Genomic DNA, 57,671 nt, shown 5'->3' with positions numbered 1-57,671 from the left:
ATTACCGGGGAGTCAGGGTGGTTGGACATGGCGGCTTGCTTACGGGTTTCGTGTCCCAGATAGCCATGGTACCGGAACGGAACCTGGGTGTGGTGGTGCTGACCAATCAGTTGGCTTCCGGAGCCTATTGGTCCATTATCAACCATGTGCTGGATTATTACCTGGAAAGTCAGCCGTTTGACTGGATTGCGGGGTACAAAAAGGAGCTTGACCGTTCACAAGCCCGGCAAGACTCCATCCGCGCGCACGACAAGCCGGTCGACCCCGACACCACCCTCAGGCGTACGTTGCCGATGGCTGACTACGCAGGTGCTTATCGTGACAAGCTGATCGGCCGTACGGTGATTAGTCAGGTAGGGGACAGTGCATTGCGGTTGGATGTTGTCAAGTCGCCACAGTACAGCGGTCGGCTGCGCCATTTTCATGGCGATCTGTTTCGTCTGGTTTATGACAACACGGAGCGCGGTGAAGGGCCCTTCCTGACGTTTACGTTTAACGCGGATAAGTCCATCCGCGAAGGCCGCTTCGTTACCGAACGCGAAGGAGGGAGCAGCGATTGGACGGAGATCGTGCTGACTCCGGACAAAGACGCAATTTTGGACACTGCAGCGCTAAGGGAACGGATAGCAAAAGTAGTTAGCAAGCATCCTAAGGCCCGGTTTGCCTACGCCTTTCACGATATGCAAACCGGAGAGCGCGTATTGTTTAACGAGCGGGAAACGTTCCATGCGGCCAGCACCATGAAAACCCCCGTAATGATTGAAGCTTTCCGACAAGCGGTGGAGGGCAAATTTAAGCTGTCGGATTCCATCACCGTATACAACGAATTCCGCAGCATCGCTGACCGTAGCCGCTATTCGCTATCCACGGAAGACGACAGCGAGCAGACGCTCTACCAGCAGGTTGGCGAAAAAGTGACCTGGGAGAACCTGATTAACCGGATGATCACCGAGAGCAGCAACCTCGCAACCAATATAATCATCGATCAGATCGGCGCAAAAAATGTAATGAAATCCATGAAACGCATCGGAGCGGATGATATTCAGGTGCTGCGTGGTGTAGAAGACATAAAAGCATACGAAAAGGGCCTTAACAACACCGTGACGGCATATGACCTGATGCTGGTCTTTGAGCAGTTGGCCGGTACCCAGAACGGTATCGTTGATGAAGCCGCCAGAGAGCGAATGATGCGCATTCTGATGGACCAACGGTACCGCGGCATTATCCCGGCCAAATTGCCGGATGATGTGAAGGTAGCCAACAAAACCGGATGGATCACGAAGATACAGCACGATTCAGGTGTGGTTTTGCTGCCGGACGGACGCCGATATGTATTGATATTGCTATCTGGCAGTATGGATAATACGGCGGCCAAAGAAACGCTTGCCGCTGTTTCCCGGTTGTTTTATGATTACGTGACAGGGAGGTAAGAGTTACATAAGCTTTGGCAATCGCTGCATGTAAGTTTTAGTGAAAAAATAAAAAAAACATGCAGAAACATGCAAATAATAAAAATAGTTGTTATTATTGTGCAGCTAATCTATTATAATCTATTGCAAGTTGTTAAGGGGTTTCAAAGGCATTTTAGGTATAACCTAAAATGATTGTTTGGGTTTGTAAGTGGCCTTAAAAGTATCAGTATGAAAAGAAAAACCAATTCGGAATGTTGGCAGTATTTTGCCGAAACACCAAAAAAACACAACGAAGTATTCACCTAACTAATCAACGCTTATATGAAAAGAACATTACTTTTGCTATTTTTTGGAGTGATGTGTGTATCGTCCCATCTGATGGCACAACAAAAGACGGTAGCTGGCAGGGTTACCGATGGAAATGGCGCTCCCATTCCCAATGTAACCGTATTGGTTGAAGGCACGGGTACCCAGACCCAAACAAACGCGCAAGGAAATTATTCGATTCGCGTTTCCGAAGGGCAGCGGTTGATTTTCAGTTCTGTTGGTTTCGAAACCGTGTCGCATCGAATTGGCGATCAAACTTCGGTTGATGTATCGATGGTAGAAAAAGCGGCTTCATTAGATGAAGTATTGGTAACCGCAGAGTTTGGTATGAAGCGTGTCGGGCGGGCGATAGGCTCTTCGGTACAACAAATCGATGGGGCTACAATCAGCGAATCAGGCAGGGAGAATTTTATCTCAGCACTTGCAGGGCGGGTTCCTGGACTGAATGTGACATCGACAAGCGGAAGCCCCGGAGCCTCAACTACGGTTGTACTGCGTAATATCACCTCCATATCAGGCAATAACCAGCCGCTGTACGTGGTGGACGGTATTCCCATGAATAACTCCTCTTTTGACCCCCTGGGCGGTATGGCCGGGGGAGGAGGCAATACCTATTCGGTTCGTAACCTGGATTTTGCTTCCCGGGGGAATGACTTCAATCCGGAAGACGTAGAATCGATCACCGTATTAAAGGGTGCGGCAGCGGCAGCACTGTACGGATCAGATGCCTCAAATGGCGCGATCATCATCACCACAAAAAAAGGTCGTGCTGGAAAAGGCAGGGTTAATTATAGCAATTACTTCAAATGGGACGAGGCGTATGGCTATCCCGATATGCAAACCAAGTATGCGAATGGGGCCTATGGCACGACAAACTACTATTATACATCAAAGTACGGTGGCTTGTACCCCGAAGGAATGCAACTTTATGATAACATTGCTGCCTTACTTCAGACCGGCTACCAACAACGGCACAATGCTTCTGTTGAAGCCGGATCGGATAAAGCGACAATTCGGGCTGGATTCTCCGCGTTGGGCCAGAACGGTGTGTTAAAAACGACAGACTATGAGCGGACCAACCTAAGTTTGTCTGGGCAGGCACAAGTAACGGATTGGCTGAAATTTGACGGTTCTCTACAGTACACCAACACCGGGAATAACAAGGTTTTAAGAGGTACAGACGGGCCCTTATTCCGTGCTATGCTATGGCCAATGGTAGATGATATGCGGAATTACTTGGCGGCTGATGGCAGTCATATGAAGGTGCCGGATTATTACATTGACGAGGACTTACTCAATCCGCTTTTCGCTATGTACAAGAACAAATTGTATGATAAATCAGATCGTTTCCTCAGCAACGTAGCGTTAAATCTCACGCCTATAAAAAACTCGTTTCTTCGGGCGCAGGTGGGCTGGGATGTCGGGATGCAGACATTTGAAACATCCGCCCATCCTTATTACGCAAACCGAAATGCCGGCGTCGGCCAGTATAACCTAGTTCAGTCCAATTTCTCTGACCCGACTATTAATATACTTGCCGGATACAATAATAGTTTTTTTGATGACAAGTTCTCCTTTTCCGGACAGGTAGGGTATCACCAATTGGAAAATGCCATTACCCGATCGGCTTCCAACGGAACCGGATTTATTGTTCCCGATTTCCAGTCGATCAACAACACCGATCCGGCAACTCAAACGGCTACCCAAAGGAATACCAAGAGAAGGATTCAGGCGCTCTCTGGTCAATTCGAACTCGGATACAACAACATCGCATTTCTGACACTGAGAGCTCGTAATGACTGGTCTTCCACCTTGCCTGTAAACAACAATAGGTATTTTTACCCAGCAATCGAAGGCGCATTCATTTTATCCGATCTGAAATTTATGAAATCGGTCAAAGCCATCAACTACGTCAAGCTACGCGGGTCGTTGGCCCAAGTTGGTAAAGACGCTGGCCCGTTACAAATTGATCCACAATTGGAGGGTACGGAGTTGACCGGAGGAGGATTTAAGTATGGATTTACCGGACCGAATCCGAACCTACGGCCGGAAATCACGACAGCACACGAGGCCGGTATCGATTTAAGAGTATTGGATAACAGGGTCAACGCTAGCTTCACGTACTTCGGCACTCGGAATGCCGACCAGATTGTAAGCGGTTTCCGGTTGAGTTATGCCACGGGGTTCGTCTTAAATACCATGAATGTTGGTTCGTTCAAGACCTGGGGCTGGGAAGCGCATATCGATGGGGATATTATTAAAAATCCCAACGGATTGACATGGAACCTCGGGGTAAATGCCTCTCGGGGACGTTCTGAAGTATTGTACTTGCCAGAAAATGTGACGGAGTATTACAATCCTTACACTTGGAATGCTGGGAATATCCGGAACGGAATCATGATTGGTCACCCGATTACTACATTGACAGGGCAAGCCTATTCTCGGAACGACAACGGAGATATCCTAATCAATCCGACAACGGGGTTGCCGATAACCGACGATGTCTGGTCAGTTATTGGCGACCGTGAACCCAACCTACGTTTTGGCATCACGTCCAGCCTCACTTACAAAAACCTCCGGCTTTCAGGGCTATTCGCCGGCCGCTTGGGTGCTACCGTGGTCAACGGTACCAAACGGGAAATGATGATCAGAGGAACCAGCTGGGAGTCGGTGGACCTGCGGGAAAGCGGTCCATGGATATTCGAAGGAGTCCTGCGGGATGGAAATGAGAATACCGACAACCCGACGCGCAATACCATTGCGATGGATTACCGCGCCGTTGGGGCCAGCATATTCACCGGTAGTAATGAAGACTGGCTGGAAAAAAACGTGAATTACCTACGCCTGCAGGAATTGCGTCTGTCTTACCGTTTGCCTGCACAGTTGTTTAGCCGGTATAAACTTATTTCCGGGCTGGATGTGTACTTTGTAGGCAACGATTTATTTACCTGGACCAACTACTCCGGCATTGATGCAGTAGGAAACACGGTCTCCGCTGCGGCAGGCGGTACAGGTGGCGAAGGGATCGACGTGTGGTCTATCCCGAACCCCCGTGGTTATTCGGTAGGCTTGAGCTTAACGTTGAATTAAAAAACAGAAGTCATGAAGAAATTAATATATGCGCTCTTACCCATACTTTTTATCTTGGGTAGCTGCGAAAAATATCTGGATGTAAACAAGAACATCGACGCCCCCGACTATGTCGAAGGATATTTGTACCTGGCCAACATTACCCAGCAATACCAAGGGATATACTGGGACATACGTGCGATTGGGCCGCTCACGCAAATGATGGGTACGACCTCAACATTTTTCGTCCCGTTTGCTAACCATTATTACGCTTCGGGAAGGGATGAAGGGGGTGAGATGTGGCGGGTGGTCTATTGGAACCAGGGTATGAACCTCGAAAACCTGATCAATCAATCGATGGACGCTGAAGACTGGACACTGGCCGGCATTGGTTATGCGATGAAAGCATTCAGCTGGGATATGTTAACCAAAATTCACGGGGAAGTACCCATGGAAGATGCATTTGTTCCTGGGTTGCTTTCCCATGATTACGATTATCAAAAAGATGTCTATGCGCAGGTCAGGGAGTGGGCCTATACTGCTATCGAGCTGCTTGAACGGCCGGATGACCACAACTACGGAACGAAAATAAGTGACAATGATTTTATTTACCATGGGGATAAGGCTAAGTGGATTAAATTTGCTTATGCCGTCATCGTGCGAAATTTAGCCTCACTAACTAACAAAACGGATTTCGCAGGGGCATATGCCGAGGAGCTCATTACCGCAGCAGGAAAGTCGTTTCAAAGCCCGGATGATGATGCGACTGTCGAGGTTGCCGGAGGGTCCCAATCCGCACCTTATAGCGGCTACAATAATTTTTGGGGAACAGCGCGCAGCAACTTGACTTATAGTTATTTTCAGCATGAATACGCCGTACAGGTGTTTACAGGAACTGTTCCGGAATATGATGAGTCGACCGGTGATAAAATTCGTTTAGACCAGAATCCGTACTATCCCTATAAGCTAGCGGAAAAACAAATCATCACGGATACGTTGTTGGATGAGCCGGGGCATTTTGACCCGAGGGTTGCGGTTAAGTTGGCGACAACGAGCAACCCCACATTCCTTAATTTAGATGATACAGATAACGTAAAATCGTATCAATATTATGGAGGGGGATTTACAGGAACGGTTGGCCCTATCGGCCAAGCACCTTCTTACTATGGAAGAAATATTGCGTCTACGGTTACGGGCACCGTTCATGATGGGATTGGCCGCTGGATCTATCGGGATGATGCACCGTACATTCTGACCACCTACGCGGAGCTCCAATTCTGTTTAGCAGAAGCCTACTGGAAGCTTGACAGGCCTTCAGAAGCGTTTGACGCGTTTAAGAAAGGCGTTGTGGCAGACATGGCGACCACCGCACGGTATATCTATCCGGGAAGAGAAGGCAGTGCCACGGGAGGTGACAAGATTACAAGAAATCTATTCAATACGCTTTCTTCGGAATACGTCAACGGACCCTACGTCAACGGGCTGACGGATTTTACGTTGTCCCACATCATGATGCAGAAGTGGGTCGCTTTATATCCATGGGGAGCGCCGGAGGCGTGGGTAGATATGCGCAAATATCACTATGATATCGACTATACCGGCGAATATCCCAGCAATGGGAACGGTTGGATTCAGGCATTGGTTGAGCAGAAGCCGGATTCTGATCCTTCCAAAGTTTATCAAGGATTTTATTTACGGCCTGCGCAAGTGGAGGGCCGGAAAGGTTCTTATGACGTTCGAAACGAGGGTTCTCCAAGCTATCGGTTAAGACCCCGATTTAACTCGGAATATATGTGGAACCTTCCAGCGCTGGAAACACTTAAGCCTATACCGGGGACGGCAGATAACTACCAAACATCGATCCCGTGGTTCGCTTACCCCCAAGAAATGCCGCAATAATGGACTATGTTAAAAAATAAGAGATGAAGACATTAGACAAATTAATATTAGCCCTTATCTGTACTTTTCTTTGTACAGCCTGTGAAAAGAACGTAGTGGAGTACCCCGCTACTCCAATTAGTGATGAGACAACGGCGCAATTCCAACTTCACTATATGGTGCCTGTTACTTCAGGAACGGTCAACAACATCAATAAGGTTGAATTGAATGGTGCGCTGCTGGCCAACGAAACCGCTCCCTTGGCAACCTATAACTTCATACCCAGTGGAGCCGTGGGCAAGTTCTATGCAACGAACCCCGGTACCGTGAATCTGAAATTGTATAGAGGGCCCGCATCCAGCTTGACGCTGGCGTATGACCGGGATTTTGATTTGCCGGCAGGAAAATATAACGTGATTGTCCACGACTTCGACATGCCGCCGGTAATTGTCAAAAACGAGGTGCCTTATCCGACAGTGGTCACGGAGCATACAGGAACCACAGCGTGGGTAAAATTTTACAATTTTCTGTATGAAACGCCCGGTGTGCCGACTCCCTTAAGGTTGCAGTATCAATTTCAGTATATTACGGATAATGAAACCGGCGAAAAAAGTGAGTGGGCGGACCTTGGAAATGCGGTGTCATTTGGGGAGGCTACCGGCTGGGAGCCAGTCACCGTAAATAAAACGGTTGAAATATCTGCAGGTACGGCGCGGATCGACTATCGGATCAGGCTGATCGGTGAGGATGGCTCAGACCAAGGAAGTCTGATAGTCCAAAATGCTGCCGGAAACATAGTCAATTATTCGGATTGGTGGAATGCGGCAATTGGCCGTGTATATCATCACATGTTGGCAGGCTATCGCGTGGCGACACCGACATCTAGTGTAAGGGTAGCTACAGCTTTATAAATTGAAGCTTGCGAACAAATTGAGGTTGTTGCAAAACAGGCTCATGTCCAAAAAGCAATATTGGTGCTGTTGGGTATGAGCCTGTCACTGTTTGCATTTGTCAGTTGCTCCCCGTTTTCGAGGCAGATGATAACCCCGAAAAGTTGTTGCCATAATATGGGGCTGGCCCGCTTGATACACCAAATGGATTCGTGGGAAGTCGCATCCAGGGAAGCGCTGTTAAAGGAAAGGCTGTTAACCGGGTGTGTTCCAAAGTTCCTGCGACGTTTTTCAAGAATTGACATAGGCATCAAAGCAGACGACGGGAAGGTAATTAAGGCTGAGTACTACGTTTCTCCCGCTTATCTATCCATCGGCAATAGTAGTGGTTTTCTGCGCGTCCCGCTCACACCCCAAACAGCGCAGGATATTGCGAGTCACTACCGATGTTTTCTGCCAACAAAGAAAAATGTCGATGACATCTATGCCGCGGCGAAAATCAAACTGCAGCCTATACCCTTAACCGAAAAACGGGAAACATTCGGTACGTTCGTTGAGCACCACAAATTGATCGAACGGCAACGCAATGACAGAAAAGAATTAATTGCAGGCATCAAAAAAGATGTGGTGATCAGCAGTGCAGTGGCAAAAGACCCACGACCAAACCGGGTAGCCATTTATGGATGGCACAAATCGGATGGTAGCCCCATACAACCGCTATACACCGGTTATGTGGATTGGTTTGTGGATTATAGCCACGGTATCCGGCTGGTCTACGAAATGATTAGGGTAGCGGGAAAGTGGATGCATTACAGGGAAATATTGAATGACCCCCTGTTGAAACGGCTGTTGTGTGACGAAGAAGCCTGTGACGTTTATGAATACTCAGAATGATGCGTATTGTAATAATCAGTCTGACTCTTTTACCGCCCTTATTACTACACTATTTGTTTCTTCTTCTTGCATGTTTATGCATAGTATAAAACCTTATTAGATAAAACCGCGTCCATAATTCACAAAATAGATCGAACTGGCCGGCCTGAACTGAGGGTGTGTGTCTATTCAAAAAAAAACATGCATTAACATGCACGTTTTTAAAAAATTGTTTTTATACTTGTATGACTAATTGAGATAAACCACAGTAAACGGAACATGTAGAAATTTCAGTGACGATGAGAAAAATTATACACTTGCGATTTATGGGATTATTGTGGGGCTGCCTAGGCCTAATTATTTTCCAGGCGTGCGGACAGTCTGCGAAGTCAAATAGCCAAAATGCAGCGGAAGTTAACGATTCGACTTTACTCACCGGGGCCGATCAACTCGATCGATATCTTCCCCTACTGGAGGGCAAGAAAGTAGGCCTCATGGGAAACCAAACGTCAATTGTCGGACCGGAAAAGGAACACGTGGTGGATGTACTATTTCGCGAAGGCGTGGATCTGAAGTTCGCCTTTGCGCCCGAACATGGTTTCCGGGGCGATATTGAACGCGGCGAGAAGGTATCTAACGAGGTGGACGAACAGACGGGCTTGCCATTGTACTCATTGTATGGAAAAAACGAGAAAGCAGATTCCATCGTTGCTTCAGTGGACGTGATGATCTTTGATCTGCAAGATGTCGGTGCTCGTTTTTATACGTATATCACTTCCATGCATCGAGTGATGCAGCTGTGTGCCACACATGGGAAGAAGCTGATTGTACTGGACCGTCCAAATCCTAACGGAGATCAGGTAGACGGCCCTGTACGGAAAGATGATAAATTTAAATCTAACGTGAGCTATCACAAAATTGCGATGATCCACGGACTAACGGTGGGTGAGTTGGCGAAAATGATCAATGGTGAGCGATGGCTAGATGGCGGGGCCCAATGCGACCTCGAAGTCATCACCGTGCAAAACTATCATCACGGCACACCATACGAACTGCCCGTGATCCCTTCCCCGAGTCTTCCCAACCATTTATCGGTACGGCTGTACATGTCGCTCTGCCTTTTTGAGGGAACGGATATCAGCGTGGGCCGCGGAACGGACTGGCCTTTTCAGGTGTTGGGTTACCCAGATCCGGTTTTTGGAAAGTTTATTTTTACCCCGAGTTCACGCCCGGGCATGGCCGCACACGTAGAACAGCAAGGCAAAACATGCTATGGGCTTGATCTGCGTAGCTTAGATCCGCAAGATCAGACCTTCACACTGAAATACTTGATTGATTTTTACCAAAAGGCGCCGTTTAAGGACAAATTTTTCGTCCGACCTGATTTCTTCGACAAGCTGGCCGGTACGGACGAGCTGCGCAAGCAAATCATTGCTGGGGAAACCGAAGAACAGATCAAGGCATCATGGGCCGCTGATCTGGCAACGTACAAAACGATGCGGAAGAAATACTTATTATATTCTGATTTTGAATAAGACTAGTAGTTGCTAACTACCAATTGCATTATATAAACTAAATGCGTTACACCATGAGAAAATTAGTACAGTTCTCGATGATGATTGCTCTTAGCATTCCCCTTGGCACCCTCGCCTTTGCCGAGATACCGGGGACAAGTAATCATTCGGGCCCTAAAAAAGTATTTGAGGATGGCATCCTCAGGAAAGATGCCCAGCAGACCATCGCTGGGAGAGTTACCGCGGCTGATGGAGTTCCATTACCTGGCGTAAGTGTGTCGGTGGTCGGAAAAACAACGGCGACTAGCACAGATGACGAAGGAAACTTCAGGATTTCGGCGGAGATCGGAAGTACACTGCGATTTACAATGATTGGATATTCAGCGAAGAACGTGGAAGTGACAGGGCCCAATCTTAACGTGATGTTGGAGGCAGGAGATCAAAGCCTGGACGAAGTTGTGGTGGTCGGCTATGGCAGTCAGCGCCGGGGGAATGTTACGGGAGCCATTTCTACAATCAGTGTTAAGGAAAACCTCGAAGCGCGCCCAATTGCGGATATCGGCAGGGCTATTCAGGGTGCTGCACCCGGTTTGAACGTTGTTATTCCTAGCGGAGAAGTCGGATCCGATCCCCGGATACGAATCAGGGGACAAATCGGTTCCTTTGCAGGAGGTGCCCAGCCATTGATTTTGTTGGATAACGTAGAAATACCTAGTATCCAATTGGTCAATCCTAATGATGTCGAATCGATAACGGTTTTGAAGGATGCAGCATCTACGGCCATCTATGGTTCAAAAGCGACTTTCGGGGTGATTTTGATTACCTCTAAAAAGGGCACGAACCAGGATCGGGTCAGCGTGAACTATACCAATAACTTCTCTTGGCAAAATCCCTGGAAGGAGTTGAAAATGGGCGATGTTAACGCTTTAAAGTATACTGTTGATGCAGTGGAGCGTGTGGGCGGCAATGTGGCCGGGGCTTTTTACAAGGTAGATCGAGAAAGTTGGATACGAGCTGTAGAGTGGAAAGAGAAGTATGGGAAGACCATAGGGGTGGACGACCCTACAGTGTACGGAAGGGACTGGTATTTCGATCCGACCCGGAACTTCAAATTCGGTGTCCGCACGTATGACCCCTATGAGGCTATGGTAAGAGAGTGGGCGCCGACACAACAGCATAATGTGACAGTAGGAGGTACTTCTGGCAAGACTTCTTATAACCTTGGGTTAGGGCTGCTAGATCAAAGCGGCATGTTTAAACCAGCTAAAGTGGATAAGTTCTCTCGCTATAATGCGTCTTTACGGGTTAATAGTGAAATTAATAAATATGTGACCGCTCGTGCTGGAGTATTGTTTTCGCAGCGCGATAAGCAGTATCCTTATGTAACAAATTCGACTACGGCTGATCCTTGGTTATATCTTTATCGATGGAGCTCGCTTTATCCGCTTGGTAATGACGAAAACGGCGACCCTATCCGTAGCCCAGCTAGCGAAGCGGCAGCGGCTAATACGGCGAGTTGGAAGCACAATTACTTAAACTTAAGTCTCGGCACCACTATTAACATTATGGATAATTGGACGGTTGATATAGATTATACCTTCGCCAATCAGGAAGAGATACGCCATAGGCCCGGAACAAAATACACCATGCGTGATTCATGGGTGGCGGCGGTGGCCAGAAACGATGCAAGCGGAAATCCAGTATACGTAAATCGCGAGGGACAGGTTGTATCCAGTTCGGATCCGCATGCTATGCGCGCATACGACCTGCCGCACCATACCTATACCGGCCCCGGCGCGGCGCCCGATCACATCTATCAGCGATCAGAGAATTTGTACAAGCATACAGTTAATGCGTTCACTACCTATAACCTAGACTTGAACGACGATAGCCATTTCAAATTCATGCTGGGTCTGAACCGGGTAACGGACAATTGGGCCAACCATTTTACACAGGTGACCAACTTGACAGATATTGTTAACCCGCAGTTTCCCTACGGCATCGGTACTTGGACCGGCGGTGGCGGTGAATTTTGGGAGGCACAACTGGGTTATTTCGGTCGTGTAAACTACGCATATAGAAATAAGTATTTAGTGGAAGCGAACGTGCGATACGATGGTTCTTCTAAGTTCCCCACCGACTTGAAATGGCGTTGGTTCCCTTCGTTCTCCGCGGGATGGGTTTTAAGCGAGGAAAATTTTATGGCTTGGTCACGGAATGTAGTCGATCAACTGAAATTCAGAGGGTCCTGGGGCAAAGTGGGTGACCAACAAGTACGGAATGACTTGTACGTGCCAACTATGTCTACCGGCCAGTCTACTTGGATTAGCGCAGATGGTACAAGAGCCAATTTCGTTGGTACGCCGAATGCGGTATCGGCGTCAATTACTTGGCAACAGAAAGTAGATCTGAATCTAGGGGTTGATGCGCGGTTCTTCAATAATAAATTTGGTTTCACCTTTGACTGGTTCCGAAATGATATGAAGAACGCGATTGTCCCGGCTGAAGGGGTCCCGGCTACGTTCGGTACTGGAGCGCCGCAAGGCAATTTCGGTTCCCTTCGCACAAGGGGGTGGGAGTTTGCCATCGATTTTGGCCACCGATTTGACAACGGGCTCACCATTAATGCTCGGGCAAATTTGGCGGATGCAAGGCAAACCATTACCGCATATGGCTCTACAGAAAGTGTGAACGGCAACTATGTAGGCAGGACGATTGGAGAGATATGGGGCTACCGTACGGACCGGTTGTACCAAATGGATGATTTTGAGCTCGATTCGGATGGCAACTTGCAACTGATTACACTAACGGAAGCGGAAAGTGCAAAATACGCTGGGCGGAGAGCCTATAAACTGAAACCCGGACCAAACGGAGAGAAGCCCGTCTACCAGGTGTTTTTGCAAAACAGCGCGGATTTCTTTTTCGGCCCTGGCGATGTGAAGTTTGTCGACGTAAACGGCGATGGCGAGCTTGACAACGGCAGTACGCTTTTGAGTAACCATGGTGATTTAGAAATTATTGGCAATTCAACGCCACGTCACGAATACGGTTTCCGTTTGGGAGCAGATTTCAAAGGATTCGATTTCTCAGTTTTCTTTCAAGGAATCGGAAGCCGTCAGGTGTGGGGACAGGGCTTTTTAGCGATTCCAGGATTCCACGCTTCAGACGGAGCAATGCCTGCCGCGATTGTAGATAATTATTGGACGCCGGAGAATACGGGTGCTTTTTATCCTGCCGCATATAACAATGCAGGTAGTAATTCGACCAATAATATGCAGATTCAGGACCGCTATCTGTTAGATATGTCCTATTTACGTCTGAAAAATTTGACCTTAGGTTATTCGTTGCCAAGAGCTCCGTTGCAACGCATAGGAGTCAATTCGCTACGTGTGTATGTTGCATTGGAAAACATTCTGACATGGGATAGACTTGGCGGATTGCCCATCGATCCGGAGGAAATTGCGGGGTATTCCATGTGGAATGATCAGAACTATAACCTAGATCGAACTGGTGTAGGTATCCCTACCTTTAAGAGTGCATCGTTCGGTGTTCAGTTGGATTTTTAAAAATATAAAAGATGAAAAGTTCATATAGATTCTTATATAGCGTTTTTGCATCGAGCTTGATATTTGCTGCGTGTAGCGATAACATATTGGACCGGCCACCTTTAACGCAGCCGGTAGATGATAACTTTTGGCGGAACGAAACGGACATCCGTTTATTCGCAAACGGGTTTTACCCCCAGTATTTTGTGGGGTATAATAATACTTGGGGCGTGGACTATACCCCCGTCCGAGGGTATACGTTTTCTGATGACCTTACAAGCAGAAATGTGCAAGGGCATTTTGAGAACAATGTGCCGACGAGTCGAGGTGCAACAACTGAGGGAGCGGCATGGCTGACCCAATATGCTGGGCCCAATTGGAATTTCGCATGGGTGCGCAAATCGAACGTGTTTATAAATCGACTGGAGAATGTTGCGCAAGCTAATCTTACACCTGATGCTTATAATCATTGGCTTGCCGTTGCCCGCTTTTTCAGAGGCTTCGAATACAGTAGGTTGGTGAGCGTATTTGGAGATGTACCTTACTATGGAGCTGAAGTTGCAGACAATGACTGGGACGAACTCTATAAGGACAGAGACGATCGTGGGGTCGTCATGGACCACGTTTATAATGACTTTAGGTTCGTGATGGATAATATCCGGCTCAATGACGGGGCTAACGTATTGAATAAGTATATTGCCGCGTCGTTCATCGCTCGGCTGATGCTTTTTGAAGGCACGTTTCAACATTATCATGACTTGAGTGCAGAGCGGGCGAAGCGCTACTTAGAACTGGCCGTCGAAGCTGCCGAGTTTGCAATGAACGGACCTTATTCGTTTACAAGTGATTTCAAAAGCCTTTTTGCTTCCGAAAATTTGGCAAACAACAGGGAAGTGATTATGTATCGCGCATACGACGCTGGATTGGGGGTTACCCATCATATTGGCTCGTACAACAACGGCACGGAAGGGCAAGGCGCAGCGGCGAATTTGGTGCTCGTGAAATCCTTTATTTGCAATGATGGAGAGGTTTGGCAAAATTCGAGCGTTGAGGACGCAGATAGTTTTTCACCCAAAGACTTGGCGTTAACCCGAGATCCGCGATTTGAAGCCACGTTCATAGATCGCCCGCACACGCCGGCTTCTTCATTGCTATATACTTACAAATTTGTATCAAGAGAAGCGTTGAACTACATCGGAGGCACTTATCCTCCTGCTTGGGGCAGCAATACCAACACTAACGATGCTCCCGTAATACGGCTTGCAGAAGTTGTGCTCAATTGGTTAGAGGCGAAAGCTGTACTTGCAGAGTTCTTTGGCGGTGCTGCAGTAACCCAGGAAGACTTGGATCGCTCGGTCAATGCAATTCGCAATCGACCGTTAGATGATGTAGCGATTTCAAAAGGCGTGAAAAAAACTGCGCCCCTACAGTTAGGTCGGTTGCCCGTTGATCCAGCTCGCGATCCTGATGTGTCTCCGCTAATTTGGGAGATACGGAGGGAACGCCGGATGGAGTTTTTCTGGGAGTATTCAAGATTGTTGGACCTTAAGCGCTGGCGAAAAATCCAATATATGGATTTCAGTCGAAATCCCGATTATTTTCTTGGCGTATGGGTCGATATTCCAAGCGAAGTACCGGGTTTCCTGACGGAAAGTTACGTCGGACTATTGAAAGTCAAGAAACAGGACGGAACAATCGTTACATACAATGGTAACAATGCCGCAAATATGGTCGGGTTCTTTATGATAGAGAGTGCGGCTAACCGAAATGCTTTCGATGATCGGGTATATATGGCACCTGTAGGACAGGCTCAAATCGTCCAATACCAGGAGCGTGGCTATACTCTTTCACAAACACAGGGTTGGAACTAATATCATTGATTAAAATAGAAGGGTAAATGATTCTTTAAAGGCCGGCAGGTTTGTGCGGCCTTTTTGAAAAAACAAAAAATGGAGTTGGCACGTCTGCTTATAGTTGTAGTTGTAAAATTGTCGTTTAAGTTTGGGTCCGGCGAATGGCTGGTATCAAGAAAGTGTAAAATACTCGGGCTTTCATTGGCCATGTTGCTTCATGTAACATGGACGCACGCCCAACCCATTCAATTCGCTCATGTAACCGACACCCATGTTGGCGGCGCCACCGGCGCTGATGACCTGAGGCGTACCGTTGCAGACATCAACAGCAATCCGGAGCTTGACTTCGTGATCTTATCCGGCGATGTCACCGAGTTCGGCTCGGACGAAGAGCTGACGTTGGCTAAACAGATACTGGACAGCCTCCGCTTGCCGTGGTATGTGATCCCCGGCAATCACGATACCAACTGGTCGGAAAGCGGCGGCAACAGTTTCCGCAGGGTGTTCGGTGGCGAAACGTTTGCCTTTGTGCATAAGGGCTATATTTTCGTGGGCACCAACTCGGGGCCGAATATGCGGATGAGCCCGGGGCAGATACCCCGTGAAAACCTGGTATGGATGGACTCGCTGTTCGCAGCTCATCCCGATCAGGACATGCCCCTGATCTATGTGAACCACTATCCGCAGGATTCTTCGTTGAACAATTGGTTCGAAGCGCTTGACCGCGTGAAACAACGCAACGTGCAGCTCTTTTTCTGCGGCCATGGCCACCAGAATAAGGTATATGATTTCGAGGGTATACCCAGTATCATGGGGCGCTCCAACCTGCGCGCTAAAGACACCGTGGGCGGATACAACATCGTGACCATTGCAGACGGCAAAGCGGTATACCAAGAGCGTAATCCGGGGGTGATGACACGGGACCCCTGGGCTGTAGTGCCTTTGCGTAATCATGACTTCACCAAAGAGCGCAAACTTTATCCTCGCCCTGACTATTCGGTGAATACACGCCATGCGGGCGTGCGGGAAGTCTGGTCATTTCAGGATGAAAGCGATATCGGAGCAGGCTTGGCTGCCTATAAGCAGCTGGTCATCACCGCCAATACGAAGGGGCAGATATACGCGCTGGATGCGGGTACCGGACGGCAGGTATGGAGTTTCCAGACCGGCGGAAAGGTGTATTCTACCCCGGCTGTCTGGAAAAATTACGTGATAGTCGGTTCGTCTGACCATTTCATTTATTGCCTGCATGCCGGGACGGGCGAGTTGCTGTGGAAGCATGAAGCCAATAAGGCCGTGTTGGGCTCGCCCTTGGTTCATAGGGGAGTTGCTTATATAGGTGCCTCGGATGGCCGGTTCAGGGCACTGGATGTAAGGTCAGGCAGATTGCGGTGGTCTTTTGACTCGGTTGAAGGCTACGTTTCTGGCAAGCCCCTGCTGTACAAAAACATTTTATACTTCGGTTCATGGGACAATGGCTTCTATGCACTCGATCCGGCCAATGGCCACCTGAAATGGGAATGGTCCAACGGCGCATCTAACCGGATGCTTTCGCCTGCCGCGTGCTACCCCGTGGGGGCGAATGGCCGGGTGTTCATCGTGGCGCCTGACCGATACATGACGGCATTGGATGCTAACAGTGGCACCGAAATCTGGCGGAAGAAAATGGATAGCATACGGGTGCGCGAGTCGATGGGATTGTCTGAAAACGGCCGCTTGGTTTACGTGAAGACAATGGATGGACAGGTGCTGGGCGTGTCGACCACGGCAGACAGCATGCAGATTGATTGGGAGTCAGCGTTGCAGCTTCCCTATGAATTGACGCCTTCGGCCATCGCTGCGGTTGATGGACTCGTCTTCGTGCCCAGTCATTCGGGTTTGGTAAGCGGCGTAAATGCCGAAAGAGGAGAGGTCGCTTGGCAATATAAGGTGTCCAATGGGATGGTAAACCCGATGCTGCCCCTTAGACGGCAGCGACTGGTCGTGAGCACAATGGACGGAAAGGTGGCGTGCCTGGAATACGGACTTGAAGAAACGCGAGCATGGATACGTATTAACCAGTTGGGGTATACACCGCAAGGGGTGAAGGTAGCCGTGATGGGCGGCAAAGGGACAAAGCGGGTTTCCCGGTTCTCGCTGGTTGCGGCTGACACCGGCGAACCGGCGTTTTCGGGCAGAGCAGGCAAAAACTTTGGTGCTTATGGCCCTTTCCGGTCGTCCTACCGGCTGGATTTTTCGGCGTATACGGATACTGGCCGGTATTACCTGGAAGTAGACGGCGCACGGTCGCCGCAGTTCCGCATAGCTGATGACGTTTATCAGGGTGCTGCGGATTTCGTATTGCGCTACATGCGCCAACAGCGAACGTTATTCAACCCTTTTTTGCAAGACAGCTGCCATACGCATGACGGTTTTACGTTGTATGCCGGCAAAGCGGGACTGCCGGATAGCACGCGCATAGACGTCGGTGGCGGTTGGCACGACGCCTCCGATTATCTGCAGTATTCGACCACATCGGCCAATGCGACCTACCACCTCTTAGCAGCGTATCGTGATTTCCCCGATGTGTTTGGTGACAGCAAGCAGGCAAACGGCCTGGATGGGCCAAACGGAATCGCAGACGTGCTGGATGAGGCCAAATGGGGACTCGACTGGCTCCTGAAGATGCATCCGGAACCGCATTTGCTGTTCAACCAGATCGCTGATGACCGCGATCACGCGGGAATGCGTATGCCCGGCGAGGATGACTTTTATGGCAGGGGCTTCGAGCGCCCTGTGTATTTCGTGAGCGGAGAGCCACAGCAACGGGGTAAATTTATGAATAACACGACCGGGACCAGTTCAACGGCAGCTAAGTTTACCAGCGCGTTCAACCTGGGAAGTGCTCTTTTTGCCGATGTAGATACGTTATATGCAAATTGGTTGAGGGAGAAGGCGAATACCGCATATCGCTTTGCAAAATTGAAGCCTGGTGTGACGCAAACTGCCTCGGTAAAATCGCCTTATATCTATGCGGAGGATAACTGGGTGGATGATATGGCACTGGCGGCGGCTACGCAATGGGCGGCGACCGGTGCGGAGCAATATGCCAAAGAAGCATTGGATTATGCCCGGCAGGAGAAGGTAACACCGTGGATGGCGGCCGACACGGCAGCGCACTATCAATGGTATCCTTTTATCAACCTGGGGCACTACGAATTGGCCAAGTTGCTGGAAGGAGAGGACCGAAACGAAATTATCGGCTATTACCGGAACGGGATTGAACAGGTATGCGATAGGGCGGAGCGGAATGCGTTTCTCCGTGGAGTGCCCTTTATTTGGTGCTCCAATAACCTCACCACAGCGTTCGCTATTCAATGCTTATGGTATCGAGAGCTAACAGGGGACAATAGGTACGCCCAATTGGAGCAGGCTAACTTCGATTGGCTGTTCGGCTGCAATCCGTGGGGGACCAGCATGGTCTACGGACTGCCGGAGTGGGGCGATACACCCTCTGATCCGCATTCCGCCTTTACCCGTTTGGGTAGTTTCCCCATAGATGGCGGATTAGTGGACGGGCCGGTATATGGCGATATATTTAATGGCCTGATCGGTATCCAGCTGACCAAGCCGGATGCTCATGCACCGTTCCAGTCGGATCTGGCGGTCTATCATGACGATTACGGAGACTACAGTACGAATGAGCCCACGATGGACGGGACGGCGTCCCTAATTTATCTGTTGGCGGCTAAAGAGTGGGAGTCCAGGGAGGGGGCTGGGCCAAAAAAGTAATGCGCGATACCCATGGCTGTATCATCAGAGGTGATACTGCGCAGCGGAAAATCGCATTGGTGTTTACGGCTGATGAGTATGGAGACGGAGCTTCATTTATTCTGGACGCCTTGGGCGATTATGGTATCAAAGGATCTTTTTTCATGACGGGAAATTACCTGCGCGGCAGTGCCAACACGAAAGCCATCACTCGTATGGTGTCTGAGGGCCATTACTTGGGCCCGCATTCAGATCAGCACCTGCTTTACTGCGATTGGGAGAAGCGTGATAGCCTGCTCATCAGTGAGGCAACCTTTGATGCCGATCTGCGGGCGAATTACGATGCGTTGGCACAATGGGGAGTTGATACAACGGCTGTGCGTTATTTCATACCACCCTATGAGTGGTATAACCGTCGAATCGTCGATTGGACGGAACAGCGGAAGATGAGGCTGGTTAATTTTACACCGGGGCTTCGGACAGCAGCGGATTATACTTATCCCGAAATGGGTGAGCGGTATGTTGACTCGGAAACGTTGTACAATCAATTGCTTACATATGAAAAGCAGCGACCGAATGGACTGAATGGTTTCATCGTACTGATCCATTTAGGTACCGACCCCAGGCGGATTGACAAGTTTTACCATCGGCTGCCAGCGTTGATAAAGGAACTGACAGCAAGAGGATATACGTTTGAACGGATAGACAAATTAATTCACTAATTTCTAACCGTTTTTTCTTTACTTTAACGACATTTTTAGGTGAATGGTAACGAATGCCAAACACCAGCAACATCAGGTTAAATACAACAACAAGAGTGAGATGACAAACACCACGGAGAAAGAGTCGAATTATCAGGATTTGGACAAGATGTCTGTCGGCGAGATATTAGTGAACGTCAATAATGAGGACCAGACGGTTGCGGCGGCGGTACGCCAAGCTATCCCGCAGATGGAGCGGTTGATCGAGGCAACGGTCGCATCGATGAAGGAAGGCGGCCGGCTATTCTATATCGGTGCCGGCACCAGCGGCCGGCTTGGGATTCTGGATGCTTCGGAGTGCCCGCCAACTTTTGGCGTGCCCTATGACTGGATTATTGGGATCATCGCCGGCGGCGATACGGCTATCCGTAAAGCTGTGGAGTTTGCCGAAGACGACGAGGAGCAAGCGTGGATTGATTTGCAGGAGTATGGTATCAACAACAAGGATGTGGTGGTGGGGATTGCTGCATCTGGAGGCACGCCGTATGTGAAGGGCGGGCTCAAGGCCGCCAATGCTGCTGGGTTGGTGACAGGCTGCATCGTATGCAACGCCAATTCGGCGATCGCTGCCGAATCCAAGTATCCTATTGAGGTGATTGTGGGGCCGGAGTTTGTTACAGGATCCACCCGCATGAAAGCAGGTACCGCACAAAAACTGGTGCTCAATATGATCAGCACGACGGTGATGATTCAGCTGGGGCGCGTGAAGGGAAATAAAATGGTGGATATGCAATTGACGAACAATAAGCTGTTCAGCCGCGGGATCCGGATCATCATGGATGAAACCGGTATTGATGCTCAAGCTGCATCGGATCTGCTGGAAAAGTATGGCAGTGTACGTAAAGCTATCGAACATTCGCGTGTAGCAGATCATTAATTTAGACTGCATGACACCTACCGTCCTTCTGCTATTTCTGATCATTTATTTTGTTTTGTTACTGGGCGTAGCCTATTTTACGTCCCGTAAATCGGCAGACAACGCTACATTTTTTGTGGCCAACCGAAATGCCAAATGGTACATGGTAGCCTTCGGTATGATCGGCACAGCGTTATCTGGCGTTACGTTCATTTCCGTGCCGGGGGCAGTGGGTAATAGCGATTTTGGCTATTTTCAGTTTATTCTGGGCAATGCCGTTGGCTTTATCATCATCGCTTACGTGTTATTGCCCTTGTACTACCGGATGAACCTGACGTCCATCTATACCTACCTCGAGGAACGCTTGGGACATCGGAGCTACAAGACTGGCGCTATGATTTTTCTGGTGTCACGTACGATAGGTTCGGCTTTCCGACTGTATCTGGTAGCGATCATTTTGCAATGGTTTATCTTCGATACCTGGAACATACCCTTTGCGGTCACCATCGCTTTATGCCTGCTGCTCATCTGGCTGTACACCAATAAAGGTGGGCTGAAGACCATTATCATTACCGATATGATGCAGACCTTCTTTTTGGTATTGGCGGTTGTGCTGTCTATTTATTTTATGGCCAATAGCTTGGGGTTAGGACTCATGGAAACGATTGAAACGGTGAAGGAGAGCAGCTACTCCAAGATGTTCTTTTGGGGAGACCTGCTTGGCGATCGGATTCATTTTTGGAAGCATTTCCTCGGGGGTATATTTGTGACCGTGGCAATGACAGGCCTGGATCAGGATTTGATGCAGAAAAATCTGAGCATGAAGACCATCGGTGAGGCCCAAAAGAATATGCTCACATTTACAGGGATTTTTGTGGTCATTAACCTGTTTTTCCTATCGGTAGGTGCGTTATTGTATATTTACGCTAGCCGGAACGGGATCGATATAGCCAGTCTGCCTACAACGGATTATTTATACCCAGAAATCGCGCTCCATCACCTGGCAATTTTGCCCGGAATGATCTTTATGATGGGCTTGACCGCGGCGACATTTGCTACCACGGACTCCGCGTTAACCGCACTGACCACGTCGTTTTGCGTGGATTTCCTTAATTTTAATAAAAAGGCCGACCCCAACGACCGCACGTTGGTGAGAACCCGTAATCGGGTGCATTTCGCGTTTTCACTGCTTATGATGATGGTCATCCTGGTGTTTAGGGTCATCAACGACGACTCTGTGGTTAACGCCATTTTTACGGCGGCCAGTTACACGTACGGTCCGTTATTGGGACTCTTTGCCTTCGGCATCCTCACTAAGCGGCAGGTGGCCGATAAATTGGTGCCATATATCTGCGTATTGTCGCCCATGTTGTGCTATGTCATTAACAACTACCTCATCGTACCTTATACGGGGTATGCCGTGGGCTTTGAGTTGATTATCTATAATGGTGCGCTCACGTGGCTGATGCTGTTGGCTACTTCTTTGAGGGGAATGTCTAGCGATAAGCGCTTTTAAGCTTCGTTATTTGTTACCTTTTATAGAAGGTCTCTATTGCTAGCGCGACGGGTGCTGAATATTTTATAATTTTTGACTTTGATTGTTCACCCACAAAATGAGAAACAACTTAATGCGGTAGAATCCGTTTTAAGATTGCTGATATCAACTGCCTTTTTTGATGATTAACATCGATTCATACAGTCCGCGAACGTACCTGAATCAAGAAGCCAGTCCGCTGTATCAGATTATGCTATTGCCTGATCCGGCGGCGCTCGCCGTTGATTTCACCGCTTACGAAACCGAGCCCTATTCGCTTTTGTTCTTAAGCCCCTATCAACATGTGGAATGGAAAAACCCGCTCCAGGCACCGATATTGCGTATTTTATTTCACGGTGATTTTTATTGCATCGAATACCATAAAGCGGAAGTGGCCTGTAATGGGCTCCTGTTCAACAATATCTATCTTCAACCCTTTGTAACCCTTGGTAAAGACACCTATCCGAAAATTGAACAGATTGTGCAGGAAATGAAAAGGGAATTGGATGATCATTCGCATTTTTCAGATTCCGTAATCAAATCGTACCTGCAACTCATTTTGGCCTTATCGAGTAAAGCCAAAAAGCAGCATGGCGACTTGACATCGCTAGACAACCACGTTCAACAGCACGAAGGATCTTTATTTCAGGAGTTATTGGAAACGCATTTTGCCGAAGAAAAAGCGGTGAATTTCTATGCCGAACGCTTGAATCTGAATGCGGATACGTTTAGTAAGAAAATTAAAAAGCAACTGGGTAAGTTGCCCTCCGCACTGATTCAAGAGCGCGTGATTTTGGAATCGAAAAAGTTGTTGCACCTCACGTACCTGTCCGTAAAGGAAGTTGCCCTAAGGCTGAATTTCGACGATGAACATTATTTCAGCCGGTATTTCAAAAAGAATGTCGGTGTCTCGCCGTCGGAGTTCCGGGCGCAAGTCGGCATTTCAATCGTGGCGTCGAAATAGTTCATGACAAATCCGGATTTGTCCATTTCCTGGGTTGCTAAACACGTGTATCTTCGTTTTTTCAAAAAATATAGCATAACGTGATGAAGCAGCTTTCGGTTTTTCTGGTGACGAGCCAGACGGCTTTTGTTAATTTCATGCGAATTGCCATTTTCATAGTCATGGCATGGATTGGCGGCTTGAAGGCCTTTCAGTACGAGGCAGATGGTATCGTTCCCTTTGTGGCAAATAGCCCGTTGATGAGTTTCTTCTATACGAAAGACGCTCCGGAGTATCAGCAATACAAGAACCCGGAAGGGAAAACCGTAACGAAAAACATCGAATGGCATCAGGCTAATAATACCTATGGGTTTTCCTTCGGCTTGGGAACGGTTATCCTGATCATTGGGGCGCTGACCCTGGCGGGAATTTGGTGGGCCGAACTGGGGGTGATCGGTGGGTTGCTTACCTTCGGAATGTCGATCGTGACCCTTACGTTTTTGATAACGACCCCGGAGGTATACGTACCTGATCTGGGGGGTGACTTTCCGACCCCACATCATGGGTTTCCTTACCTATCGGGTGCCGGTCGACTGGTGTTGAAAGACGTGATTATGATGGCTGCGGGTTTGCTGGTTGCTTCTGAAGCCGCCCACAGGATATTGAAACGCGTCGGCTGATTTTGTACCTAGCTTCGCGAACCTCCGTGTTCAAGAACTTAAAAAAGCTATCTTTGTGAAACCAAGGTTGGCTACATGAGACGGACGAGCGATTTATGCCTGAAAGGGTTTCTCTATGCGGTATGCTGTGTAGTGCTGGTGGCTACCGGGCGCGCAAACCTACCGGGACAGCCTGCTGGCATTGCGGCAGGCCAAGCTGGAGCACATGGCGACAGGTAACGCTGCACCGCTGAACTCAATTGATATCCGGTACTTGCGCTACTATGAGCCGGATAGCAGCTACCGTGTGCGCGCAACTGTCAAACTGCTGTTGAATGAACAACCTTTCCGGATGCCCACATCGGATGGTACGAGCAAGGCGTAAGTGCGCTATGCGAAAGCCAGGTTTACAATCCATGGAAAAGCAGCCGAATTGACACTTTACTGGCCAATGTGCGGCTCGTTAACTTTCTTTCCGTCTATGGCGCCCTCGCTTATACAGATGGTAAGTACCTATCGTTTACGATGCTCCGCCGCCGTTGGAAGAAACCGGTGGCCCGACGTTTAAGGATATCTCGGGCGGCGAACTGCCCGGAATTTCGAATTGGGCAGCGTCATTCGGTGGGGAAGCCGTTACCCGCCTAGGCGCATTTCTCGGTCAGGAAGGAACGTTTGTTTTTGCCATGGATGGCTTTTACCGATCATCGTTTTCTTCCAACCGGTCACCGTCTGCCTACCTGGTCGTAGACGGCTATACGCTGATTAATGCGCGTGCGGGATTCCGGGCGTCGGAAGGCGTATCGCTGTTTCTTTGGGTACGGAATGCATTCGAAACCGATTACTTCGAACAGCTACTGCCGGGAGGAGGTAACGCCGAGCATTATGCCGGTGTGTTGGGGGATCCGAGAACATACGGTATTACATTGCGGTACGCGTTTTAAACCGTACGTTGATCAGGTATATGCGGATACATATGGCGGGGGGCACACGCGCTGCGGGCCTCCCCGCCATTTTTTTTTAAGTGGATTTTGCATTAACCGATTTTTTTTACAAATTTGTTACCCCTGTTATGTGCATTCCGTTGCGACGCCTGGTCGGAAGGAAAGCTAATGAATAATCAACCGGGATAGTTTTGCCAAGATTCCGACTTGGCTAGAGTGGGTGAGAAGAGCTAATAGTTAAGTTATTTACACGTAAAAGAAACTTGCCATGGAAACCTTGAAGTTTGAAACCGCATTGGGCGCGCCGTCGCAATTTGAGCAGCTTTCGGACCACTTAAACGAGGTGCCGAATATTGTGGATTGGTGCGTGGACTATTTTTCGAGCCATTTTTTACTTTCAATTAAAGGGATCAATATCAAAGCATGGGATATTATCCGTACGCTCGAAAACCTGGGTATTGCCGCTACCCAGGTTTATGAAGAATAGGGAAAGAGCGCGACACCCTTTCCCGTTGGTTGCCACTGTGCTATAGATTCGGGTTGTTGTTCCATTCATTGATCGGAATGGGAAATAAGTAATACGGACTATTGGGCACAAATGCGCTGTTGTCGGGGAATACGCGTATGTAATGCCCCTTAATCGGCAGGTCTTCACCATTCACCGAATACGTGAGCGTCGATTCCTTGCGTTCAACGGCTCGTTGCAACCGCAGGATATCGGTCAGTCGAAATCCTTCACCCCACAGTTCGCGACGGCGCTCCAATAGAATTTCTTCGATGAGCGCATCCGGCGAGAAGTCCGCCGCTGTAAGTTCGGGCAAATTCCGGTTTACCCGCAGTGCGTTCAGTGCGTCAAGCGCCTCGGGGATGTGTCCCAGCCTAGCTTCGCTTTCAGCTTCGATCAGTGCCTGTTCTGATGCCCGCATCAGCGGGATGTGCCCCGAGCGATCGGGCTTATTGATGAATTTTTTATACTTAAGCCACCGGTAAATGGGATGCGTTGGGTCATCTTCAAATTCGAATAGCGATTTGCGGATGTCAGCATCATCGAACAACTGCCAGAAATATGGATCAGGCATGATACTCCGATAGCCTGACACGGGTGTAACATCGATGTATGCAAAGAACGAAGCGCCACCCAGGTTCTGCTCAGCACGCTGTGGATGGCCCCAGATCCATTCGACGTTGCTTACGTCATTGAACCCTGCTATATACTGCTGTGCGCTCATCAGGGGAAAACCTTCGCGGGCTTCGCGGGCTTTTTCCGCAGCCAGGGCCCATTGTTCGGTCACCAAGTAAGCCCTGGCAAGCAATCCCTTAACCACTTGTAAATTGGGGCGATTCTTCATGGTCCGGTTGAATCCCTCTAGCAATTGTTCAGCCTGTTGCAAATCCGCAAAAACTTGGTTGTACACCGCTTCTACGGTAGCCCGGCTTCCGCCCTCTGAACTGGGGCTGGTGGGTTCCGTATAGATGGGTACAGCTAGCGCATTTTTGTCTTTGCTATACGTAAATTGATATTGCTGTACCAAGTTGAGGTAAGCAAATGCCCGTAAGGCGTATGCTTGGCCTTTGAGCCACTGTTTTTCGTTTTCAGGCCCATTCGCTTGATCGGTATTTGCGAGGATGTTATTCACATTGTCGATTACCTTATACTGTAGCGTCCAGAAGAACAGTGCCCTCCTGGTCGTATTATCATACGGGTCACGAAACGGGTATGAGTCCCGAAAGCCATACACGCCATCGCGGGCAATGGCATCGTCACCCATTACCTCGCGTGTTAGCATAATCGCGCCAAAACCGGGATTATCTTGCGAGGTGGCGTTCTCCATCAAATAGCGAATGGTTCCATTGATCAATGCGTCGATATTCTTCGTCGAAGAAAAGACTTCGCTATCGGTCAGGTCATCTGACGGCGCGGTATCAAAAAAGTCGTCGCTGCAACTCGACACGAGTATGGTGGCGCCAATTAAAAATGCGGTGATTAAATTCAGTTTTTTCATGTTGCTGTTAGCTAACTGTTACGTCGTACTTGTGAATCGATTAAAAGGATACGTCAATGCCGAAGGTGAATGTCTTTTGCGCCGGATACCGGTAAAAGGTAACACCATCTACAGCCTGTTCGGGATCAAGCCCATCCGGCCCGAAGAATGTAAGGAGGTTTTCGCCTCTGCCATATACGCGTATATGCTGCAGGCCGAGCCGTTGGGTCCAGTTTTCGGGCAAGGTATAGGTCAGATTGACATTACGAAGCCGGGCATATGTTGCGTCGTACAAGAAGCGGGATGAGATGCCATTCCAACCGGTTGTTACCGTAGTAAGGCGGGGCACATCGGTGTCGCGATTTTCGGGTGTCCAGCGGTTAAGCATGTCGCTGCTCCACGTACGGCCGAAGTTTTCTCCATTATGTGACAACATCACGCGGTCCAGGTCCAAGATCTTGCCACCAATGGAATAGGACAGCAGTGCGGACAACTCGAAATTCCTATAGGTAAACGTGTTATTAATCCCGCCGTAAAAATCAGGGAGTGAGCTGCCCTGAAAATATTGATCCGCCTCGGCGAACACACTGGTAGTGGTGCGGTTGCCCGATCCGTCATCTTTATACCAGAGTGGTTTGCCGTTTTCGGGATCAACGCCGGCCCACTCACGGATGTAAAAATCATAGACCGAGCTTCCTACGGTCAATTTTTTGGTGTTACCCAATTGACCGACATTACCCGATATGATTTCCTCTTGTGGCAATTCGGTGATTTTGTTGACGAAATGAGCAAAGTTTGCGCCGATACGCCAACGAAAGTCCCCGGTATTGACAGGTACGCCTTGTATCTGGCCTTCGAAGCCTGTATTTTTGAGTGATCCGATATTGTCATCAATTTCTCCATAGCCAACGGATGGCGCAAGGGGCCTGCTAAACAACAGGTCTTTGGAGCTGCGTTGGTAAACCTCGAAGGTTCCGCTGAGTCGATTGCTGAGCAGGGCGAAATCGACCCCGGCGTTGAAGTTTAGGTTGGTTTCCCAGATTAAACCCGGTGTGGGCAACCGAGACGTAATCAGTCCGGCTTCGCCTAAGCTGTTGTATATGGAATACAGCCCTTGGTAGGCGTAGTAGTCGCCCAGGTTATCGTTGCCCTGCGCACCGTAGCTCGTGCGGATGGTTAGGTTGTTCAGCCAAGAGACATCGGCAAGGAAACTTTCGGCCGTGGCATTCCAAGACGCCCCCAGCGACCAGAAGTTGCCCCATCGTGATTCAGGACTGAACCGGGACGACCCATCGCGTCGATAACTGGCCGAAAGGAAATACCGCTGGTTGAAATTATATTCCAGTTTGCCAAGGAAGCTGGCAAGCTTATAATTATCGGATGCGCCAGTGAATGACGTAAGGAGTGACGCCGCTGCAGGCTCCTCTTTGCCGGAAAAGCCAAAATTGCTCCGTCCGCCAGACAGGTTTGACACTTGATATACATACACTTCTTGCCCTGCCAAAATATTAATATGGTGGTCGCTGATATTGAATGTATAGTCCAACAGGTTGTTGTAGGTATAACCCAGCGCTCGGGATGCGCCTTTGCTCACCGAGCCGCCGTTGATAACACCGCTTCCAAAATCGGGATTGATGTAGGAATGGTTCAACCCGTTGGTATAGTCGGCATTGATGCTGCTTTTCAGATGTAATCCTTCGAGTAGGTTAATCTGGACATTGCCACGGAAGGTAATCAGATCGCGCTTATTGTTGTACCTGTTAAGGTGCGCTTGTCCGAGTAGGTTCATACCCGCTGATGCGGTACTGGGGCGATAGTTGCCAAAGTCATAGATGCGATCGCCGTTGTGGTCCAGTTTATACGTGCCGTCCGGATTGCGTTCGTAAAGTGGATAGATGTTCGCAATAAGTCTACCGACGTTTGCGTAATTTCCTTGATCGCTATCGGACTGCGGCGGCGCATCTTGGTTGGTGGTAGACGCCGAAATATTGAATCCGGTTTCTAACCAGCGATTAACCTTCGCATTGTAGTTTACGCGTGCGTTCAGCCGTGTAAATTGGGAGCCGATGATAAACCCTTCATCCTTGAGGTATCCGGCAGACACAAAGTAACGGGAGGAATCGCCGCCGCCGCTGATGCCGAGGTCAACTTGGTTACGCACGCCATTGCGAGCCAACGATTCCGCCCAGTCGTCAGTCCAAAGCGGCACTGCTCCGCTAGCCAGACGGCCATCGGTGCCGACCGGGTTGGGGAACGCTGGGCCGTATGGGTTTATTTTCAACGTGTTTGTAAGTTCCGTTGAAGCGTATTGTGCGGCTTCCGCTGCGCTCTTTCCCTGATCGAGCTGATTGTTACGTAGCGCTTCCCACTGCAATTCGAAGTACTGTTGAATATTCAGTTTGCCGTAGTCTTTCACCGCCCGGTTGGATATACCCGAACTGGCATTGATGGAAATTGTGGGTTTAGAGCCGTAGCTCCCCTGTTTGGTCGTGATGATGATGACACCATTTGCGCCGCGAGAGCCGTAGAGCGCACTTGCCGCGGCATCTTTCAACACCGATATGGATTGGATGTCGGCGGAATTGATTGCATTGATGTTGCCGGCAAAAGGGGCTCCGTCGACCACGTAAAGCGGCGCGCTGGAGGCATTAACCGAACCGACACCCCGCAGGCGGATGTCGGAATCACTACCCGGCTGGCCCGCCGGTGCGACAGACTGCAGGCCCGGAACCAATCCCTGCAAGGAGCGGCTTACGCTGGATACCTGCTGCTTATTGATATCGGCGCCACTTACCACCGACGCCGAACCCGTGTACGTCGCTTTTGTGGCCGTGCCATAAGCGACTACGACAACTTCGCTCAATGCGCTGTTTGCTGGATTGAGCAATACATCGGCCGTCGGCGAAGTTACTTGCAGTTCCTGTGGTTGGTAGCCGACATAGGTGAATACGAGGATGCTATTTGGGCTTGCATTGATGCTGTATCTGCCTTCTGCATCGGAGGTGGCAGTCGCTTCGCCGCCCTTCACCGTTATGTTTACACCCGCTAGTGGGCTATTCGTGCCAGCATCGCGTATATAACCGCGTACGGCCGTTGACTGCGCGGAGCCGTCGGGAAGGTTTACCAGTAGCCCCAGCAGGCAACTTAGGAGTAGTGTAGTTAATCTCATTACCAAATTGAATTAATTGTGTAAGTAAAACGGAGCATAGCTTGCGCGCGGCGGGCGGGTTTTCCCTCCTAACGTACCGTTTTATGACGTGAGTTATGTTATTTTTTATCGATCAGTTCTGCTAATTTGTCATGCAATTCTTCACCCCTGAGATTGCGTGCTACGATGGTTCCATCCGGGCCGATTAGGAAATTGCTGGGAATGGACCTGACGCCATATAAGGCTGCCGCCTTACTATTCCAAAAAGTGATGTCGGAAACCTGAGGCCAAGTAAGGCCGTCAGCCTCGATTGCCTTAACCCAGGCTTCCCGGGTTTTATCAAGTGAGACGCCGAAAACATTGAACCCTTTGTTTTTATATTGCTGATATGCGGCAACAACATTGGGGTTTTCGCGGCGGCATGGCCCGCACCACGCTGCCCAGAAATCAAGCAGCACATAGCCATTGCCCAGATAGTCGGAAAACCGTACGGTGCTGCCGTCAGGCGCCGTTGACGTGAAGTCAGGGGCCTTATTGCCCGGCAAAACGGTCTCCAGTGTGTTGGCCAGGCCGTGCAAGATGGTTACATACTGCGAATTTTGTAGTGACGCATCGAGCAGGCTGGTGTATTCCCTAATTTGCGGCGGGCTTAATCGGTAAGCGAAGTAACGGTATAAGACATATGCTGTCGTGATGGACGCGGGATCTTCTTTGATAAAGTCGGCGATCTGGATGTTTCGCTGTCGACTGCTGTAGTCGACAAATCGGTCATGGGATTTCGAGCCCGTAACCGTTGTATTGCGGTAATACGCACCGGTATCCAGCGCCACGGATATAGGTGCATCTTCCAAGAAGATGTAAAATGGCGTTTTATCTTTCTCGAGTGTCAAACCGTATAATTCGGGTAGTTGAACCGCTGTTTGAAATGCAAAATCGCCATTTTTCAATGTAGCCGAATCGATGGTATGGAAGATTTTATTGTCAAAGCGCTGCAAATATATCTGTCCATTTTTTGCGCCTTGTACGTTTCCCTTAAGCTGAAGCGGTGCAATTCGTTGAGCTTGCGCCGAGCCGAACGATAAAAATAGTCCGACCAATAGGGTTATTTGAGCGTTCATTTTCTTAAATCAGTAATGTCGTATTCAACCATTCATTATTTCTCCACACGGTAGTCTAGCGCCGGTGCACGATCTCCCAACAATGATTCGTACTTGAAATCCGCGCCCCGGCGGGATTCGAATTCTTCTTTCACCGCTTCGACCAAGGTTGGGTTGGTGTATAGGTCGATGGCGGTAAGCGCAAATACTTTGGCGGTGTTGATGAGCGACTTCGTGCCGATGGTCGTACCGCCGGAAGCGACGTTCTGCCAACTGTGGCCGGGGCTTCCCGGAACAAAACTCGCGGTACCGAAAGATACCGTGGGCACATTCCAGCTCACGTCGCCAACATCTGACGAGCCACCGCCTTGCGAGGGCGTTTCATCCGCCAGCGGTTGCACTATTGCTGCATTTTTCAGCACCGTGTCTGCCAAGCCTAGCCCTTTGGCGATTCCCGCAGCAAAAGTCCGCTCGCGCTCGTCATAGTGTACTCCCCCCACGCGTTCCAGGTTTTTCTGTACCACCTCAGCCAGTTTTCTATTCGGCAGTTTTTCATAAAAGCCAGCAATTATTTCGCTTGTCACGGTGGTCTGTGTACCCTTTGCTGCACCTTCCGCCGCTTGGTTGATCCACGACACCAAGTTCTGGAGCTCATCGCGTTTTGGGTGACGGATATAGTAGGAAACCGTGGCGATCTCCGGCACCACGTTCGGCGCCTCCCCACCGTTACTAATGACGTAATGGATGCGTGACGATGTGGGAACATGCTCGCGAAGCATATTGACCATGAAATTGAGCGCCTCCACCCCGTCGAGCGCCGAGCGGCCCTTGTCCGGATTGCCGGCTGCATGCGCAGGCTTTCCATGGAAGGTATAGTCTACCATTTGGATGGCCGTTCCTGTGCTTACCGTCACCGCATTTCGAGATGCAGGGTGCCAATCCAGTACCATGTCGATTCCGCTGAAGAAGCCATCTCTTACAAGATAGACTTTGCCGCCACCACCTTCTTCGGCGGGTGTGCCAAACACTTTGATGGTGCCTTGATGACCAGTGTTTGCTAACCATTCCTTGATTGCCACGGCACCTGCGACCGATCCGGTACCGAAAAGATTATGGCCACAGGCGTGACCGCCGCCACCTTTTTCCAAGGGCTTCCGATGCGGAACGGTATCTTGTGATATCCCTGGTAGCGCATCGAATTCAGCCAGAATGCCAATAACCGGGCCGCCGCTTCCGTAGGAGGCGATGAATGAAGTGGGCATTCCCGCCAGTCCGGTTTCGACGGTAAATCCATTGGCCTGTAAGTGTTTTTGAAGAATGCCTGAGCTCTCCGTTTCCAGGAAACCCAGTTCGGCCTTGTCCCATATATCCTTCTGCATTTGATCGTAGGTCTGGAAGGATTTATCGAGGTAGTTGAGTGGAACATCTTTGTTTTCCTGCCCAAACAGCAAAACCGGAATAGCGGCCGCAGCTAATAATAACAATTGCTTTTTTAACATGTTAACTTTGATTTGACTTGATACCATTACTAGTTCGTTTTGCTCCTGCTGTAGGCTTCTGCTTCGGGTGTCCTGACACTTCAGCATATGGCGTTGGGGATCGATGGTCGTTTTCCACTTATCTTTGCCTTCCTGTAGGAGGCGGGATTTAGCACCTTAATGTGGCTTCAGGTTGCTAAGACGTCTTCAGGCCATTCCCTCGGTCTTTCTCGATAAGCATGAAGTGAAAGAACTAATATGCGGCAAATGTAATTATTTAATCTACTAAATGCATAGATTTTATAAATTGTATTGCGTTTTGATGTTGTGATGACAAAATGCAAACTAAACAATAAGCAAAAATCCCTGTGTGACAGCTATCTGCGTTAATACATATTATAATCTATTAATTTAGTAGTCTTTAAATAAAAAGTAATACCTTTGCTCACGGAACAAAGGTAATGCAACGATATAACTTGAAAAACGCATAAATATTACGTAATCAGCGTATAGTTTATGCCTAATCGTTTCCATATGGCACAACAGGATATTTTGGCAAAAATAAAGCGGTATAGGAGAGATAGGGGACTATCACAGGCAAATATGGCGGAAGCGTTGCACGTTGCCCTGAAAACCTATCAGAATCTCGAGGTCGGCATTACCCGCGTTGATATCGATCGCCTTGGTCAAATAGCCGATGTCTTGGGCGTCACGTTGCATGATTTGCTGGATGGCCGCGGTAACGCAAACGAAGGCTCAGCCCGACTGATGAATGAAGAGAAAGTGTTGTACGACAAAATCATTATGAATAAAGAAGCCTATATCGCGCAGTTGGAAGACAGCATTCGCTTTTACCGGCAGATCCTTAGGGAAGAGACCGGGCTTTCCGATGAAAAAGTGAGCTCCGGGCGTACGTAGTTTAGCTATTCACGCTTGAAATGCTTAACCTTGCCTGACGATATGCCCATTAGCTGATGAATACCTTCACATCCAAATTGCCGGATACCGGCCCGTCTATCTTTACCACGATGTCGCAATTGGCCGCTCGGCATCAAGCGATTAATCTTTCACAGGGATTCCCGGATTTTGACGGTCCGCCTCGGCTGATTTCGTTGGTGTCGCAGTACCTGCAGGCAGGGCACAACCAGTATGCACCCATGGCCGGGGTACAAGCGCTCCGTGAGCAGATCAGTGCGAAGGTTGAAACCACGACGGGCATATGTTACGACCCCGAAACGGACATTACGATTACAGCGGGAGCTACGCAAGCACTTTTTACAGTGATGGCGGCACTTATCCGTCCGGGCGATGAGGTTATTGTGTTCGAGCCGGCTTACGATTCGTATGCGCCCAGTATCCGGGTGTTTGGTGGCATACCTAAGCCGGTAACCTTGCTGGCTCCTGATTTTGTGGTCGACTGGACTGCGGTTGAGCAGCTCATCACGTCGAAAACGAGACTGATTGTTATCAATACGCCCAACAATCCGACGGCACGTGTGTTGGCCGATGCCGACTATCGCCAACTTGTACGTATGGTCGGCGATACCGACTGTTATGTGCTGAGTGACGAGGTATATGAGCACATGGTCTACGATGGGCGAAAGCATTTGAGTGTTACCCATTATGCAGCGCTTCGTGAACGCGCTTTCGTCGTCGCTTCTTTTGGCAAGTTATATCACACCACCGGATGGAAGGTAGGTTATTGCCTGGCACCACCACAGCTTACGACCGAATTTCGTAGGGTGCATCAGTTCAATGTTTTCAGCGTGCATACCCCCATGCAATGGGCGCTGGCCGATTTCCTGCGCGATGATGACATGCATACGGAACTCGGTGCGTTTTTTCAGCAAAAGCGTGATTTCTTGGTGGAGGCGCTCGAAACAACACGCTTCCGGCCGCTGCCTTGTGAGGGCACGTACTTTCTCCTCGCCGATTACACCGCAATCAGCGAATTACCCGAACGGGCCTTCAGCGAAGCGCTGACCAAACACCACGGTGTGGCCACGATACCGGTTTCGGCGTTTTACCACAACAATGTAAACCAACACCTCGTCCGTATCTGCTTCGCAAAGAAAGCCCAGACTTTGGCGCAGGCTATTGAAAGACTGCGTTTAGTAACGGCCTGCTAAGTAACCGCTAACCTTTTTCCTGACTTAACCTTTCCTGACTCCCGTGGTAGCTCCCCCTTCCAGGGTAAGATTTACGGGTTTGTTTTTTTTCCAGGCACCGCGGGTGAAATCCGGAATATCCAAGGACCTCGAGCGGTTGGTTACCGATTGTTCACTCAGCGGGATCACGCTGCTCCAAGCAGCGCCGTCGTACACGTCCATGTCGAGCGGCAGCCCGTTGCGCAGGCAATCGATCAATCGCCAGTCCATCATGAAATCCATGCCGCCATGTCCGCCTACCTGTTTGGCCACTTCGCCTACGTGTTTGATCAGCGCCGGCGTGTATTTATCATACAGATCTTTCAGCTCCTCTTCCTTAACCCAGTTGTGGCCGAATGCGATGCGCTCGGGCGAAGGCCACTTGGAAGCCATGCCCTTGGTGCCGCTGATAAGGTGGATTCGTGAATAAGGCCGCGGAGAGGTGACATCGTGCTGCACCATGATCGATCTTCCTTTGCCGGTGTAGATAAGGGTAGTATTCATGTTGCCACGGTAAGATTTGCCGACAAACTCCTGGAAGAAGTTGTCATCTTTGGCTTTTTCCTCAGCCGTTTTGCCCATCATGAAATCATTGGTTGACATGGACACAAGGTAGTCCATCTTGTCACCGCGGTTGATATCAAGGCATTGAGCTATGGGACCTAGACCATGTGTCGGATAGAGGTTGCCGTTGTGTGTGGCATTCATCCGCAGGCGCCACATGTCGGTATAAGCGTCTTTGTCGAAATTGAGGTCGAGCAGGTCATGGATGTATGCGCCCTCGGCATGGACGATCTCGCCGAAAAGTCCGTTGCGCACCATGTTGAGGGTAAGCATTTCGAAGAAATCGTAGCAGCAATTTTCGAGCATCATGCAGTGCTTCCTGGTTTTTTCGGATGTCTCAACGAGCTCCCAGCATTCGTCTATGGTTATGGCAAGGGGCACCTCGCATGCCACATGCTTGCCTTGCTTCATAGCAAACACAGACATCGGCGTATGAAGGTCCCAGGGTGTGCAGATATACACCAAATCCAGCTCATCATTGGCTAGCATGTCTTTCCAGCCGTTTTCTCCGGAATATTCCTTAGCTTTAGACAAACCTGCTTTTTCCAGTATACCCTGTGCTTTCGTTGCCCGTGCGGGATCTTTGTCGCAAAGCGCCTTGATCTCGACCCCTTCGATCCTTGACATACGATGTACTGCGCCGGGGCCCCTCATGCCGAGGCCGATGAATCCGATGCGGACCTTGTCGATTCTTGGCGCAGCGTAGCCGCTCATGTTGAAATGCTGTGACCTGGAGGGTACGTAAGAGCCCGTATGCTGTTCGCCGTTTTTAGGCGACATGCACGACACGGCTGAAAAGGAGGCTACGGTTCCTGAAAGCAGGGTGGCGTTTCGGAGGAAGTTTCTACGGTTGTATTTCATAATCGGAATTGAGATAGAGATTATAATTGTGAACAAGTATAGTATAGTTAACTGAGTTATCAAAACGTTGTTAAAACGCAACCGATTGTTTGAATTTTTTAAGCCGAATAGCTCCTTTTCTTAAGACCTCGGCCCGCTAGGATATAGATGACGCCAACAAGCCGTAGCAATTATAAAGAAGTCGTTGTGGGATCATTCATTATGCACACGTTTGCATGCCTGTTTTGAAAAATAATTAGAAAAGTGCGGACTTCTTTTATTATTTTTTTCAATTAACTGTTGTATTTTTGCGTCTCACCTTATACGTAATTCCTCAATGGCAAGATTAAATCTACTGGAAGAAACACGCTTCGAGAAAGTACCCGTAAGTGTCTATTCCGATTCTAACACGGCATCATTGGCTGTGGCGAAACGTATTGCCGACCTGATTCGCGGCAAACAAGAAAAAGGTGAGCAGGCCGTCCTTGGCCTTGCTACAGGTGCAACCCCTGTTAAAATATATGCAGAATTGGTACGCCTGCACCGGGACGAAGGGCTCAGCTTTAAGAATGTGGTGACCTTCAACCTGGATGAATACTATCCCATGCAGCCTGATTCGGAGCAGAGCTACGTGACCTTTATGAACAGGAACCTGTTTGATCATGTGGATATTGAAAGGGCGAACGTTCACATTCCGGATGGAACGCTGGCTATGGAACAGATTCACGACTACTGCCTCGCCTACGAGCAGAAAATCACGGCTTTGGGCGGCCTCGATCTGCAGATTTTGGGCATCGGCCGTACTGGCCACATTGGTTTCAATGAGCCGGGGTCCGCTCCTAATTCCGGTACACGCCTTGTAACGCTGGACGATTTGACTCGTCGTGATGCTTCGCGCGATTTTGGTGGCAAAGAAAATGTGCCAACCAAGGCGATTACCATGGGAATCGGCACTATTTTCAAGGCCCGGGAAATTATCCTGATGGCTTGGACGCAAAAGAAGGCAGAAATTGTGAAGAAAGCGGTGGAAGGCGAATTGTCTTCCGAAGTGCCTGCTACATATTTACAATTGTCTGATAGCGTAGAGTTTGTGATGGATTCGGATGCTGCATCCCTTTTGACCCGCTTTGATACCCCTTGGCTGGTTAAAGATTGTGAGTGGGACCGTAAAACCATCAAAAAAGCTGTGGTGTGGCTATCGCAGACGCTACGGAAGCCCGTGCTTAAACTGACTGAGGACGACTATAACAACCACGGCATGGCACAGTTGGCTACCGAAAAGGGGCCTGTATACCATATCAACATCGATATCTTCAATCAGTTGCAGCATACGATCACCGGATGGCCGGGCGGCAAGCCCAACGCGGACGACACCCAGCGTCCCGAACGCCGCGAACCTGCAAGGAAACGCTCCATCATCTTTTCGCCGCATCCTGACGATGATGTGATATCCATGGGCGGAACGTTTATTCGTCTGGCTGACCAGGGACATGATGTGCACGTGGCGTATCAAACGTCGGGCAACACCGCTGTGTGGGACGATGATGCCTTGCGTTTTATCGAGTTTGCGACAGACTTTGCCAAATCCCAAGGACTTGATACCGATAAGTTGCAGACGCTTTATAAGGACGCACGCCAGTTTATCGCAGAAAAAAAACCTAACCAAATTGACCCCCCGGAATTACTTACGGTAAAGGGGCTTATTCGCAAAGGTGAAGCCATTGCAGGAGCTAGGTTTGCAGGTCTTCCGGATGAGAACATTCATTTTCTGAACCTGCCGTTTTATGATCGGGGCAAGTATAGCAAAGAGCTGGATTACGAAGATGATATACAGCAGACCATGGCCTTGCTTCAGCGGATCAAGCCACATCAGGTGTTTGCAGCTGGTGATTTTGCTGACCCGCATGGCACGCACAAGGTATGTTTTGATATAATCCATCAGGCTTTGCTGCGCTTGAGAGATACGGAGGTGTGGACCAAAGACTGCTGGGTATGGTTGTATCGCGGTGCATGGCATGAATTTGAGATCCATGAAATTGAGATGGCCGTACCGCTTTCTCCTCAGGAAGTGTTGCGGAAACGGCATGCTATCTTTAAACATCAGTCGCAGAAGGATGTGCCGGTATTTCCGGGCGACGATGCTCGTGAATTCTGGGTGCGAGCCGAAGAACGTACCCGCGAAACCGCAAGGCTGTACGACCGCTTGGGTATGGCCGAATACGAGGCGATAGAAGCTTTTGTGCGGTGGAAGTTTGATGAGTAAACTCAAATGATGTACGGGTAGACCGTATAGGAAATCGAAATCAAAAGTGAAACTACTGCAACAGGTGTCCGGCTCTTCGGGCACCTGTTCGCTATCAGTCTCCATTGCGGATGACCTTGGTCCTCGAAACCAAGATGGTAATGAAGAGGCCCGACAGTGCAATGACAGCATAGGAATACTGTAAACTTGCCAGTTCGGCAATATAGCCGATGAGCGGTGGTCCCATCAGGAAGCCAAGGTAAGCCACGCTGGACACCATTGCCAGGGCTACCCCCGGGGGAATTTTATCGTTCCTCCCTGCCGCGCTGTACACGGACGGGACAATGCAGGCGACGCCAAGCCCTACCAGCATGAACCCGCCCGTGGCTGTCCCGATGTTGGGAAAGAGCACGGAAATGCCCATGCCTGTGAAGATGAGGCAACCGCTGATTTGCAGCAACGTTTTCCGCCCGATGCGCCGTATGGCCCAGTCTCCAACAAAGCGGCCCAAGGCCATCATGATCATGAATGAAGCATAACCCAACACAACCAGCGATTGCGGAGCCTGCACAATATCTTTGAAATATACCCCACTCCAGTCGAACATTGCACCCTCGGCTGCCATGCTGCAGAAACCGATGATACCCAGTTGAAACAGGGTACGGTCGGGCTTGATGAACAAGCTTGTCTTTTTCGGCCGCGTTACGACACCCCGCACTAAATAGCGTTGGTTGACCCAAGTATTGATGACTACCAGCACAGTAATGATCCAAAAATGCGCGTAGGGACCTATATGGAGGTTAATCATTAAGAAACCGATGAGGGCGCCTGCAAACCCAGCAATGCTCCATGCACCATGGAAAGAAGTCATAATGGAACGGCCGTACATCTTTTCTGCAGCTACACCCTGTGTATTGATGGCAATATTGCACATATTGCCCACCACACCAAAGATGAGCAGTGTAACGCCAAGCTGCCATATGCTGCCGGCCAGCCCAATGCAGGTGAGCACCAAAGCATAAAGTGGAGCCGCAGCTCGCAGCACACGTTCGCTTCCGTATTTCGTCACCAGCCTACCGGACAAGGGCATGGTGAGCAACTGGCCGACCGGCAATGCAAAGAGCAATGTGCCAAGTTGTGCGTCGGAGAGATGCAGCGCGGTCTTAATATCGGGGATGCGGCTTGCCCATGAGGCAAACGCTAGCCCCTGGCCAAAATAAAATAGGGAGACAGCTATCCGTATTCTCGTCCGCGAAACAATCGGGCTTTCTTTGCCGGCAAGTTCTTGTTCTTCGTGCTTGGGCACCGCGATGGATGTGGGTGCCACTGTTAACTCTTTCAATGTCAAATGCTACTAAACGGATGCAAAAGTACGGCAAATCTTTGACCAATCCATAAAGTTATATCGTCACGATTACGTCAACCTTCAGTCTTATTTCATTCGCGATAATATCGGTATTGTGTTACCAAATCAAGACGGATTCTTATTTAGCCAAGTTGTATTTGCCTGTTTGCAGCATGGGAGATTGCTAAACCGGTATGTAGGGCTTACGAAAAAACATCGCACTGAGTATGCCGCCGAGTGTATCGGTCAATTGTTGCATATCGGGCCTTAAAGCTATCCGAAGGCGGTGCAAGCTTTTGCTGGCAGCGCTACTTTTAAGGCCTAACCCTTAACTTTTGATCCGAAAATACGGTCTAGCAGCATTTGGATCAGCGCCACAATGATGGCGAATACCGCTGCCCACCAAAAATTGGCCACGTCAAATTTACTGCCCATAAAGTAGCTGGTAAGCTGTACCATCAATACGGTGATGATAAAGGAAATAAGCCCCAGCGTGAGCAGGTTGAGTGGGAAGGTGAAAATGCGAAGCACCGTGCCAATAGTGGCATTTACCACACTAATGATAAGCCCAGCCAAAATCGCCCAGCCGAATCCTTCTACTGTAACGGCAGAATCGGGAAGAATCATCGCGGCAAAAAAAACAGCTAATCCGGTCAATAATACATCAATGATGAATCGCATATCGTGTTTGTTTGATTTAAATATCGTCTTATAATTTAACGCCCAGCTGCAGATGAGCGATCGATAAGTTGGATTTTAAATGCAACTTATCTAAGTTTGCTAATCTAACACTATAAATAACAATACCGGTTAAAATGTTTGTCCGATAAGCAAAAAATGATTTCAGAACCTACGTATTTGGCGGCCAAACTGGTGTCCCATCGGATAGTGGCGCACTTTGAGAAACAGGCAGGGCGCCTGGCGGATAGCGGATGGAAGTATGTGCCCGATACGGCGACGATCGAAATCCTCATTGATACGGCGTTTTGGGCAAGCCTGCGTCGGGAAGAAGGCTATGAACCAAAAATATCATTGGCTTTTGCGCCGCCCGATCGGGCTGGCAATAGCCTGGTGTTTCAGGATAGACAGCGCTTCACGCCCGGCAACTTGGTCAAATTATCGCCAGCAGCCGTGCAGCCGGGCATACACCTAGGGGTATGGTTGGAGGGCGATAACTTTCACATATGGGGTACTGCCCATGAAGTGCCCTCCAATTGCGTTGTGGTTGAAGTGATTGAGGCTGGCTTATTGGTCATTAAGCAGAAACATCGCGAGGGCATCGGCAAGTTTATCAACGTCGTTGTATTGAAAGGCAATCAGATCAAAGTCATTGACGGCAACCACTGGGGGTTGGCAGACAGCCCGAGTATGCTTTCATCGCTTCTTGGATTATCTGACCCTAAATCCGCAGATCGCTCTGAAGATGTTTTGGTGCAATTGGCTTTAGCCATGCGCAGCCATAAGCGGGGAGCCCTGCTGCTGGTTGTGCCGACCAATAGTACCGCATGGTTGCATTCCACCGTGAAACCCATCAACTATTTGGTTAAACCTCATGCCATGGTACCGGTGTTCGGGGGCGAGGCCACGCCGGATAGTATAGGAACGGATCCCCTGTATAAGGTGGTCCATGCTGTAGGCGGTTATTCAGCGATTGATGGGGCCACGGTAATCACTGATGACCAACGCTTGCTGGCGTTCGGCGTCAAGGTTGCCCGGTCACCTCATGCCCTCCCCGTAACTCAGCTGATGCTGACCGAGCCGGTGGCGGAAAGCGAAATGCAACTGTTGGATGCTACCAGGATAGGTGGAACCCGGCACTTGGCCGCTGCCCAGTTCGTGAATGATCAGCACGATGCGCTATCAATGGTCGCATCGCAAGACGGAACGTTTACCGTGTTTTCGTGGTCGGAACAACAGCAAATGGTGCATGGACACCGGATCGATACACTATTGATGTAGGCTCCCCTAAGTCGTCTATGCATTTCCAATAACGGAATAAATCATAACGGAACAGATCAGGTAATAATACAGACGACACCGCGTTGAATAGAGAGAGAAAATTTAGAATTTGTGAGACTGACTATTGTTTTTGTTGCGATTGCCCTGATTGGAGCTGCCTGTACCTCATCTGAAAAACGGAAAATCAAAGCCGAGCGCAAACAGCACGAAAAAGACAGCCTAACGCTCGCCTATGATCCGGCGCAAGCGGACCAGCGTCTCGATTCGTTCATGCGACGGTTGCACACCCGCTCAGGATTCAACGGCAACGTGCTCATTGCCAAGAAAGGCAAAATATTATATCAGAACGCTTTCGGCTGGGCCGATTACCTTATGAAAGATAGCCTGAAGATCACCTCACAATTTGAATTGGCTTCCGTTTCCAAGCCGCTTACCGCGACCGGAGTGCTTAGGCTCATGGAAGATGGTAAGATAAAACTTGAACAGACCGTAGACGAGTTCTTTCCTGATTTCCCTTATCCGGGCGTCACCATTAAGCAATTGCTGACCCACCGTTCTGGACTAACCAACTACCTGTACTTTACTGATAAAACAGAAATATGGCCCGATAAGCGCAAAGGAATGACGAACAGGGATGTGATGAATTTGCTTGCTGCCCATAAGCCGGATAAATACGCCAACCCGGATGTGCGGTTTTTCTATAATAACACCAATTATATGGTATTGGCAGCGATCGTTGAGAAGGTAAGTGGTCAGGATTTCTCCGTATATATGCAGGAGAAGGTGTTTGGTCCGGCAGGAATGAAGAACACAGCCGTTTACTCCAGTGCGGTGTACGAGAAAATTCCAAACGGCGTGATCGGCCATGACCGGGTATGGCGGCGGTCGGTGGTGCAGAACTTTCAGGACGGTCCGGTGGGTGACAAAGGCATCTATAGCACCGTGCAAGATTTGTATCTGTTTGACCGTGCCCTACGGGATGGCCGGATGCTAAAAGCTGAAACGCTTGATTCGGCTTATGCAGGATATAGTACACCCAATAAGGAACTTTTTAACTACGGCTATGGATGGCGGACATTTGACCCTGGAGATCACAAAGTCGTATATCATACCGGATGGTGGCATGGATTTCGAAGCCTTTATATTCGTGATCTGAAAGAGGATATAACCATTGTGCTTCTTACCAACCTGGTCAACGCAAGTTTACTTCATTTGGATGAGCTTTATCATATCGTCGAGATGCCGGTAATTCGGCAAGCCGCCTATTCCGCCACAGGCGAATTCATGGGTAAATAGACGCCTTGCTTGTAATGGCTTGATTCTTGTTAATAATGAATGAACGAACGCCATAAAGCGTATTCTGCTAAAGATGGAAAAGAAGAAAACACTTATCCTTGGCGCTACCGACAATCCCGGCCGCTATGCTTCGCTAGCAGCACATCGACTGGTAGCGGCAGGCCACTCCATCGTCAATATCGGCGTCAAGCGGGGTGAAGTGGCAGGCGTACCGATACAGTCTGCCGGAGCTGCGTTGCCTGATATTCATACTGTCACACTATACATCGGCCCCAAACGGCAGCCGGAATATTACGATTACATCATTCAGACCAACCCCAAGCGTATCGTCTTCAACCCAGGTACCGAAAATTTAGAACTGGAAGCACTGGCCAATGAACACGGAATTGAAACATTACGCGCCTGTACACTGGTGCTGCTGAGCACAGATCAGTATTAAATGCAGACTTTTTCGCCGATGTGCCATGCTGAAGTATTGCATATGCATGGGATATGCACGTGTAAAGCACTATGTAAGCACATGTAAAGCACTGTAGAATTTCCGGGTGAGTGGTGCTTGGTGGTTGTTTTTGGGAGGCCTCCCGTGTGCTTAAGGTGTGTGTCGGGCGAATATGTAACGGCAGACTGTGGGTGCTCAGGATTTGCATTTTCGAAGAAATTAACGTTGTTTTGGAACTTGCGGTAAAATGTGCGATGACACCCAAAAAACCAAGGTCTGAAAAGAGTATAGTAGACATTGCCAAGGCATTGGGCATATCGCCCGCTACTGTTTCTCGGGCACTAAACAACAGTTCGCGCATCAGCGAGGCAACCCGGCGGCGGGTGAAAGAGATGGCCAAGGAAATGGGATACCGCCATAACAGTATGGCTTCCTCGCTCCGCAACCGGCGCTCGAACATTATCGGACTGATTGTGCCACGCATTTCCATGTATTTCCATGTGTTTTTCATCACTGCACTTCAACGGCGGTTACAAATCGCCGGATACAATCTCATGATCTGTCAGTCTAACGACTCAGTTAGCGTAGAAAGGGAGCTGGCCAATTCGCTGTATTCCGCACGTGTCGATGCGTTGGTAGTATCACTTACCCTTTATACAGAAGACGTCTCGCATTTTGACGGATTTCTGGCACAGGGCATACCATTGGTATTTTATGATAGGGTGCCCACCATGCCAACGCCTGCTTTTATTGTCAAAGGCGACGACTACCGGGGGGGAATGTTAGCCGGAAATCATTTGTTGGTGGCTGGCTGTCGGCGGATAGCCTACGTTAGCGGTCCGCTCTCATGTAGCATCTACCAAGAGCGCACCCGTGGTTTTGTGGATGCGTTGGCGACACGGAGTGTGTCGCTGCCTGAGCATTGGGTATGTCACCATGAATTGACCGCAGAAAATGCCAGGCGCAGTTTACGGCTGTTATTCGGGGGCAATGAAAAACCGGATGGACTGTTTGCGGCGAACGATACCACGGCAATCGCAGCGGTGGAGTTTGCTCGGGAACATGGGATCCGCGTTCCTGAAGAACTCAAGATCATCGGTTATTCCAATGATCCACGAACATCCATCATCACGCCATCCATCACATCCATTGAACAATTCCCAAGCGAAATGGCCGACAAGGTAGCTGATACGCTGATCAGTGCCTTGAAGCACAGTCCGGATGCCCCCGGAACCATTGCCGGCAGACCGGTAATCTGTCCGGTAGATTTAGTGAGGCGGACGACAACTTGACGTTTTTTTTTGCCGGCCATTAACTACGGTTGGAATGGGAATAACCGGTGACGACCATGCCAAATACGTTTAGAAAGCGCACCGTTAAACACCCCCTATGGTGGGCGGTATGACCGCCGAATGGAAAATAAAAAAATAATTCACTAACTATTTGATACTTAAAGTAAGTTTCCTATCTTTGCCGTCCCTTTTGAGGGGATGGTATGTCTTGAGCGAAGCCCTACTGCTTCGATGGACGTTAACAGATTAATATAACATGTCAGGAATTATTGGAAAAAAAGTAGGAATGACCAGCATTTTTGACGCCGACGGGAAAAATATCCCTTGTACGGTGATCGAAGCTGGCCCGTGCGTGGTAACGCAGATACGCACGGATGAAAAGGATGGCTATTCTGCTATTCAACTTGCTTTCGATGAAGCAAAAGAGAAGAGTACGTCTGCCGCCTTGAAGGGGCACTTTGCAAAAGCAACGACAACGCCCAAGCGTAAGTTAGTAGAATTCAAAACCTTCCCCGATGAGAAAGCCCTCGGTGACTTGGTAACTGTTTCTATTTTTGAAGAAGGCGAATACGTTGATGTAGTCGGTACTTCGAAAGGAAAAGGTTTCCAAGGTGTAATGAAACGTCACGGTTTCGGTGGTGTCGGCGGGGCTACCCACGGGCAGCACAACCGGTTGCGCGCTCCAGGTTCATTGGGTGCATCATCATGGCCGTCCCGCGTGTTTAAAGGTATGCGCATGGCAGGCCGCACAGGGGGTGACCGCGTGAAGGTACAAAACCTGCAAGTGCTGAAGGTATATGAAGACAAAAACCTGCTTGTGGTTAGTGGTTCTATCCCCGGAGCTAAGGGTTCTTACGTAATCGTAGATAAATAAGGAGATGGAAGTTAACGTTTTAGATATATCAGGTAAAGAAACAGGTGCCAAGGTGCAACTTCCTGAGTCGGTATTCGGGGTAGAACCCAATGACCACGCAATTTACTTGGATGTGAAGCAATACCTCGCTAACCAACGGCAGGGAACACACAAATCCAAGCAACGTAATGAGATCGCTGGCTCTACCCGCAAATTGCATAAGCAAAAAGGAACAGGCGGCGCGCGCGCAGGCAGCATCAAGTCGCCGCTGTTCAACGGTGGAGGCCGTATTTTCGGTCCGCAACCACGGGATTACAGCTTCAAACTGAATAAGAAACTGAAGGCTTTAGCCCGTAAGTCTGCATTGAGCTACAAAGCCAGGGAAAATAACATTGTGGTGCTGGATGATGTGAACTTCGATTCCGTCAAAACAAAGCATTACGTAGGCTTGGTAAACAGCTTAAATGTGGCTAACGAAAAGACGCTATTGGTTTTACCCGCCCAAGACAACAACGTATATTTATCAAGCAGGAATCTGAAGAAAGCAAAGGTGATCATCGCTACCGATTTGAATACCTATGACGTATTGAACGCTGGCAAACTTTTGTTGACCACAGCTTCTGTTAAAACATTGGAGGAGGCATTTGCCAAGTAATATGGAAATAATCAAGAAGCCCGTATTGACTGAAAAAGCGTCTTTGCTTACTGAAAAGCTAAATCGCTACGCTTTCAAGGTAGACCCAAAGGCCAATAAGATTCAGATTAAGCAAGCTATAGAACAGATGTTCGGCGTGACAGTTATCGCTGTGAATACTATGGTGGTGGCTGGAAAGGCAAAAAGCCGCTATACTAAAGCTGGATTTGTGTCTGGAAGGGCGCCGAAATATAAAAAGGCCATCATCACAATCAAAGATGGCGAAACGATTGACTTTTACAGTACTATATAATTAGAGATGGCAGTTAAAAGATTCAAACCGGTTACCCCTGGCACTCGATTCAGAATAGGAGGAGATTATTCGGATATCACAACCAACGTACCTGAGAAATCGTTGGTCGTGAAGATCAAGAAGTCGGGCGGTAGGAACAATTCCGGTAAAATGACTATGCGTTACATCGGTGGGGGGCACAAGAAGGCATACCGATTGATTGATTTCAAACGCGATAAAAAAGATATCCCGGCAAAGGTTGCCACCATAGAGTACGATCCAAACCGCACAGCTCGTATAGCGCTGTTGCATTATGTAGATGGTGAGAAGCGCTATATCATCGCGCCGGCAGGGCTACAGGTAGGGCAGACGATCGTATCGGGGGATAACGTTGCTCCTGAAATCGGCAATACCTTGCCCTTGCAGCGTATTCCGTTGGGTTCCATCATCCACAATATCGAATTGAACCCCGGCCAAGGCGGCTCCATTGCGCGCAGCGCCGGCACTTATGCCCAGCTGTCTGCTCGGGATGGTAAGTATGCCATCATCAAGTTGCCATCTGGTGAAAGCCGCATGATCTTGGCCAGCTGTTTGGCGACTATCGGCTCCGTATCCAATGCGGAGAAGGCAAATGAGGTATTGGGTAAAGCCGGCCGGAAACGTTGGCTTGGCCGTCGCCCGCGGGTACGTGGCGTAGCCATGAACCCGGTAGATCACCCAATGGGTGGTGGTGAAGGCCGTGCATCCGGTGGGCATCCACGCTCGCGCAAAGGACTGTTGGCTAAAGGCTACAAAACGCGTAGCAAGAAAAAAGTATCGAATCGTTACATCATTGAGAGAAGGAAGAAATAATGGCTCGCTCAATTAAAAAAGGTCCTTATATCGACCACAACTTAGAAAGAAAAGTTCTTTCTATGAACGAAACCAGCAAGAAGTCAGTAATCAAAACCTGGTCTCGCCGGTCTATGATTTCCCCTGATTTTGTCGGCCATACTTTCGCTGTGCACAACGGAAATAAGTTTATACCTGTGTATGTAACGGAAAACATGGTGGGTCATAAGCTCGGTGAATTTGCGCCAACGCGCACTTTCCGAGGTCACGCAGAAAAGAAAAAGTAATAGGCAATGGAAGCAACACGAAAACTAAAGAAGTCTGTTATCATAAAACAGCGAAAAGAGCAGGAAAAAGCTCAGGTAGGAGGAGCTTCTACTGCCAAATTAATTAACTGCCCGACCTCGCCGCGTAAGATGCGGCTGGTGGTTGACCTGATCCGTGGCGAAAAGGTGGAGCATGCGCTGTACATCCTTAAGCATACCAATAAGGAAGTGGCTATCCGTGTAGAGAAACTGCTGCTTTCAGCAATTAAGAACTGGGAAACAAAGAATGAAGATAAGTCTGTGGAAGAAAGCGAGTTGTTTGTCAAGGAAGCTTTCGTAGGTGGGGGGCGCCAGCTGAAACGGCTGCGTCCGGCACCGCAAGGCCGCGGGTACCGTATTCGTAAGCGCTCGAACCACGTTACCTTGGTAGTTGACAGCAAAAACGTAGCACAAAACTAATTTATCAAGTAATGGGACAAAAAGCAAATCCAATAGGTAACAGATTAGGGATCATCAAGGGTTGGGATTCCAATTGGTTCGGAGGCAAGAACTATTCTGATAAATTAGTTGAAGACGAAAAAATCAGGAAATACCTTTCGGCCCGTATTACAAAAGGCGGCGTGGCCAAAGTAGTTATCGAGCGTACGTTGAAGCGTATCACCGTTACCATCCATACGGCGCGTCCGGGGATTGTGATCGGCAAAGGCGGGCAGGAAGTGGATAAGATTAAGGAAGAGTTGAAGAAGCTGACTAGAAAGGATGTGCAGATCAATATTTTTGAGATTAAACGTCCTGAGCTGGAGGCTTACTTGGTAGCAGAGGGTATTGCAAAACAGTTAGAGGCTCGTATTTCATTTCGCCGTGCGATGAAGACAGCGATTGCTTCTACCATGCGTATGGGCGCCGAAGGGATCAAGGTGATGTGTTCCGGTCGTTTGGGCGGCGCTGAAATGGCTCGTACCGAACAATATAAAGAAGGACGGATACCGTTGCATACTTTCCGTGCTGATATCGACTATGCATTGGTTGAGGCGCTGACCACCTACGGCAAGATCGGTGTGAAAGTATGGATATGCAAAGGCGAGGTCTACGGTAAACGAGATCTGTCGCCCAACGTGGGTCAAACGTCCGGCTTGAAGTCGCGTACTGAGGGTGCTGCTGGCGACTTCCGTGGCGATAGCCGTCGGGGGGGTGACCGCAGAGGTGGAGACCGCCGTGGCGGTGGTGGAGATCAACGCAGGGGTGGCGATCAGCGCCGTGGCGGCGGAGACCGCCGTGGAGGTGGAGACCGCCGTGGCGGTGGTGGCAACCGTGGAGGTAGTAGGTAGTCAGAGAGATATAACCGTAAAAAATAGAAAAATAATCCCCTCGCTTTGGGAATTTAATAAGATACGAACATGTTACAGCCAAAAAGAACAAAGTTCAGGAAGATGCAGAAGGGCCGTATGAAAGGCAACGCTACCCGCGGGTCAGAGTTGGCTTTCGGTTCGTTCGGCATCAAATCAATGGAGCCGGCATGGATCACGAGCCGTCAGATCGAAGCAGCCCGTATCGCCGTAACCCGCTACATGAAACGGGAAGGACAGGTATGGATACGCATTTTTCCGGATAAGCCCGTAACCAAAAAGCCGGCCGAAGTACGGATGGGTAAAGGTAAGGGTGCTCCTGAATATTGGGTGGCGGTAGTGCGCCCAGGCCGGATGCTTTTTGAGGCAGAAGGGGTTCCCTTGGAAGTGGCCAAGGAAGCATTACGCCTTGCCGCACAGAAGTTGCCTGTTCAAACGAAGTTTGTAATACGTAGGGACTACGAGCAAGCATAATCGCAAGCTGGCGCTGTCTGCCATTGGTCTTGCCGCCGTTACCGGCAAGCCGCCTCGGGGTTCTAACCGTGGAAATACGCTGATGGAGGCATCCAGTAAAACAATAGATAACAATGAAAAATTCAGAAATCGTAGAATTGTCAACTGAGGATTTAGTAGCCAGAATCGCTGAAGAGAAGGCTGCCCTCACCAAATTGAAGTTTGCACATGCTGTTTCGGCGATAGAGAATCCTAACCGGATTAAATACACACGCAAAGCCATTGCGCGCCTGTTGACCGAATTGACAAAACGCAAGCATGCCGAAAAGGCAGCTCGCGAAGCCAACGAAACAGCCGCTGAGGCATAAAAGCAACGTCGGAAATGGAAAGAAATTTAAGAAAAACAAGGATCGGCTTGGTAGTGAGCAATAAAATGGACAAGTCTATCGTGGTGGCCGTGGAACGTAAAGTGAAACACCCCATCTACGGTAAGTTCGTAAAGAAAACTACCAAATTTAAAGCTCATGACGAGAACAACACGTGCGGTATCGGCGACACAGTGTTGATTATGGAGACGCGTCCGCTGAGTAAGACCAAAAATTGGCGATTAGTGGAAATTTTAGAAAGGGCTAAGTAACATGGTACAGCAGGAATCAAGACTCAATGTTGCCGACAATAGCGGTGCTAAAGAAGTGTTAGTCATCCGTGTGTTGGGCGGTACGGGCAAGCGTTATGCTTCGATCGGTGATAAAATCGTTGTAACCGTAAAAAGTGCATTGCCCGCTGGAAACGTAAAAAAGGGAACGGTTACCAAAGCAGTCGTCGTTAGAACGAAGAAGGAAATCCGCCGTAAGGACGGCTCATATATCCGTTTCGATGACAATGCTGCTGTATTGTTAAATAATCAGGATGAACCTCGCGGAACGCGTATTTTTGGCCCGGTTGCACGGGAATTGCGTGAAAAGCAGTTCATGAAAATCGTATCATTAGCACCGGAGGTATTGTAATCATGGGACAGACAAAGACATCGACACATAAGATTAAGATCCGCACGGGCGATCAGGTAAAAGTGCTTTCGGGTAATTCGAAAGGCGCTGAAGGTAAGGTGTTGCAAGTGTTCATAGCAGAGAACAGGGCTGTCGTAGAGGGCGTAAACATGGTGAAGAAACACACCAAGCCCAGTGCGGCTAACCCTAATGGTGGAATCATCGAAAAGGAAGCGCCTATTCACATTTCTAACCTTGCTTTAATTGATCCGAAAAGCGGCAAACCAACCCGCGTTGGTCGTAAAGTGGTGGAAGTAAACGACAAGAAAAAAATCGTTCGCGTAGCGAAAAAATCAGGGGAGGTAATTGACTAATGGCATATACACCAAGATTAAAAGCGAAGTATAGGGATGAAATCCGTACCGCGCTTAAGGAGAAGTTCCAATATAAAAGCGTCATGCAGGTTCCCAAGCTTGAAAAAATAGCGGTGAGCCAGGGCATTGGTGCGGCAACGGCCGACAAGAAATTAATCGACAATGCGATTAGTGAGCTGACTTTGATTACTGGACAGCAAGCGGTCGCAACGAAATCCAAAAAAGACGTATCCAATTTCAAACTACGTAAAGGAATGCCTATCGGTGTTAGGGTAACGCTTCGCGATAGCAAGATGTACGAGTTTCTTGACCGTTTGGTTGCTGTTGCACTTCCGCGGATACGCGATTTCCGTGGAATCAACGATAAAGGATTCGATGGCAGGGGAAATTACACCTTAGGTATAACCGAGCAAATCATTTTCCCGGAGATCGACATCGACAAAATCAACAAGATCCAAGGGATGGATATCACGTTCGTGACCAGCGCAAAGACTGATGTGGAAGCGCTGGAACTGTTGAAGCAGTTTGGATTACCGTTCAAAAATCAAAATACAACAATTAATGGCTAAAGAAGGAATTAAAGCACGTGAGGCTAAGCGCGCCAAATTGGTGGCTAAGTATGCAGAGAAGCGCGCTGCACTGAAAGCAGCAGGTGATTATGCCGCACTGGATAAGCTGCCTAAGAATGCTTCTCCTGTCCGCTTGCATAACCGCTGCAAATTGACCGGCCGTCCGAGGGGCTATATGCGCCAGTTCGGTATTTCTCGGGTTACTTTCCGTGAAATGGCGGTTGCAGGGAAAATCCCAGGTGTGACGAAAGCGTCTTGGTAGCGGCTACGGTCAGTTTGCCGGTCGTCACGATCTGGTGACCGATTAATTATGCCTGCTCAAGAATAGCAAAACAGAATATTAACCGATAGTAGGTCTGGAAGCCACTGTGGCGAAAAGAAACCGCTATCACAATGATCATAATTGATGAATACAGATCCAATAGCGGATTACCTTACCCGAGTAAGGAATGCCATTAAGGCCAACCATAGGGTTGTTGAAATTCCTGCATCGAATCTCAAGAAAGAGATTACTAAAGTACTTTTTGACAAGGGTTACATTGCGAACTATAAGTTCGACGACGATACCGTACAAGGCACCATTAAGATTGCATTGAAGTATAATCCGGTGAGCAAGGTATCGGCTATCCGTACCTTGAAGCGTGTGAGTAAACCAGGTCTGAGGAAATATGCGGGAGTGGACAGCATGCCACGTGTGTTGAATGGTTTGGGAATAGCCATTCTATCCACTTCAAAAGGAGTGATGACCGACAAAGAGGCCCGTGTCCAAAATGTCGGCGGCGAAGTTTTATGTTACGTATATTAATCAGGAGGAACACACAACATGTCAAGAATTGGAAAAGCGCCTATCGCCATACCCGCTGGGGTGACGATTACCGTTTCAGACAAAAACTTAGTGACGGTAAAAGGACCGAAAGGTGAATTGACGCAGCAGGTGGATCAGGATATTGCGGTTGCACAAGAAGATGGTCAATTGCTGGTAAAGCGCCCTACGGAACAAAAAAGACACAAGGCACTTCACGGCCTGTACCGCTCGCTCCTAAACAATATGGTTGTTGGGGTGACTGAAGGTTATAAAACAACGCAAGAGCTGGTCGGTGTCGGATACCGCGCAAGCGCACAGGGCAGTACGCTGGACCTCACACTCGGCTTTTCTCACCAAGTGGTACTCATTCTTCCCAAGGAAGTAAAAGTATCTACTACGGCAGAGAAGGGAAAGAATCCGACCATTACGTTGGAGTCTATCGACAAGCAGTTGCTGGGGCAAGTGGCCGCAAAGATCCGTTCGCTGCGTGCTCCGGAACCATATAAAGGAAAAGGTATTAAATTTGCTGGCGAGCAATTGCGCAGGAAAGCTGGTAAGTCAGCAGCTAAAAAGTAATAACCATTATGGCAGGAAATAAAGTATCGCGTAGAGAACGCATCAAACAAGGGATTAGGAAGCGTATTTCCGGATCAACCGAGCGTCCGCGCTTGTCTGTATACAGGAGCAATAAGGGTATTTATGCCCAAGTGATTGATGACAAAGCTGGGATAACCTTGGTTTCGGCGTCGTCTTTGGCTAAGGATTTTTCAGTGTCAGGTAACAAAGTTGAACAGTCAAAAGCTGTGGGCAAGTTGATCGCAGAAAAAGCGTTGGCTGCAGGAATTAGTAAAGTAGTTTTTGACCGCAATGGGTACCTATACCATGGCCGGGTAAAGTCCCTCGCTGATGGCGCCCGGGAAGCTGGTTTAGATTTTTAATCAATCAAGAGCATGTCTTTAAGCAATATAAAACGAGTAAAATCCAGCGAGATCGAATTAAAGGATCGCTTGGTAAGTATCCAACGTGTAGCCAAGGTAACCAAGGGCGGCCGTACATTCAGCTTTTCTGCTATCGTGGTAGTGGGCGATGAAAACGGTGTGGTGGGCTATGGCCTCGGCAAAGCGAAGGAAGTGACGGAAGCGATCACCAAAGGGATTGACGACGCAAAGAAGAACCTCATTAAGGTGCCCATTATCAAAGGTACGGTGCCGCACGAGCAAAACGGCAAATACTCTGGAGGTAATGTCTTGATTAAGCCTGCGGTACACGGTACAGGTGTTTTGGCCGGCGGAGCGATGCGTGCGGTGTTGGAAAGCGCCGGAGTAACCGACGTACTGGCGAAATCATTGGGTTCATCTAACCCGCACAACGTGGTGAAAGCAACCATTGATGCATTGCTAAAAATGCGTGACGCTTATACCGTGGCGCAACACCGCGGTGTAGATTTGAATAAGGTATTTAACGGATAACTATCATGGCAAAGATCAGAATCACTCAAATTAAGAGCATCATCGATAGGAGCGAACGGCAGAAGCGGACCATGAAGGCCCTTGGCTTGCGCAAGATCAATCACACGGTGGAAATGGAGGCGACCCCATCCATTATCGGAATGGTGCGCAAGGTAAATCACCTTGTGGCAATAGAACAAGTATAACATACGTTTAATCGTTGTACCTGTATAGTGAAAGCGAAGGTACAGCACAACAATTAGTTTCAAAGATGAACTTAAGTAATCTAAAACCAGCAGCGGGATCAGTAAAGACCAGGAAACGTATTGGCCGTGGTACCGGTTCCGGCCGTGGTGGCACGTCCACCCGCGGGCATAAGGGAGCACAATCGCGATCTGGTCACAGCACCAAGATCGGGTTTGAAGGCGGACAAATGCCTTTGCAACGGCGTGTACCTAAATTCGGTTTCAAGAACCCGAACCGCGTGGAGTATGTAGGGATCAATTTGGATGTGTTGCAGGGCTTGGTCGAGAAATTTAATCTTTCTGCCATAGATTTCGATACGCTTAAGTCGCATGGCTTGGTTTCAAAAAATGATTTGGTGAAGATTTTAGGTCGGGGGGAGTTAACGTCCAAGATCGAAGTAAAGGCTCACGCATTTTCGGCCACAGCACAGCAAGCGATTGAAGCAGCAGGAGGCTCGATTGTAAAACTTTAATACATGAAGAAGCTAATCACAACCTTGACCAATATTTGGAAGATCGATGATCTAAGGACGCGTATCTTGAATACGCTTTTATTTCTTTTGATCTATCGGGTGGGATGTCATATCGTATTGCCAGGGGTCAATCCCGCCGCGCTTCAGCATGAAGCCAAGGAGGGTCTGTTGGGCTTGCTGGATATGTTTGCCGGCGGATCGTTTTCTCGTTCCGCAATATTTGCGTTGGGAGTGATGCCTTATATTTCGGCTTCAATCGTGGTTCAGCTTCTCGGGATAGCCGTACCTTACTTTCAAAAACTGCAGAAAGAGGGGGAGAGCGGACGGAAAAAGATGAACCAGATCACGCGCTATCTTACTCTCGCAATCACACTGGTGCAGTCTGTTGCGTACGTGCGCACCCAGATCGACGGCGGAGCAAAGATGATCGCTGATCCGATGTTTACGATTTTATCGGCGTTCGTTTTGACAGCGGGAACCATGTTTGTGATGTGGCTTGGAGAAAAAATCACTGACAAGGGTATCGGCAATGGCATCTCTTTGATTATTATGGTAGGGATCATTGCGCAGTTGCCGAGCGGCATTACCGCAGAGTGGTTTTCCAGGATGAGTACAGGTGGCGGTGGCCCGATTCCACTATTGTTGGAGTTTGTCGCACTGTTCTTTGTAGTTATCTTTACCATACTTATTGTGCAAGGTGTTCGCAAGATACCTGTGCAATACGCGAAAAAAATTGTCGGCAACAAGCAGTATGGAGGGGTTCGCCAGTATATACCGCTTAAAGTTAATGCAGCTGGTGTTATGCCCATTATTTTCGCGCAAGCTATCATGTTTGTGCCAATGAGCCTAAGTCAGTTTTTCCCTAACCTGCAGTCGCCATTTTTAACATCGTTGAGCAATTACACCTCTGTAGCGTATAATGTAACGTTTGCTATTCTGATCATCGCATTTACGTTTTTCTATACGGCCATCATGGTCAATCCACAACAGATGTCTGAAGACATGAAGAAGAATGGTGGTTTCATACCCGGAGTTAAGCCGGGCCAGGCAACCAACTTTTATATTGACAGTGTGATATCCAAAATCACATTGCCGGGAGCAATTTTCTTGGCTATCATTGCGATATTGCCGGCGATAGCCAGCCTTTTTGGTGTAAATAATCAATTTGCCCACTTCTATGGGGGTACGTCTTTGCTCATCTTGGTTGGTGTGGTGCTGGATACCCTTCAGCAAATCGAAAGCCATTTGCTGATGCGCCATTATGATGGCCTGATGAAGACTGGCCGTATCAAAGGACGTACGCCGGTGGCCTCTGGCCCCAGCCAATCGGTTATATAGCCTTCATGTCTAAGGTTTATTACAAGTCCACAGAAGATATCGAACAACTGCGAAAGTCAGCAAATGTGCTTTCGCAGTTGCTTGGTGAGATAGCTAAGCAAATCCGGCCGGGTATCACCACCCTTTCTTTGGATAGGTTGGCATATGAATATATCCACGATCATGGCGGGCGCCCAGCTTTTCTGGATTACAATGGTTTTCCCAATTCATTGTGTATCTCGGTAAACGATCAGGTGGTGCATGGCATCCCCGGTAAGTACGAACTCCGCGAGGGTGATATCGTGTCGGTTGACGGGGGCGTAGAGCTGAATAGTTTTATCAGCGATTCCGCGTATACCTTTGCGGTGGGCGAGGTGCTACCAGAAGTGAAACAGCTGTTGCGCGTAACCTTGGAATCTTTGGATCTGGGGATTGAACAAGCGGTTGCGGGAAAACGGGTAGGCGACATTGCTTATGCGGTACAAGAGCATGTGAGCCGATATGGTTATGGTATCGTCCGTGAGTTGGTCGGCCATGGTGTGGGCTATAAATTGCATGAGAAGCCGGAAATACCAAATTATGGCAAGCGGGGATCCGGCTCAAAGCTTGAGGAAGGCTTGGTAATCTGTATCGAACCCATGATCAATATGGGGAAAGCAGGCGTCAAGTTTTGGGATGATGGTTGGACGGTAAGCTCGGTTGACGGTAAGCCTTCCGCACATTATGAACACATGGTCGCCGTACATAAAGGTAGACCGGATGTCTTAACTACTTTTTCGTATATTGAAGAAGTTTTGGGTAAAAAGAATTGATATTCATTTTTTTTTTCTTATCTTTGCATCCCTGTTGTGCAGAGGTATAATTAGATAATAATCAAGACTATATGGCTAAACAAGCCTCGATTGAGCAAGATGGAGTCATTAAAGAGGCACTTTCAAATGCCATGTTTCGCGTAGAACTGGAAAATGGGCATGAGATTATCGCCCACATATCTGGCAAAATGCGAATGCATTATATCAAGATCTTACCCGGAGACCGGGTAAAACTGGAAATGTCGCCTTACGATTTGTCAAAAGGCAGGATAACGTATCGGTATAAGTAATAAGTTAAAATAGAAACGGGCCTTAGAGGCGTTGCTTCGGTAAGAAGCTTGTCAGCGTTTAGGCGAAATATAAAGATTATGAAAGTCAGAGCATCCATCAAAAAGCGTAGCGCGGATTGCAAGATTATCCGCCGCAAGGGTAAGGTATTTGTAATTAATAAAAAGAACCCTAAATATAAGCAACGTCAAGGGTAATGGAATTTAGATTACAGAATTTAGATTGACGATGCCTTCAGAAACGCTTCGGTAGTCATCAATCTAAAATCGTAAATCGTAGAACGTAAATTTTCAAACATTATATGGCAAGGATTTCAGGTATAGATTTACCGAAAAACAAACGGGGCGAAATCGGTCTCACATACATTTACGGCGTCGGCCGTTCGACAGCCCAGCGTATTTTGGACAAAGCCGGCATCGATTACGATGTGAAAGTTCAGGATTGGAATGACGATCAGTTGACGGCTATTCGTAACGTCATCAACGAGGAGATCAAGGTAGAAGGAGCGCTCCGTTCGGAGGTTCAATTGAATATCAAGCGGTTGATGGATATCGGTTGTTACCGTGGTCTTCGTCATCGCAAGCACCTTCCTGTTCGCGGCCAGCGTACGAAGAACAATTCGCGGACACGTAAAGGGAAGCGTAAGACCGTTGCAAACAAGAAAAAAGCTACTAAATAATAATTGAGAAGAGACAATGGCTAAGAGTAAAAAAGTAAGCAAAAAGCGTGTTGTGGTGATCGAACCGGTTGGTCAGGCACACATTAACGCTACGTTCAATAATATTATTGTTACGCTTACCAACAATCAGGGGCAAACGATCTCGTGGTCAAGTGCCGGCAAAATGGGCTTCAGGGGATCAAAGAAAAACACTCCTTACGCTGCTTCTCAAGCGGCTTCTGACTGTGGCAAGGTAGCTCATGATCTTGGATTGCGCAAGGTGGAGGTGTTTGTGAAAGGGCCTGGCGCTGGACGAGAATCAGCTATCCGCACATTGGCCAACTCAGGAATTGAGGTAACGGCTATTAGGGATATAACGCCGTTGCC

The 57,671-nt window shown here is 48.9% G+C and carries 58 protein-coding genes and 1 riboswitch (2 of these 59 running past the window's edge); of the genes, 51 read left to right on the top strand and 7 right to left on the bottom strand.

The genetic code is table 11. The annotated features are described in order from the left end of the window. The 18 genes from ACFOET_RS20920 to ACFOET_RS20835 form a co-directional block, all read left to right on the top strand. Positions 1 to 1,430, top strand: the 3' portion of a protein-coding gene (locus tag ACFOET_RS20920) for a serine hydrolase (protein ID WP_379026380.1). It extends 979 nt beyond the left edge of the window; the window shows 1,430 of its 2,409 coding nt (coding positions 980-2,409); its start codon lies off the left edge, out of view; it ends in the stop codon at positions 1,428 to 1,430. 303 nt (positions 1,431 to 1,733) lie between these two features. Further along, on the top strand, positions 1,734 to 4,829 hold the full coding sequence (locus ACFOET_RS20915) for a SusC/RagA family TonB-linked outer membrane protein (RefSeq protein ID WP_379026378.1): 3,096 nt from the start codon (positions 1,734 to 1,736) through the stop codon (positions 4,827 to 4,829). A gap of 12 nt (positions 4,830 to 4,841) precedes the next feature. Next, on the top strand, positions 4,842 to 6,707 hold the full coding sequence (locus ACFOET_RS20910; protein ID WP_379026376.1) for a SusD/RagB family nutrient-binding outer membrane lipoprotein: 1,866 nt from the start codon (positions 4,842 to 4,844) through the stop codon (positions 6,705 to 6,707). A gap of 23 nt (positions 6,708 to 6,730) precedes the next feature. After that, positions 6,731 to 7,597, top strand: a complete 867-nt coding sequence (locus tag ACFOET_RS20905) for a hypothetical protein (protein WP_379026374.1) — start codon at positions 6,731 to 6,733, stop codon at positions 7,595 to 7,597. A gap of 183 nt (positions 7,598 to 7,780) precedes the next feature. Further along, positions 7,781 to 8,470 carry a hypothetical protein gene (locus tag ACFOET_RS20900; protein ID WP_379026372.1) on the top strand — a complete coding sequence of 230 codons (690 nt, stop codon included), beginning with the start codon at positions 7,781 to 7,783 and terminating at the stop codon, positions 8,468 to 8,470. 305 nt (positions 8,471 to 8,775) lie between these two features. Beyond that, positions 8,776 to 9,984 carry an exo-beta-N-acetylmuramidase NamZ family protein gene (locus ACFOET_RS20895; protein WP_379026370.1) on the top strand — a complete coding sequence of 403 codons (1,209 nt, stop codon included), beginning with the start codon at positions 8,776 to 8,778 and terminating at the stop codon, positions 9,982 to 9,984. A 53-nt stretch (positions 9,985 to 10,037) separates the two neighbouring features. Beyond that, complete coding sequence (locus tag ACFOET_RS20890; RefSeq protein ID WP_379026368.1) at positions 10,038 to 13,529, top strand: SusC/RagA family TonB-linked outer membrane protein; 3,492 nt, start codon at positions 10,038 to 10,040, stop codon at positions 13,527 to 13,529. An 11-nt stretch (positions 13,530 to 13,540) separates the two neighbouring features. Continuing rightward, positions 13,541 to 15,379, top strand: a complete 1,839-nt coding sequence (locus ACFOET_RS20885) for a RagB/SusD family nutrient uptake outer membrane protein (protein ID WP_379026366.1) — start codon at positions 13,541 to 13,543, stop codon at positions 15,377 to 15,379. Between the two features lie 189 nt (positions 15,380 to 15,568). Then, on the top strand, positions 15,569 to 19,132 hold the full coding sequence (locus ACFOET_RS20880) for a glycoside hydrolase family 9 protein (RefSeq protein ID WP_379026364.1): 3,564 nt from the start codon (positions 15,569 to 15,571) through the stop codon (positions 19,130 to 19,132). Continuing rightward, positions 19,132 to 19,833, top strand: a complete 702-nt coding sequence (locus ACFOET_RS20875) for a polysaccharide deacetylase family protein (protein ID WP_379026362.1) — start codon at positions 19,132 to 19,134, stop codon at positions 19,831 to 19,833. Before ACFOET_RS20880 ends, ACFOET_RS20875 begins: the two co-directional genes overlap by 1 nt. A 100-nt stretch (positions 19,834 to 19,933) precedes the next feature. Further along, complete coding sequence (gene murQ, locus ACFOET_RS20870) at positions 19,934 to 20,749, top strand: N-acetylmuramic acid 6-phosphate etherase (protein ID WP_379026575.1); 816 nt, start codon at positions 19,934 to 19,936, stop codon at positions 20,747 to 20,749. A gap of 10 nt (positions 20,750 to 20,759) precedes the next feature. Continuing rightward, the gene (locus tag ACFOET_RS20865; RefSeq protein ID WP_379026360.1) at positions 20,760 to 22,244 is read left to right on the top strand and encodes a sodium:solute symporter; all 1,485 of its coding nucleotides are present in this window, start codon (positions 20,760 to 20,762) and stop codon (positions 22,242 to 22,244) included. A gap of 160 nt (positions 22,245 to 22,404) precedes the next feature. Next, the gene (locus tag ACFOET_RS20860; RefSeq protein WP_379026358.1) at positions 22,405 to 23,226 is read left to right on the top strand and encodes a helix-turn-helix domain-containing protein; all 822 of its coding nucleotides are present in this window, start codon (positions 22,405 to 22,407) and stop codon (positions 23,224 to 23,226) included. Between the two features lie 83 nt (positions 23,227 to 23,309). Further along, on the top strand, positions 23,310 to 23,885 hold the full coding sequence (locus ACFOET_RS20855; RefSeq protein ID WP_379026357.1) for a DUF417 family protein: 576 nt from the start codon (positions 23,310 to 23,312) through the stop codon (positions 23,883 to 23,885). A gap of 75 nt (positions 23,886 to 23,960) precedes the next feature. After that, positions 23,961 to 24,104, top strand: coding sequence for a hypothetical protein (locus tag ACFOET_RS20850; RefSeq protein ID WP_379026355.1), 144 nt, complete (start codon positions 23,961 to 23,963; stop codon positions 24,102 to 24,104). Next, positions 24,091 to 24,249, top strand: coding sequence for a hypothetical protein (locus ACFOET_RS20845; protein ID WP_379026353.1), 159 nt, complete (start codon positions 24,091 to 24,093; stop codon positions 24,247 to 24,249). The genes ACFOET_RS20850 and ACFOET_RS20845 overlap by 14 nt, the downstream gene beginning before the upstream one ends. A 154-nt stretch (positions 24,250 to 24,403) precedes the next feature. Next, positions 24,404 to 24,805, top strand: a complete 402-nt coding sequence (locus tag ACFOET_RS20840) for a TonB-dependent receptor (RefSeq protein WP_379026351.1) — start codon at positions 24,404 to 24,406, stop codon at positions 24,803 to 24,805. 268 nt (positions 24,806 to 25,073) lie between these two features. After that, positions 25,074 to 25,292, top strand: coding sequence for a hypothetical protein (locus ACFOET_RS20835; protein WP_379026349.1), 219 nt, complete (start codon positions 25,074 to 25,076; stop codon positions 25,290 to 25,292). A 40-nt stretch (positions 25,293 to 25,332) separates the two neighbouring features. Here ACFOET_RS20835 and ACFOET_RS20830 read toward each other — a convergent pair whose 3' ends face one another. From ACFOET_RS20830 to ACFOET_RS20815, 4 genes are all read right to left on the bottom strand, one after another. Next, a complete protein-coding gene (locus ACFOET_RS20830) occupies positions 25,333 to 26,808 on the bottom strand; it encodes a RagB/SusD family nutrient uptake outer membrane protein (protein WP_379026347.1) in 1,476 nt (491 codons plus the stop codon). 40 nt (positions 26,809 to 26,848) lie between these two features. Next, the gene (locus ACFOET_RS20825; protein WP_379026345.1) at positions 26,849 to 29,956 is read right to left on the bottom strand and encodes a SusC/RagA family TonB-linked outer membrane protein; all 3,108 of its coding nucleotides are present in this window, start codon (positions 29,954 to 29,956) and stop codon (positions 26,849 to 26,851) included. A 98-nt stretch (positions 29,957 to 30,054) separates the two neighbouring features. Then, positions 30,055 to 31,053: a redoxin domain-containing protein gene (locus ACFOET_RS20820; RefSeq protein ID WP_379026343.1), complete on the bottom strand. Its 999-nt coding sequence runs from the start codon at positions 31,051 to 31,053 to the stop codon at positions 30,055 to 30,057. 35 nt (positions 31,054 to 31,088) lie between these two features. Continuing rightward, complete coding sequence (locus tag ACFOET_RS20815) at positions 31,089 to 32,531, bottom strand: amidohydrolase (RefSeq protein ID WP_379026341.1); 1,443 nt, start codon at positions 32,529 to 32,531, stop codon at positions 31,089 to 31,091. 115 nt (positions 32,532 to 32,646) lie between these two features. Next, a riboswitch (SAM riboswitch) is annotated at positions 32,647 to 32,750 on the bottom strand. Between the two features lie 294 nt (positions 32,751 to 33,044). Here ACFOET_RS20815 and ACFOET_RS20810 point away from each other — a divergent pair. Together ACFOET_RS20810 and ACFOET_RS20805 are read left to right on the top strand one after the other, a co-directional pair. Beyond that, positions 33,045 to 33,428, top strand: coding sequence for a helix-turn-helix domain-containing protein (locus tag ACFOET_RS20810; RefSeq protein ID WP_379026339.1), 384 nt, complete (start codon positions 33,045 to 33,047; stop codon positions 33,426 to 33,428). A gap of 56 nt (positions 33,429 to 33,484) precedes the next feature. Next, positions 33,485 to 34,639, top strand: a complete 1,155-nt coding sequence (locus ACFOET_RS20805) for a methionine aminotransferase (protein WP_379026337.1) — start codon at positions 33,485 to 33,487, stop codon at positions 34,637 to 34,639. 24 nt (positions 34,640 to 34,663) lie between these two features. On the opposite strand, the gene ACFOET_RS20800 is transcribed toward ACFOET_RS20805, so the two are convergent. Beyond that, the gene (locus ACFOET_RS20800; protein WP_379026335.1) at positions 34,664 to 36,082 is read right to left on the bottom strand and encodes a Gfo/Idh/MocA family protein; all 1,419 of its coding nucleotides are present in this window, start codon (positions 36,080 to 36,082) and stop codon (positions 34,664 to 34,666) included. Between the two features lie 316 nt (positions 36,083 to 36,398). On the opposite strand from ACFOET_RS20800, the gene nagB reads away from it, so the two are divergent. Next, positions 36,399 to 38,324, top strand: a complete 1,926-nt coding sequence (nagB, locus tag ACFOET_RS20795) for a glucosamine-6-phosphate deaminase (RefSeq protein ID WP_379026333.1) — start codon at positions 36,399 to 36,401, stop codon at positions 38,322 to 38,324. A gap of 94 nt (positions 38,325 to 38,418) precedes the next feature. Here nagB and ACFOET_RS20790 read toward each other — a convergent pair whose 3' ends face one another. Then, on the bottom strand, positions 38,419 to 39,645 hold the full coding sequence (locus ACFOET_RS20790) for an MFS transporter (protein WP_379026331.1): 1,227 nt from the start codon (positions 39,643 to 39,645) through the stop codon (positions 38,419 to 38,421). Positions 39,646 to 39,969: 324 nt separating this feature from the next. Further along, on the bottom strand, positions 39,970 to 40,329 hold the full coding sequence (locus ACFOET_RS20785) for a phage holin family protein (RefSeq protein ID WP_379026329.1): 360 nt from the start codon (positions 40,327 to 40,329) through the stop codon (positions 39,970 to 39,972). Positions 40,330 to 40,485: 156 nt separating this feature from the next. Between ACFOET_RS20785 and ACFOET_RS20780 the strand changes: the two genes are divergently transcribed. From ACFOET_RS20780 to rpsK, 30 genes are all read left to right on the top strand, one after another. Beyond that, positions 40,486 to 41,607: a putative sensor domain DACNV-containing protein gene (locus ACFOET_RS20780; RefSeq protein ID WP_379026327.1), complete on the top strand. Its 1,122-nt coding sequence runs from the start codon at positions 40,486 to 40,488 to the stop codon at positions 41,605 to 41,607. 111 nt (positions 41,608 to 41,718) lie between these two features. Further along, on the top strand, positions 41,719 to 42,903 hold the full coding sequence (locus ACFOET_RS20775; protein WP_379026325.1) for a serine hydrolase domain-containing protein: 1,185 nt from the start codon (positions 41,719 to 41,721) through the stop codon (positions 42,901 to 42,903). Between the two features lie 73 nt (positions 42,904 to 42,976). Further along, positions 42,977 to 43,342, top strand: a complete 366-nt coding sequence (locus ACFOET_RS20770) for a CoA-binding protein (protein ID WP_379026323.1) — start codon at positions 42,977 to 42,979, stop codon at positions 43,340 to 43,342. 254 nt (positions 43,343 to 43,596) lie between these two features. Then, the gene (locus tag ACFOET_RS20765; RefSeq protein WP_379026321.1) at positions 43,597 to 44,634 is read left to right on the top strand and encodes a LacI family DNA-binding transcriptional regulator; all 1,038 of its coding nucleotides are present in this window, start codon (positions 43,597 to 43,599) and stop codon (positions 44,632 to 44,634) included. Between the two features lie 256 nt (positions 44,635 to 44,890). Then, a complete protein-coding gene (gene rplC, locus ACFOET_RS20760) occupies positions 44,891 to 45,508 on the top strand; it encodes a 50S ribosomal protein L3 (protein WP_379026319.1) in 618 nt (205 codons plus the stop codon). A gap of 4 nt (positions 45,509 to 45,512) precedes the next feature. Next, positions 45,513 to 46,142, top strand: coding sequence for a 50S ribosomal protein L4 (gene rplD, locus ACFOET_RS20755; RefSeq protein ID WP_379026317.1), 630 nt, complete (start codon positions 45,513 to 45,515; stop codon positions 46,140 to 46,142). 1 nt (position 46,143) lies between these two features. Then, a complete protein-coding gene (gene rplW, locus ACFOET_RS20750) occupies positions 46,144 to 46,434 on the top strand; it encodes a 50S ribosomal protein L23 (RefSeq protein WP_379026315.1) in 291 nt (96 codons plus the stop codon). Positions 46,435 to 46,440: 6 nt separating this feature from the next. Continuing rightward, positions 46,441 to 47,265: a 50S ribosomal protein L2 gene (gene rplB, locus ACFOET_RS20745; protein WP_379026313.1), complete on the top strand. Its 825-nt coding sequence runs from the start codon at positions 46,441 to 46,443 to the stop codon at positions 47,263 to 47,265. Continuing rightward, positions 47,265 to 47,531 carry a 30S ribosomal protein S19 gene (gene rpsS, locus ACFOET_RS20740; RefSeq protein WP_379026311.1) on the top strand — a complete coding sequence of 89 codons (267 nt, stop codon included), beginning with the start codon at positions 47,265 to 47,267 and terminating at the stop codon, positions 47,529 to 47,531. The genes rplB and rpsS overlap by 1 nt, the downstream gene beginning before the upstream one ends. Positions 47,532 to 47,537: 6 nt before the next feature. Beyond that, entirely contained in the window at positions 47,538 to 47,969 is a 432-nt protein-coding gene (gene rplV / locus ACFOET_RS20735) for a 50S ribosomal protein L22 (protein WP_379026309.1), read from the top strand. Positions 47,970 to 47,980: 11 nt separating this feature from the next. After that, on the top strand, positions 47,981 to 48,838 hold the full coding sequence (gene rpsC / locus ACFOET_RS20730; protein ID WP_379026307.1) for a 30S ribosomal protein S3: 858 nt from the start codon (positions 47,981 to 47,983) through the stop codon (positions 48,836 to 48,838). A 69-nt stretch (positions 48,839 to 48,907) separates the two neighbouring features. After that, on the top strand, positions 48,908 to 49,330 hold the full coding sequence (gene rplP / locus ACFOET_RS20725; protein ID WP_379026305.1) for a 50S ribosomal protein L16: 423 nt from the start codon (positions 48,908 to 48,910) through the stop codon (positions 49,328 to 49,330). Positions 49,331 to 49,443: 113 nt separating this feature from the next. After that, positions 49,444 to 49,677: a 50S ribosomal protein L29 gene (gene rpmC / locus ACFOET_RS20720; protein WP_379026303.1), complete on the top strand. Its 234-nt coding sequence runs from the start codon at positions 49,444 to 49,446 to the stop codon at positions 49,675 to 49,677. Positions 49,678 to 49,691: 14 nt separating this feature from the next. Beyond that, on the top strand, positions 49,692 to 49,946 hold the full coding sequence (gene rpsQ, locus ACFOET_RS20715; RefSeq protein ID WP_079714792.1) for a 30S ribosomal protein S17: 255 nt from the start codon (positions 49,692 to 49,694) through the stop codon (positions 49,944 to 49,946). 1 nt (position 49,947) lies between these two features. After that, on the top strand, positions 49,948 to 50,316 hold the full coding sequence (gene rplN, locus ACFOET_RS20710; RefSeq protein ID WP_379026300.1) for a 50S ribosomal protein L14: 369 nt from the start codon (positions 49,948 to 49,950) through the stop codon (positions 50,314 to 50,316). 2 nt (positions 50,317 to 50,318) lie between these two features. Then, positions 50,319 to 50,669 carry a 50S ribosomal protein L24 gene (gene rplX, locus ACFOET_RS20705; protein ID WP_407951577.1) on the top strand — a complete coding sequence of 117 codons (351 nt, stop codon included), beginning with the start codon at positions 50,319 to 50,321 and terminating at the stop codon, positions 50,667 to 50,669. Further along, entirely contained in the window at positions 50,669 to 51,238 is a 570-nt protein-coding gene (gene rplE, locus ACFOET_RS20700; protein WP_379026298.1) for a 50S ribosomal protein L5, read from the top strand. The genes rplX and rplE overlap by 1 nt, the downstream gene beginning before the upstream one ends. Beyond that, positions 51,231 to 51,500: a 30S ribosomal protein S14 gene (gene rpsN / locus ACFOET_RS20695; protein WP_379026296.1), complete on the top strand. Its 270-nt coding sequence runs from the start codon at positions 51,231 to 51,233 to the stop codon at positions 51,498 to 51,500. The genes rplE and rpsN overlap by 8 nt, the downstream gene beginning before the upstream one ends. Positions 51,501 to 51,644: 144 nt before the next feature. After that, positions 51,645 to 52,043 (top strand): 30S ribosomal protein S8, encoded by a 399-nt coding sequence (gene rpsH, locus ACFOET_RS20690; RefSeq protein WP_456320339.1) that lies wholly within the window; start codon positions 51,645 to 51,647, stop codon positions 52,041 to 52,043. Positions 52,044 to 52,061: 18 nt separating this feature from the next. Then, positions 52,062 to 52,619 carry a 50S ribosomal protein L6 gene (gene rplF / locus ACFOET_RS20685; RefSeq protein ID WP_379026293.1) on the top strand — a complete coding sequence of 186 codons (558 nt, stop codon included), beginning with the start codon at positions 52,062 to 52,064 and terminating at the stop codon, positions 52,617 to 52,619. Positions 52,620 to 52,627: 8 nt separating this feature from the next. Continuing rightward, positions 52,628 to 52,981, top strand: coding sequence for a 50S ribosomal protein L18 (gene rplR, locus ACFOET_RS20680; protein ID WP_379026291.1), 354 nt, complete (start codon positions 52,628 to 52,630; stop codon positions 52,979 to 52,981). Positions 52,982 to 52,993: 12 nt separating this feature from the next. Further along, the gene (rpsE, locus tag ACFOET_RS20675; RefSeq protein ID WP_379026289.1) at positions 52,994 to 53,512 is read left to right on the top strand and encodes a 30S ribosomal protein S5; all 519 of its coding nucleotides are present in this window, start codon (positions 52,994 to 52,996) and stop codon (positions 53,510 to 53,512) included. Between the two features lie 5 nt (positions 53,513 to 53,517). Next, positions 53,518 to 53,697 carry a 50S ribosomal protein L30 gene (gene rpmD / locus ACFOET_RS20670; RefSeq protein WP_379026287.1) on the top strand — a complete coding sequence of 60 codons (180 nt, stop codon included), beginning with the start codon at positions 53,518 to 53,520 and terminating at the stop codon, positions 53,695 to 53,697. Positions 53,698 to 53,762: 65 nt separating this feature from the next. Further along, positions 53,763 to 54,209, top strand: coding sequence for a 50S ribosomal protein L15 (rplO, locus tag ACFOET_RS20665; RefSeq protein WP_379026285.1), 447 nt, complete (start codon positions 53,763 to 53,765; stop codon positions 54,207 to 54,209). 3 nt (positions 54,210 to 54,212) lie between these two features. Further along, a complete protein-coding gene (gene secY / locus ACFOET_RS20660; RefSeq protein ID WP_379026283.1) occupies positions 54,213 to 55,547 on the top strand; it encodes a preprotein translocase subunit SecY in 1,335 nt (444 codons plus the stop codon). Between the two features lie 5 nt (positions 55,548 to 55,552). Further along, on the top strand, positions 55,553 to 56,338 hold the full coding sequence (map, locus tag ACFOET_RS20655) for a type I methionyl aminopeptidase (RefSeq protein WP_379026281.1): 786 nt from the start codon (positions 55,553 to 55,555) through the stop codon (positions 56,336 to 56,338). Between the two features lie 71 nt (positions 56,339 to 56,409). Continuing rightward, entirely contained in the window at positions 56,410 to 56,628 is a 219-nt protein-coding gene (gene infA / locus ACFOET_RS20650) for a translation initiation factor IF-1 (protein WP_379026279.1), read from the top strand. 78 nt (positions 56,629 to 56,706) lie between these two features. Beyond that, positions 56,707 to 56,823, top strand: a complete 117-nt coding sequence (gene rpmJ, locus ACFOET_RS20645) for a 50S ribosomal protein L36 (RefSeq protein ID WP_038702005.1) — start codon at positions 56,707 to 56,709, stop codon at positions 56,821 to 56,823. Positions 56,824 to 56,927: 104 nt separating this feature from the next. Next, positions 56,928 to 57,305: a 30S ribosomal protein S13 gene (gene rpsM / locus ACFOET_RS20640; protein WP_379026276.1), complete on the top strand. Its 378-nt coding sequence runs from the start codon at positions 56,928 to 56,930 to the stop codon at positions 57,303 to 57,305. A 16-nt stretch (positions 57,306 to 57,321) separates the two neighbouring features. Beyond that, positions 57,322 to 57,671, top strand: partial view of a 30S ribosomal protein S11 gene (gene rpsK / locus ACFOET_RS20635; RefSeq protein WP_379026274.1) — the 5' portion only. It continues 40 nt past the right edge of the window; only the first 350 of its 390 coding nucleotides appear in the window; it begins with the start codon at positions 57,322 to 57,324; its stop codon lies beyond the right edge, outside the window.

The sequence above is a fragment of the Parapedobacter deserti genome (assembly GCF_042646065.1).
Lineage (GTDB): Bacteria > Bacteroidota > Bacteroidia > Sphingobacteriales > Sphingobacteriaceae > Parapedobacter > Parapedobacter deserti.
Note: the sequence above shows the minus strand (reverse complement) of the source record. Positions and strands in the feature narration are given on the sequence as shown.

Coding starts and splice junctions, on each gene's coding strand:
- rpsC (WP_379026307.1), top strand. CDS start 47,981: ATGGGACAAAAAGCAAATCCAATAGGTAACAGATTAGGGATCATCAAG.
- ACFOET_RS20815 (WP_379026341.1), bottom strand. CDS start 32,531: ATGTTAAAAAAGCAATTGTTATTATTAGCTGCGGCCGCTATTCCGGTT.
- ACFOET_RS20900 (WP_379026372.1), top strand. CDS start 7,781: ATGGATTCGTGGGAAGTCGCATCCAGGGAAGCGCTGTTAAAGGAAAGG.
- rpsE (WP_379026289.1), top strand. CDS start 52,994: ATGTCTTTAAGCAATATAAAACGAGTAAAATCCAGCGAGATCGAATTA.
- ACFOET_RS20835 (WP_379026349.1), top strand. CDS start 25,074: ATGGAAACCTTGAAGTTTGAAACCGCATTGGGCGCGCCGTCGCAATTT.
- ACFOET_RS20880 (WP_379026364.1), top strand. CDS start 15,569: ATGTTGCTTCATGTAACATGGACGCACGCCCAACCCATTCAATTCGCT.
- ACFOET_RS20860 (WP_379026358.1), top strand. CDS start 22,405: ATGATTAACATCGATTCATACAGTCCGCGAACGTACCTGAATCAAGAA.
- ACFOET_RS20800 (WP_379026335.1), bottom strand. CDS start 36,082: ATGAAATACAACCGTAGAAACTTCCTCCGAAACGCCACCCTGCTTTCA.
- rplW (WP_379026315.1), top strand. CDS start 46,144: ATGGAAATAATCAAGAAGCCCGTATTGACTGAAAAAGCGTCTTTGCTT.
- ACFOET_RS20780 (WP_379026327.1), top strand. CDS start 40,486: ATGATTTCAGAACCTACGTATTTGGCGGCCAAACTGGTGTCCCATCGG.
- map (WP_379026281.1), top strand. CDS start 55,553: ATGTCTAAGGTTTATTACAAGTCCACAGAAGATATCGAACAACTGCGA.
- rplP (WP_379026305.1), top strand. CDS start 48,908: ATGTTACAGCCAAAAAGAACAAAGTTCAGGAAGATGCAGAAGGGCCGT.
- ACFOET_RS20910 (WP_379026376.1), top strand. CDS start 4,842: ATGAAGAAATTAATATATGCGCTCTTACCCATACTTTTTATCTTGGGT.
- ACFOET_RS20805 (WP_379026337.1), top strand. CDS start 33,485: ATGAATACCTTCACATCCAAATTGCCGGATACCGGCCCGTCTATCTTT.
- ACFOET_RS20845 (WP_379026353.1), top strand. CDS start 24,091: ATGGCGACAGGTAACGCTGCACCGCTGAACTCAATTGATATCCGGTAC.
- ACFOET_RS20905 (WP_379026374.1), top strand. CDS start 6,731: ATGAAGACATTAGACAAATTAATATTAGCCCTTATCTGTACTTTTCTT.
- ACFOET_RS20855 (WP_379026357.1), top strand. CDS start 23,310: ATGAAGCAGCTTTCGGTTTTTCTGGTGACGAGCCAGACGGCTTTTGTT.
- infA (WP_379026279.1), top strand. CDS start 56,410: ATGGCTAAACAAGCCTCGATTGAGCAAGATGGAGTCATTAAAGAGGCA.
- ACFOET_RS20865 (WP_379026360.1), top strand. CDS start 20,760: ATGACACCTACCGTCCTTCTGCTATTTCTGATCATTTATTTTGTTTTG.
- rpsQ (WP_079714792.1), top strand. CDS start 49,692: ATGGAAAGAAATTTAAGAAAAACAAGGATCGGCTTGGTAGTGAGCAAT.
- rpsM (WP_379026276.1), top strand. CDS start 56,928: ATGGCAAGGATTTCAGGTATAGATTTACCGAAAAACAAACGGGGCGAA.
- ACFOET_RS20875 (WP_379026362.1), top strand. CDS start 19,132: ATGCGCGATACCCATGGCTGTATCATCAGAGGTGATACTGCGCAGCGG.
- rplO (WP_379026285.1), top strand. CDS start 53,763: ATGAACTTAAGTAATCTAAAACCAGCAGCGGGATCAGTAAAGACCAGG.
- rplC (WP_379026319.1), top strand. CDS start 44,891: ATGTCAGGAATTATTGGAAAAAAAGTAGGAATGACCAGCATTTTTGAC.
- rplB (WP_379026313.1), top strand. CDS start 46,441: ATGGCAGTTAAAAGATTCAAACCGGTTACCCCTGGCACTCGATTCAGA.
- ACFOET_RS20915 (WP_379026378.1), top strand. CDS start 1,734: ATGAAAAGAACATTACTTTTGCTATTTTTTGGAGTGATGTGTGTATCG.
- ACFOET_RS20890 (WP_379026368.1), top strand. CDS start 10,038: ATGAGAAAATTAGTACAGTTCTCGATGATGATTGCTCTTAGCATTCCC.
- ACFOET_RS20810 (WP_379026339.1), top strand. CDS start 33,045: ATGGCACAACAGGATATTTTGGCAAAAATAAAGCGGTATAGGAGAGAT.
- rpmD (WP_379026287.1), top strand. CDS start 53,518: ATGGCAAAGATCAGAATCACTCAAATTAAGAGCATCATCGATAGGAGC.
- ACFOET_RS20830 (WP_379026347.1), bottom strand. CDS start 26,808: ATGAAAAAACTGAATTTAATCACCGCATTTTTAATTGGCGCCACCATA.
- rplE (WP_379026298.1), top strand. CDS start 50,669: ATGGCATATACACCAAGATTAAAAGCGAAGTATAGGGATGAAATCCGT.
- ACFOET_RS20825 (WP_379026345.1), bottom strand. CDS start 29,956: ATGAGATTAACTACACTACTCCTAAGTTGCCTGCTGGGGCTACTGGTA.
- rpsN (WP_379026296.1), top strand. CDS start 51,231: ATGGCTAAAGAAGGAATTAAAGCACGTGAGGCTAAGCGCGCCAAATTG.
- rplF (WP_379026293.1), top strand. CDS start 52,062: ATGTCAAGAATTGGAAAAGCGCCTATCGCCATACCCGCTGGGGTGACG.
- rpsH (WP_456320339.1), top strand. CDS start 51,645: ATGAATACAGATCCAATAGCGGATTACCTTACCCGAGTAAGGAATGCC.
- rplN (WP_379026300.1), top strand. CDS start 49,948: ATGGTACAGCAGGAATCAAGACTCAATGTTGCCGACAATAGCGGTGCT.
- rpsS (WP_379026311.1), top strand. CDS start 47,265: ATGGCTCGCTCAATTAAAAAAGGTCCTTATATCGACCACAACTTAGAA.
- ACFOET_RS20785 (WP_379026329.1), bottom strand. CDS start 40,329: ATGCGATTCATCATTGATGTATTATTGACCGGATTAGCTGTTTTTTTT.
- rplV (WP_379026309.1), top strand. CDS start 47,538: ATGGAAGCAACACGAAAACTAAAGAAGTCTGTTATCATAAAACAGCGA.
- ACFOET_RS20850 (WP_379026355.1), top strand. CDS start 23,961: ATGAGACGGACGAGCGATTTATGCCTGAAAGGGTTTCTCTATGCGGTA.
- ACFOET_RS20885 (WP_379026366.1), top strand. CDS start 13,541: ATGAAAAGTTCATATAGATTCTTATATAGCGTTTTTGCATCGAGCTTG.
- ACFOET_RS20820 (WP_379026343.1), bottom strand. CDS start 31,053: ATGAACGCTCAAATAACCCTATTGGTCGGACTATTTTTATCGTTCGGC.
- rplX (WP_407951577.1), top strand. CDS start 50,319: ATGGGACAGACAAAGACATCGACACATAAGATTAAGATCCGCACGGGC.
- ACFOET_RS20765 (WP_379026321.1), top strand. CDS start 43,597: ATGACACCCAAAAAACCAAGGTCTGAAAAGAGTATAGTAGACATTGCC.
- nagB (WP_379026333.1), top strand. CDS start 36,399: ATGGCAAGATTAAATCTACTGGAAGAAACACGCTTCGAGAAAGTACCC.
- secY (WP_379026283.1), top strand. CDS start 54,213: ATGAAGAAGCTAATCACAACCTTGACCAATATTTGGAAGATCGATGAT.
- rpmC (WP_379026303.1), top strand. CDS start 49,444: ATGAAAAATTCAGAAATCGTAGAATTGTCAACTGAGGATTTAGTAGCC.
- rpmJ (WP_038702005.1), top strand. CDS start 56,707: ATGAAAGTCAGAGCATCCATCAAAAAGCGTAGCGCGGATTGCAAGATT.
- rplR (WP_379026291.1), top strand. CDS start 52,628: ATGGCAGGAAATAAAGTATCGCGTAGAGAACGCATCAAACAAGGGATT.
- murQ (WP_379026575.1), top strand. CDS start 19,934: ATGACAAACACCACGGAGAAAGAGTCGAATTATCAGGATTTGGACAAG.
- ACFOET_RS20770 (WP_379026323.1), top strand. CDS start 42,977: ATGGAAAAGAAGAAAACACTTATCCTTGGCGCTACCGACAATCCCGGC.
- rplD (WP_379026317.1), top strand. CDS start 45,513: ATGGAAGTTAACGTTTTAGATATATCAGGTAAAGAAACAGGTGCCAAG.
- ACFOET_RS20895 (WP_379026370.1), top strand. CDS start 8,776: ATGGGATTATTGTGGGGCTGCCTAGGCCTAATTATTTTCCAGGCGTGC.